Here is a 57,671-nt window from a genome sequence, read left to right as displayed (position 1 = left end):
TTTTCCCATTTCCTCGAGTATACAAATTTTACCTTTAGCGATATCTTGAGTGGATGGATCTGAATCTGTATGCCAAACAATCAAGTCATACTTTTCTGCCTCTTCCATCCAGTCAGATCTATATGGATCAAAATATGAATAATTTATATTATTATTTTTCAGAAAGCGCTCATACTTAGGATAATAAGCGCGCTCCTTAATCAAGCCTTCATCAGCATAATTATCCGCATCTCTCACGAGTCCGACACGTATATTGACAGGCTGCTTTAAAAGAATTTTTTCAGCTTGATTCAAATATTTATCTAATTGTGCCGCACTCATTAAATCATTTTGAGATTTATTACGTCGTTTTAAATAAAGCTTCTTTAACCAAGGAGTAGATAAGACCAACTCACGAAAATACATTTTTGACATACTTTATCGTCCTTGGAATTGATTAATACGCTGATCAACAATTATCCCATTCTGAACTGCTATTGCATCTTTAAGAACTATATCTGGAGTATCATCAATTAACTGATTTAAATATGGTGCTATATTTTCACTTAGACTTTCAGATATCGTTTTAAAAAATAGAGTTGGAGTATGATCAACTGCATAATGAACAATATTATCCACCACATATATTGGATTAGTTAATGTAGTTGGAATTGAGGTTTCAACTCCCCCATTACGATCACAAGAAATATCAATAATTAGTGAGCCTTTTTTCATTTTACTTAAATCATCTTTGTAGATAATATGATCTTTTCGACTTGTATCCCATAAGATAGCATTAACAAATACATCGTACTTACCTATTTCATCTCGTAATAATTGTTCAGTACGACGATCATATACAGTTATATCAGCACTCATCATGGTTAAAATTTTCAATGCACCTCTTGCAATATTCCCACGACCTAATAATGCAACTTTTGTGTTATATGGAAATAAACCATGGAGGGTGTATGCATGAACAATAGCTGCTTCCCCTGCTATTTCATTATTTCTCCAAAAAACATGCCGTCCTTTTTGAAACATATCCTCCCAAGCTATGGCAGTTAGTTTATTATTAATCAACCTATCTGTAATATTTTTATTCTGTACAGCATGTACCCACCCAAAAATTGTCTGATTAAATAGTTTATTTAAATATTTTGCATCACCAATTTTGGGGTCACAAATAATATCTTGCTTTAACACAAGCTCACGATCAACTATATTTACCCCATAGGACAAATAGTCCTCGTCACAATAACCAAGAACTTGTCCATAGCCTTTTTCTATATAGATATTTTCTGGATTTTTTATTTTTTCAATATGGGAAGGAATTAAAGCTCTGCGCTTTTCATTTAACTTATCGCTTATAGGAAAGCCTAACGTTTTCATAAAACCTCTTAGATATTTACATCATTACAATATTCACAAACTAATCAAGCTAGCACAATTAGATACCAGACTTCTTCTTAATAAAATCCTGAACAATTTTATCAGTATAATTACCAAAGAAAGGATTACCTGCATATTGTGCGAATCGAATAGTTTGTCCGAATAAATTTAACTCAATACATCGCCATTTATTTTGTATGTCTAAACACATATCTAAGCTAATTAGATTTGTATTAAATATTTTTTCAGCAATACATTTTGATGAATAAATTAATTCTGAATAAAATGGTAAGGACTCATTATCAAATATTACATTTGTATTAGGATGTGTGAAAAACTTTCTACAATATTTATCAACTGCATAGCTATTTAGCTTTCCTGTATCTGAAATATTACAAACAATTCCACCTGCAGTTTCATTATCAAGACTGCCATCTTTCCCCATACGTAAACTTGTATTTAAAATTTGAAATTCTCCATCTATTTTAATTAAGCATACCCTAATAGTATTTATACTATCTGAATTAAACTTATTCATTAAAACTGATTGTTGAATTTTTTGCTGTACAACTAAATTTTTAAATTTTGGATATAGCTCTTTTAAATCAAATTTATTCTTAATAAAATATATATCACGCCCACCGAAGCTATCTACACTTGGCTTAACTACAATAGGAAAATCAATATTACAATTGTCAATATAATCTTCAATATGATTTATTTTATTTAAATTCCCATCGTAGTAAACATTGTCTATCTTATGAAAATAATCATTTGGAAAATACTCACTACCAAACCATTTATTATAAAAATTCTTATTTTCCATAAATACACTCTCAATCCTTGGATTGAAATAGGGCTCAAAATATAATACATATATTTCTTCTGGAACAATGTATCTATTATATGAACCAGTTAGGCTTTTAGTAATTTCTACTGTTTTTACACTAACTATAGGAGAAATCTTTTTCCAATAACCAATATAATCATTTTTCTCTTTTTTAGTTAACTTACTTTCCTTAAATTCACCATTTCTGTAAACATGTTCATACCGCTTATAAAAAGAGTAATAAACTGAAAATACCTTCCAAAAAAAGATAGCTTTAGATTTGATTAAATATTTAAAACTCATGACTATTACCTAAGCTATGTTTCTTAAAATAAATATAAGAACCTACACCCAAAATAAATTGACCTATAAAAATATTAAATGCCCCTCCCACAATACCAAAGTATTTAATTAATGGAAAAGCACAAAGGAATCCAACCAATGAGGCTAAAAGAGTGATTCTCATTACAATATTATCTTTCCCTCTAACAATTAAATAGTTTGTAGCATAAATACTATATATAACAATACATAAAACTCCCAAAAGCAGGAATAAAAACACCTCTTCTAAACCTATATAATAGATTCCTAAAAAATTAAAAATATTATTATGAAGAATCCATATAAGGAAAAATAAAAATAAAAAAGTACTTAAATAAAATTTTCTATATGTTTTGAAGCTATTTTTATTCTTCACTAAATATGGGAAAAATGTAGTAGATACAACTGAGTTAAAAACTGTTAGAATTTGAATAACTTGTCTAGTTGCTCCGAACATTCCTGCTGCACTTTTTCCTAAAATCATACCTACAAGAAAATTTGTTGTATTATTAAATAAATTTGGTACAAATTGATTTATAAATAGAGGAAAGCCAGATTTCAAATTTTTTTTAACAATATTTAATTTTATTTTTACAATCCTTATTTGATAATTTTTTAACAAAAAGATATTAGAAAAAATTCCAACAAATATATAGCTTAAACCAAAAATTAAAGGATAAATCCAATAATCTTCAGGCTTCTTTATAAAAAAAAATACACATAATGTAAAACTAGTTTTAATAATTAAATCAAAAATAGTAATATATCGCATCTGTTCCACACCACGAAAAAACCATTCTGGAAATAAAGTTTGGCCAATAAGCATTAAGCACATCAATGAATATACTAGAAAATCAGCTCTAAATTGTGGAACAAACAAAATCAAACCGCATAGACAAAGCAATGAAAAAATTAATAAAATAATTTTTGAGATCATTGTCTTATTATAAATATAAATTAACTGTTTATTACTATGTCTATGTTGGGCGATTTCACGTGTAGCTGATAAGTTAAATCCATAATCGGTAATAGCTTGAAAATATGTAATTAAAGATAAAGCTAAAACAATTGCTCCATACTGCTGAAACCCCAATACTTTAATTAAATAGGGAAGTGTGACAAAAGGAAGAATAGCATTGACCAACTTTAAAATAGATAATGAAAAAAAGTTTTCCAATAGCCTTTTTACTTCGCCAGATTTTAATAAGTGAGACAATTGTTTAAACATAAGTTTAATTTTTTAATGCCTTTACATACCAACCCATTGCCAATTCAATGCCTTGATTGATTTTTTTAGTAGGTTCGTAGCCTAAAAGACTTTGAATTTTGTTTATACTGGCTTGTGAGTGCCGAACATCCCCTGCACGGAAGTCCCGATATACAGGCTCTTTCGTATAAGTCACACCATTTTCATTTAATGCAGCTTTAATGGCATTAAATAAATCATTGAGCGTGGTACGATCTCCGACTGCGACATTATAGACCTGATTTTTGGCTTCATCATTTTGTGTAGTTGCTGCCAGAATATTGGCCTGGACCGTGTTTTCAATAAAACAGAAATCACGACTGGTTTCACCATCACCATTAATGAAAACATCATCACCAGCAATCATGGCTGCTGTCCATTTTGGAATGACTGCAGCGTAGGCCCCATTCGGGTCCTGACGCTTGCCGAAGACATTGAAGTAACGCAAACCAATCGTTTTAAAGCCGTAAGTTCGAGCAAAGACTTCAGCATACAGCTCATTTACATATTTGGTGACCGCATAAGGCGAAAGTGGCTTGCCGATATTTTCTTCAACTTTAGGCAGTGCCGGATGGTCACCATAAGTTGAACTGCTGGCGGCATAGGTAAAACTTTTGACTTCTGCATCTCGTGCAGCTGTCAGCATATTTAAAAAGCCGGTAATATTGGCTGCATTGGTGGTAATCGGGTCGGCAATTGAACGGGGTACAGAACCTAAAGCTGCTTCATGCAAGACATAGTCCACTCCTGCACATGCTTTCTGGCAATCTGCAAAATTACGGATATCACCTTCATAAAACTTGAAGTTTGCCCACTGTTCAGGTTTGACCAGACTTTGCACTTCATCCAGATTATGCTGATGACCTGTGGCAAAATTGTCCAGACCCACCACATTTTGGTTCAGCTTTAACAGGGTTTCCAGTAAATTTGAGCCAATAAAGCCTGCTACACCGGTAATTAACCAGGTTTTTGGTGCTTGTTGTAATTGCTCGCATACAGTTTGATATTGGCTCATGTTTAACGTCCCTATAGATTACAGACGAAGGTCAGATTCAGATTGATCCAGTACATATTTCAGGTCATATAAAATATGTGCTGACTTGCCTAGGGCACGTAATTCTTCGGCACCCATGGCTTTAAACTGATCATGGGCAACGGCTAGAATCACCGCGTCATACTGCCCCTGTTCCAGATTGGAGACTGGAGTAATCCCGTATTCATGTTGAGCTTCGTTTGCGTCCACCCATGGGTCATACACATCTGCAGCAATATTGTATTCTGTCAGTTCATTGACAATATCAATAATTTTAGTGTTACGAATATCCGGGCAGTTTTCTTTAAAACTTAAGCCTAAAACCAGAACCTTGGCACCTTCGACCTGAATTTTTTTCTTGATCATGGCCTTGACCAGCTGGGTAACCACATAAGCCCCCATGCCATCATTCAGACGACGACCAGCCAGAATAATTTCAGGATGATAACCGATAGATTGTGCTTTATGAGTCAAATAGTACGGATCGACACCAATACAGTGCCCTCCGACCAGACCTGGACGGAATGGCAAGAAATTCCATTTGGTACCGGCAGCCTGTAATACTGCTTCAGTATCAATGCCCATTTTATTAAAGATCACAGCTAGTTCATTAATCAGGGCAATATTGACATCACGCTGGGTATTTTCAATTACTTTTGCCGCTTCAGCCACTTTAATACTGGTCGCTTTATGCGTACCTGCCTCAATCACCAAGTTATACACCTGATCAACAAATTCAGCGACTTCAGGGGTAGAACCTGAGGTAATTTTCAAAATATTGGTCACTCGGTGCAATTTATCGCCCGGGTTAATCCGCTCCGGACTATAACCGGCAAAAAAGTCCTGATTGAACTTCAGGCCTGATACCTGTTCCAGAACTGGAATACAGGTCTCTTCAGTTGCACCCGGATATACGGTGGACTCATAGACCACCACATCACCTTTTTTAAGCACCCGACCAATACTGGTCGAAGCCTTAACAAGCGGGGTCAAATCTGGCTGTTTAAATTCATCAATTGGTGTAGGCACAGTCACAATAAAAAAGTTACAGCTTTGTAAATCTTCTAAATTCGCTGAATAACTGAGCTGGTTTGCCTGTTTGAGTTCTTCTGGGGAAACTTCTAGGGTATGGTCTTGACCATTTCTAAGTTCATCAATTCGTTTTTGGTAGATATCAAAACCAACGACAGGTACTTTTTTCCCAAATTCAACTGCAAGTGGCAAGCCCACATAACCTAGACCAATCACTGCAATTTTTAAATCTGTAATAGATAGCATTTCCACGCCTTATTCGTATAATGTGCTTAAGAAGCTTAAATCTTTCGGCAGGAATACTAGCAGAAAAACATGAAATTTAGGTTATGTTTTAGTACCAAAAAGCTAATCCCTGTTAAATATTTTGCTCATTTTATTTCAAAATATTTTTTCTAAAAATGTCATAAGGCTAAGCTAAGCCCGTCTCCTTTTCGCTCACTATTCAATTATAATCAGATACATTTTGTTATAGAAAGTGCAGACTTCTCAGGTAGAATATCGCAAATTTAACGAATTAAATATTAAAAACGGGATTTCATGTGCGACAAATTCAACTGGCTTTTTTACTGACTTGCGGTCTGACTTTGACCGGTTGCGCCGTTACCTCTGGTCTGCAAACCTATGATCTACCAGCAGAAGGTGTTTACCAAACTGAACTTGGTACTTCAGTCAACGTGATTAAACTCACCCAAGACTCTATACTGGCTGTTCAGCCTGCTGTACAGAACATTCAACAAGATTATGCCCATTTGTTTAGCACCCCGCATCGTAGCTATAGTCTGAATCCGGGTGATATCCTGTCCATCTATTTATGGGCTTACCCGGAAATTACTCCACCGAGCAGTAGCATTAGTAGTGACCAGTCTGCTCAGGCAAACGGTTATCAAATTGACTCGCAGGGCTATATCCAGTTTCCGATGATTGGCCGTTACAAGGCTGCAGGTAAATCCCTGACTCAGGTCAACCGTGAATTACGTAGCCAATTGTCACGTTATTTAAAAACCCCGGATGTCATTGTCCGGGTTCTGTCCTATCAGGGCCAGCGCTATTCGGTTCAGGGCAATGTCATGAAAGGCGGACAGTTTTATTTAAGTGATCAACCTGTGAGTATATATACCGCCTTGGGTATGGCGGGTGGTGTTAATGCACAACAGGGGGACAATACTTCTATGACTTTAGTCCGTCAGGGACGTACATACCAGCTAAATACCGTAGAATTAGAAAAAGCTGGACTTTCTCTGCATAATTTATTGATCCAGCCCAATGACACTTTATATGTGAACAATCGCGAAAATCAAAAAATTTATGTCATGGGTGAATCCGGTAAAAATCAGTCCTTGCCATTACGGGATCAGGGCATGAGTTTAAGTGATGTATTAGGTGAAAGTTTGGGGCTAAATCCACTCTCTGCCAGTCGCAGCAAGATTTATATTGTGCGCAGTCAAGCCAATACTACCCATACTGAGGTTTACCAGATGGATCTCACCAGTATTGCCGACTTTGGCCTGGCCAATCAGTTTAAAATGCGCAGTAATGATATTGTCTATGTCGATGCTTCAGGTCTGGCGCGCTGGCAACGTGTGGTGAACCAGATAATTCCATTCTCGAACGCCTTGTATAATCTGGATCGGCTGGGGCAATAATGCAGTTTAAGCATATTCTGGTGGTCTGTGTCGGCAATATCTGCCGCAGTCCCATGGCTGAATATTTACTCAAGCAGGCTCTACCTGAACGGCAGATCCATTCGGCCGGTATTGCAGCCATGGTCGGTTATCCGGCAGATGAGAAAGCCCAACGCTGTATGCAAAGTATCGGACTGAATATGCAGGCGCATCGTGCCAAAAAACTGACTGGGGACATGATTAAACAAGCCGATCTGGTGCTGGTCATGAGTAAAAATCAGCAACAGCATTTAGAGCAGCACTGGCCTTTTGCCAAAGGAAAAACTTTTCGCCTGGGGCACTGGCAATCAAAAAATATTGCTGACCCCTACCAGCAGGATCAACTCTTTTTTGACCACACCTTTGAGCAGATTCAACAGTGTGTAAATGACTGGACATCCCATCTTTAAATAATTGAATGACAATAAACTATGAGCCAAACCACCAACGCTGAAGATACCATTGACTTAAAAGAACTCTTTTTCTCATTGATTGCTCAATGGAAACTTATTGCCCTTTGCGTTATTTTAAGTATTGTGGCGGCTTTACTGTATTTACGTGTTACACCAGATACCTATCGTGTAGATGCACTGGTCCAGGTCGAAGAAAGTAAAGGGACGTCTGCTGCTTTGCTTGGCGATCTGTCGAATATGATCGAACAAAAACAGCCAGCACAGGCGGAAATCGAAATTCTGAAATCACGTCTGGTCTTGGGTGACGTGATTGATCGCTTAAATCTAGACATTCAAGTTGCAGGAACAGAAAACTCCCTGCTTGACCGCCTGCTGAATCCGCATGATTATCGGACCGAATATTCAACCCGATCGGTTTTATTCAGGGATGGTGATCAAGCGTTTGATATCCGTCAGTTCGATATTCCACAGGCCTATTATGACAAGACTTTAGAACTACAATTTAAAGAACAACAGTTTAGTCTGATCGATCCAAGAACAGGCCAAGTGGTTTTTTCTGGCCTGTTAAACCGCAATAATCAGGCGACTCGCCCTGAGGGAACCTGGAGGGTGACGATTTTCAGCCAGGACCAGTTCCAGGACCGTTATCTCATCAGTAAACAGTCTCTGCCTGCTGCAGCAAATCGTTTACTGGCCAATTACTCGGTTGCAGAAAAAGGTAAAATGACCGGGATTCTGGGCTTAAATTATGAAGGCCAAGATAAAGCACATATTACCCAGGTACTGAATGCCATTCTGCAAGCATACAGTCAGCAGAACGTGGAACGTCGTTCAGCAGAAACGGCTCAAACGCTCAAGTTTTTAGAAGATCAGCTACCTGAACTGCGTCAGCAGCTGGATGTGGCAGAACGTGAATTTAACCAGTTCCGTCAGCAGTCTAATACTGTGGATGTGACCAAAGAATCCGAGTTGTATTTAACTCAAAGTATTGCGCTAGAAACCCAAAAAGCCCAGCTAGAACAGTCGGTTGCTGAGGCTTCGGCGAAGTACACTAGCGAGCATCCGGTCATGCAGCAGATGGAAGCCCAACTGGCTGCGATCAATAGCAGAATTGCCGAGCTGAATGGAACCTTAAAACAGCTACCAGATTTACAACGTCGCTATTTACAGCTGTATCGCGAAGTCGAAGTCAAACAGCAGCTATATACGGCCCTGCTCAATTCTTATCAGCAGTTAAGAATTGCCAAAGCCGGTGAAATCGGTAATGTGCGTATTGTCGATACCGCTGTTGAACCACTTCAGCCAATTGCACCAAAAAAACTGCAGATTCTGATTCTGTCAATTTTCCTCGGTGGCTTCCTCGGTACCTTAATCGCACTATTACGCAATATGATGCGCAGTGGTATTAAAGATGCAGCACAGATTGAGAATGAACTGGATATTCCTGTTTATGCCACAGTACCGCGCTCAACAATTCAAGAAAGCCGTGTAAAACTGCTGAAAAAGAAAAAATCGATTCCTATTCTTGCAGTTAAAGATAGTGACGATATTGCGGTAGAAAGCATCCGCAGTATCCGGACGACTATTCATTTTTCACTGACGGAAGCGAAAAATAATATTATTGCCATCTCTGGTCCGGCTCCAGAAGTGGGTAAATCTTTTATTGCAGCAAATCTGGGCGCTATTCTGGCACAGGGCGGTAAAAGAGTCCTGGTGATGGATGGCGATATGCGTCGCGGCTATTTACACAAATACTTTAATCAGGATACAGCCCCGGGACTGTCTGACCTACTGCTGGGTACCCATACTTTGGAACAGGTCATCAAGGCCGACAGCTATGAAGGCCTGTACTTTATTTCACGGGGTAAAAACCCGTCGAATCCTGCAGAGTTGTTAGGTTCACAAAAGTTCCAGGCACTTTTGAGCGAGTTATCTGCCCAGTTTGATCATATTCTGATTGATACGCCACCTGCCCTTGCAGTCACAGATGGTGTGATTATTGCACAGTCTGCTGGTGTGAACCTGCTGGTAGTACGTCATGCCAAAACTCAGATGAAAGAACTTGAATTGACCATCAACCGTTTTGAGCAGGCGAAAGTCAAAGTGAATGGCGTGATTCTGAATGATGTTCAACGTGGCAGCGGTGGTTATGGCTATGGTTACGGATATAACTATAATTACCACTATAAAGCCAGAAAAGATCAGGACTAAGATTCAAAGCCGGCAATTGCCGGCTTTTTTATAGTTAGTTTTATCAAATTCTGGGCTCTACCAAACCACAGCAAAAACCCGTTGAAATTTGCACAGGCGGTTCAAGATTTCTTAAAAATTTCTGCTAAGATGGAACGAACATTAACGATAACATCATATTGGAATAATACATGAGTAAGGCCTTACCGATTGCTGTCGCTGTTCTTCTAGGCGGTGCTGCGCTCGTTCCTGTTTACTATGCAACTCAACATCCGGTAAATCAAACTTCTAAGGCATCTAAAGATGCATCTGCAGTTTCTAAGATCAGCTATGCTCTCGGTTATGAAGTCGCACATCAAACTCCACCAGAGCTAGATATCAATAGCTTCATTACCGGTGTTCGTGATGGCCATGCCCGTAATGAGGCAGCCTATAATGAAGAAGAACTACAGGCAGCTTATGAGCAGTTCCAGAAGGATATGCAGCAAAAGCAGCTTGATGATGCTAAAAAGGCCCAAGCTTCAAGTGATTCTTTCCTGACTGAAAATGGGAAAAAACCTGGCGTCAAGACCACCGCTTCAGGCCTGCAATACCTGGTAACCAAAGAAGGTACAGGAAAATCACCTGCTGCAGATTCTATGGTCAAAGTTCACTATACTGGCAAGCTGGTTGACGGCACGGTATTTGACAGCTCAGTAGAACGTGGTGAACCGATCGAATTCCCACTAAATCAGGTCATTCCAGGCTGGACTGAAGGTTTACAGCTGATGAAAGAAGGCGGTAAAGCCACCTTATATATCCCGTCTCAGCTCGGTTATGGTCAGCAAGGGGTGCCAGGTACCATCCCGCCGAACAGCACCTTGATTTTTGATGTTGAACTCATCGAAGTAAAATAATACGGTTTAGGGAGAGCAATATGCTCTCCCTTGTTTTTGAGAAACTAGAATGAAAATACAAATTAGCCTTGCTGCCCTGCTGTTATGTTCCGGTAGCCTATATGCCAAGGATATCACCACCAAAAGTACAGAAGCAGAACAGGTGGGTTACAGCTTTGGCTATCTTATGGGTCGCAATAATGCCGATTCACTAAAAGGCATCAATCTGGATGCATTTAGTGCTGGACTGAAAGCCGCAGCAGCAGGGCAAAAAGCCAGCTTGACTGAAGAAGAAATGGCTAAGGTACTGATGCAATACAAGCGTCAGGCAGATGCTCGCGAGTTAATTGAGCTCAAGAAAACAGCTGAAGAAAATGCCAAAATTGGCCGTGAATTCCTGGCTGAAAATGCCAAAAAACCAGGGATTAAAACGACTAAATCAGGACTGCAATACCAGATCCTGCAAGATGGCAAAGGAAAATCGCCAAATGCGAACAGTAATGTCAAAGTACATTATGAAGGTCGTCTGATTGATGGTACTGTGTTTGACAGTTCAATTGCACGTAATCAGCCGGTCGTATTCAAGACAAGTCAGGTGATTATGGGCTGGACCGAAGGTCTGCAACTGATGAAACCTGGTGCCAAATACCGTTTCTTTATACCTGCAGAACTTGCTTATGGACAAATTGGTTCAGGTGATGTGATTGAACCGAATAGCACCTTGATCTTCGATATTGAACTGATTGAAGTCATGAAATAATCAAAAAGGAGATATCCGGGCATATCTCCTTTTTTGACTAAAAAGAACAAATTAATCTGCTGTAATCCTGTGACATCTGTTTGGCTTTTGCTATGTTTATGCTTTCATCAAAATATTGAACAACAATAGAGGAACTTCCATGGCAGCAATAAAGACACGTGAGATTCAATATACGGCGCAGGATGGCAGCCAGTTAATCGGTTATTTTGCAGCGCCCGAATCCGATACGCCTGTTCCAGGCGTGATTGTGGCACCTGAATGGTGGGGGCGTAATGACTATACCGAACAGCGTGCCCGTGAACTGGCTGAACACGGCTATGCTGCCCTGGCGATTGATATGTATGGCGATAAAAAAGTCACCACGGCATCGAATCAAGCCTATGAATGGATGATGCAGACTTTTGAAGATCCCGATACGATTGTGAACCGTGCTACGGCTGCCCTAAATACCCTCGCGGCACAAGATGAAGTTGATGCAGATAAACTGGCCGCAATCGGTTTCTGTTATGGCGGTAAAGTCGCACTCGATCTGGCACGTTCTAATGCTCCATTGCAGGCAGTGGCAACTTTCCATGCCAATCTGTCACCCAAAGCACCTGCTCAAGAAGGTCAGGTTCAGGCTGAGATTCTCGTCCTGCACGGTGAACAGGACAGCATGGTTTCACTGGATGATGTTGAAAGTTTCCGTAAGGAAATGCAGGCCGCCAATGTGAAACACGACGTGATCATCTTCAAAGATGCCAAACATGGCTTTAGCAACCCGCTTGCCGATGAACGGGCCAAAGCCAATGGTGTAGACCTTGGTTACAATGCTGAAGCAGAAAAACAGAGCCTTGAGGCAATGTATGCCCTGCTGGCACGTCGCCTGGCGTAAAGAATATTTGTGCTATTCCACTCTGAGGGGGAGCGGATTAGTGCAAAAAATGATTATTCAAGAAGAAATAAGGAGAATGAAATGGCTGAGAACAACTGTCCATACTGCAACTATGACGAATATGATGTCATTGCCAAAAATGACTTTGGTGTGGTGTTGCCTGAACCGAATTCATTATCCCAAGGGCATAGTGTGATCGTTCCGCTACGTCATGTGGCTTCCTTTTTTGAAATTACCGATAAAGAACGTAAAAGCCTGATGTCTTTGCTGGAACAGGCACGTAATGAACTGAATTTACGCTATCAACCGGCTGGCTTTCATGTAGGCTTTAACGATGGTGAGGTATTTAAGGCAAAGTCTGAACATCTGCATATTCACCTTATTCCACGTTATGAAGGCAAAGTGTTGAAACTGGATGCCCGTTGGGGAATTGAAGACTAAAATCAGTTTTTAGATCAAGTTTTACCAGAGTGAATGAACTTCGGATCATTCACTTTTTTTATTGCCTGATCTGTCTATTTACCTTGATACACTTTTCACCGATTCCTTCAGCTGAATCCGCTATAATGCCTTCCTGTTTCCCTGCCTTGTTCAGTATTCATGTTTGTATTTTCAGATGCGCTTTTAGAATGGTTTGATGTTCATGGCCGGCATGACTTGCCGTGGCAGGTAGCAAATGATCCTTACAAAGTCTGGGTCTCTGAAATTATGCTACAGCAGACTCAGGTCAAAACGGTATTACAGTACTTTGACCGTTTTATTGCACGCTTTCCTACGGTTCAGGACTTGGGAACCGCGACTTGGGATGAGGTTGCCCCCTACTGGGCTGGACTCGGCTATTATGCCCGGGCACGTAATCTGCACAAAGCAGCTGGAATTGTAGCTAAGCAAGGTCATTTTCCTGAAACCCTGGAAGAATGGATGGCCCTGCCGGGTATTGGCCGCTCGACGGCTGGTGCATTGATGTCTTTAGGGTTACGTAAATACGGCGTGATTATGGATGGTAATGTCAAACGGGTTTTGTCACGTTTCTTTGCCATTGAAGATGATCTATCTAAGCCCATTCATGAACGTGCCATGTGGCAACTGGCTGAAGAGCTATGTCCTAACGAACGTAATCATGACTATACCCAGGCAATTATGGATCTGGGAGCCACAGTTTGTACGCCCAAGAAACCGCTGTGTCTGTATTGTCCGATGCAACAGCATTGCCAGGCACATCAGCAAGGCTTAGAAAACGAGCTACCTTTTAAAAAAGCTAAAAAACCAGTACCGGTGAAATCTGCCCAGGTACTGATCTTACAATGTGGTGATCAATGGCTGTGGCAGCAACGTCCTAATACTGGACTTTGGGGTGGTCTATGGTGCTTGCCGATTATCGAAGAAGTACATGAACTGGATGTATTAAAACAGAGTCTAGGTTTAAAACAGTTCATACAAAAAGTCGAAATTTCGCATAGTTTTACCCATTTTACCTGGCAGCTGGAAGGTCTAGTATTTGCTATTGATGCTGATCTGCAAGAGCATTTAGCTATTGAACTGAACGGTATCTGGCTAGAGCCAACCGCGGCAGTTCAGGCCGGCATCCCCACAGCAATGAAAAAATTGATCTCTGCAACTCAACTGTGACATATTTAGAAATACGAGATTTTTAACTTAATAATTTTGAATTTGATACAGGTGCACAAGGAAGGATGCTTTGCAGCACAATATTCGTTTTGCCATTATTTCTGTTTTGATGCTGCTATTGGCAGCGTGTAGCTCTACTCCAAAACAGTCGGGTTCTGCAGTACTAAATCCGATTCTGGTGCAGCAACTGAGAAATACATCAATGCCCTCCCGGCTGCCGATCCCGGTAGATAACATCAAGACACGCCAGCTCAAGGATACCTGGGGCGCTTCCCGTAGCAGTGGCCGCCTGCATGAAGGTATCGACATTATGGCTCCACGTGGAACCAAGGTTCTGAGTGCGACGGAGGGCCTGATTGCAGACTTACGCAATAACAATTTGGGTGGTAAAGTGATCTGGATACTCGGCCCGGGTGGAACCTGGCATTATTATGCGCATCTCGACGGGCATAAGCGCGGCTTGAGTGTCGGGGACTATGTCAAAAAAGGTCAGGTAATTGGCTATGTTGGCAATAGCGGTAATGCACGGCATACTGCGCCTCACCTGCATTATGGGCTTTATCTGCAGGGTAAAGGCCGTGGTGCAGTAAATCCCTATCCATATTTACGTTAATCTTAGGAAATGTACATGTCAGAAGCGTTGATCAACCGTCTGGTAGAATTTGCTGAATCAGGCAATCAACAAAAAATCGTGCTCAATGACCAGACTTATCAGGGCTGGATTATGGAAATCACCGAAGATGCACTTCTGATCAGTACCGGTTATGCCGATAAAAACGGTAAAGATGCCTGGATCCAGTTTAGTGATCTGGAGCAGGCAGAGCTGTCTTACTGGGATAACCAGCAAGATCAATGGACCACGTTTAAACTCTAAAAATAAGGAGCATCACATGACCATTCAACGCTGTGGCTGGTGCTCCGATAATCCTCTTTATATTCAATATCACGACCAGGAATGGGGTCAGGTTGTTCTGGATGAACCGCGTCTGTTTGAAATGCTGTGTCTGGAAGGACAGCAAGCAGGATTGGCCTGGATCACGGTCCTGAAAAAGCGTGAAGCATACCGTGAACATTTCTTTCAATATTCTATTGCAACCATTGCTGCTTTTACAGATGAGCAACTCACAGCAAAACTGCAAGATGCTAGTCTGATCCGGCATATCGGTAAACTGACCGCAATTCGGGATAATGCCCGAGCCTGGCAACAGCTGAAATCTCAAGGTCATGATGTAGTCGAATGGTTATGGTCTTTTGCCCGGCAGCCACGTTTAAATAATGATGTGGCAAATTATCGGCAGGCTCCGGCGCAAACTGCTGAAAGTCAGCGCATGTCCAAGGCCTTGAAAAAAGCCGGTTTCAGATTTGTTGGTCCAACGATTTGTTATGCCTTTATGCAGGCAGTGGGCATGGTCGATGACCATGAAAATCACTGTCACTTTAAAACAAGATCCTCTCATTCAAATAAGAGCTGAGCCCATGTCTAATAATACCATTCAAGCCTATGCCGCGATGTCTGCAGGTGCCGCACTAGAGCCTTATCAATTTGATGCAGGTGAACTTCAGCCACATCAGGTGGAAGTCAAAGTTGAATATTGTGGCCTGTGCCATTCCGATATTTCAGTGCTCAATAATGACTGGGGATCTTCGGTCTATCCTGTTGTAGCCGGCCATGAAATTATTGGCACAATCACACAACTGGGGTCGGAAGCCAAAGGTTTAAAGGTCGGTCAGCGTGTCGGCATTGGCTGGACAGCAGAAAGTTGTCAGCATTGTGACCCATGTATTGCAGGTCAACAGGTCATGTGTACTGGGGGTCAGGTGGCGACAATTGTGGGTCATGCCGGTGGTTTCGCCGATAAAGTCCGTGCTGGCTGGCAATGGGCAATTCCTCTACCGGAAGATCTGGATCCGACCAGTGCCGGTCCCCTGCTCTGTGGTGGTATTACCGTATTTGATCCGATTCTGAAACATCAGATTCAGGCCATTCACCATGTCGGGGTTATTGGCATTGGCGGTTTAGGGCATATCGCCATTAAATTGCTCAAAGCCTGGGGCTGTGAAATTACTGCTTTTACCTCCAATCTGGATAAAACCGATGAGCTCAAAGCCATGGGCGCGGATCATGTGGTGAACAGCCGTGATCCGGCAGCGATTAAAAAACTTCGCGGTAAATTCGATCTGCTGCTCAGTACCGTGAATGTCACGTTGGACTGGCAGGCTTATCTGGCGACACTGGCACCGAATGGTACCGTGCATATGCTTGGCTTACCTTTAGAGCCGATGCAGATTTCGGCTGGCTCATTAATTGGCGGTGCCAAATCCGTGACTGGTTCACCGACAGGCTCTCCAGTAGCTTTACGTCAGTTACTGAAATTTGCTGCGCGTAAAAATATTGCGCCACAAATTGAATTATTTCCAATGTCAGACATCAATACAGCGATTGAACGCCTGCATTCTGGCAAGGCCCGCTATCGGATTGTACTGAAAGCAGACTTTTGATTTTATTCCTGATTGAATATAAATCTACCCTCTCCTAGGAATAGGGTAGATTTTCTTATAGGTATATTTATAAATATTTGGCCAGTTTCTGGGCCAGAAACTTAATAAATAGATATATGCGTTTAGGCAAATGTTCCTGCCGGTGATAGATCGCATAATTTTTTGATAATGCAGCTCAATCTGGTCTTCAAACAGGGCCTGTAAACCACCTGGCTGTTAATCGTCTTTAACCAGAAAACTTGATAGACAGGTAATGCCGATCCCCTGTAAAGCCAGTTGACGGATGGTCTCTCTATTGAGAGCTTTAATCTTGTGCGCCACACGATTAAAGATTCGCCATCCAGCTAACGCAATGCTTCTGGCAATACCGGAACTGTCGAGGATTTATTCAGTTCCAGCTTCATTTTTTGCAACATCTGATAAGGCTGCTGCTGTACAAACATGTTTACAAAGGTCAGCGGGATAGAGCCTTCAGGATTGGCATAACCATAGGTAGAGACCTTGACCTTTTTCTCGCCTAAACGGTTAAAAGTCCAGTCACCTTCATAATGGGTCAAGCGTACATAATCCGGATTCAGTGGATAGCCCTTTTGAATAGCTTTGTTCTTAATCGTGATCTGGCCATTGGCTTCACGGATCATTTTCCCTTGTACCACTAAGTCCCGGTCTTTCAGCGGAAATGGGAAATCCAGCACCATATACAAGGTGAAATCGCCCTTTTTGTCATCCCGGGAGAGTACCTTCACATTGCCCATATAAGGCACCCATTTTACTGCATTATCGACATCAATAATCAGGTGCACCGCCTGTTCGATCGGTACATCATAGGTCGTTTCAGCTTTATACAGAAAAACCGGATTGTTCTTGTCTTGATAGGTCCAGACCTTGATATTATTTTTATTAATACTGAGTTTGGCATTCGGTACAGATTTAGGCTGTGCTGCGGCGGCAAATGCCACAGCACAGAACATGAGTATGACTTTTTTCATTCCATTGTCGTCTTATTTTAGTTTTAGTTATTCTTATACTTATAAATGATTTTGACGAAAATTTAAACTTGAATATCGTTAAAACCAAGTACATCTTTCATGTCATATTTGCGCGCTTCGCGACCAACTACCCAAGCCGCGGCACGTACTGCACCTGAAGCGAAGTTCATGCGGTTAGTGGCTTTATGGGTAATTTCAACGCGTTCGCCATCGGCAATAAACATCGCTGTATGTTCACCCACAATATCACCACCACGAATCGTTTGGAAGCCGATACTTTGGCGCTCACGTGGACCTGTATGGCCTTCACGGTGATAGACTGCATCTTTTTTCAGATCACGGCCGAGTGCACCTGCAATTGCCTCACCCCACATCAGTGCTGTACCTGATGGTGCATCCACTTTATGACGATGGTGCGCTTCAATCACTTCAATATCAACGGTATCACCAAATACTTTAGATGCTAGCTCTAGTAGTTTAATTGACACGTTTACACCCACTGAATAGTTGGCAGCGTAGACCACAGGGGTTTCAGTTGCAGACTCATCGAGGTAAGCTTTTTGTTCGTCGTTGAGACCCGTGGTACCAATCACGATGGCCACGCCATTTTCACGGCACACTTTAAGGTGATGTATAGTGGCTGCAGGTGCAGTGAAGTCAATGACAACATCACAGTCTTTCACCACTTCTTCAAGGCTACCCACAACTTTTACGCCAACTGCACCAATACCTGCCATTTCACCTGCATCTGTACCAATTAAAGTACTTTCTGGGCGTTCAACTGCTGCGCCCAATTGATAGCCGGCTTCTTTCACCGCCTGAATAAGGATGCGCCCCATACGGCCGCCTGCACCTAAAATTCCAATGCGTGGTGTCGCTGACATAACATAGTCCTGATATTGATTCGAAATTGTTCTTACTATAGCAAAACTCGCTCCTAACACTAAGATTGATCGCATAAAAATCAATGAAAAGAATTAAAGAAGGTCATGAGCGTTTTTGATATGCAGGAAATGTTTAATTAAATTCTAAAGAGTCGGCTTTCTATAAAATATTGGGCAAGCTATTTTTCCTGTATACATTATGAGCTCAGGATTAAAAATATAAAAAGCCCATAGGATAACCATGGACCAGTTGTATGAGAGCAATACTTTGGAAATAGAAAACTAAAAATTCAGCTTTGAATATCTGAAAGATTTACTCTTCTAACAGGCTTCTTAACATCCAGGCTGTTTTCTCGTGTACATTCAGTCGTTGAGTCAGGATATCTGCAGTTGGCTGGTCATTTGCCTTGTCTACAATGTCAAACATGCTTCTTGCGGTACGGGCAACCGTCTCATGGGCATTGACCAGTAAATGAATCATTTCCTCTGCTTTAGGTACACCTTCAATTTCTTCAATAGAAGTCAGTTTTGCAAACTGCTGATAGGTTCCTGGTGTCGGAAAGCCTAAAGAACGGATCCGTTCTGCAATGATGTCCAAAGCATTCCACTGTTCGGTATATTGCTGCATGAACATGTTATGTAAAGTATTAAATTGCGGGCCGGTGACATTCCAATGAAAGTTATGGGTCATTAAATATAAGGTGTAGCTATCGGCAAGTAGTCTGGATAGACCTTCTACAATTTCCGCTCTGTCTTCGGCTGAAATACCAATATTTACTTTTATCATCTCGGTTACCTTAAATTTTAAAAAAATATGCGTGATCAACTTGTTTATTCTTATAATCAGTTTAGCTACTTCAACAAATTGCAAAAGATGAGATCAGTATCATTTATGTTAGCTTTGTTGAAATAACAGAGTAAGTTCAAGCCACAGGAATGTAAGGTATGACAGGAGCTTTACTAAGCAGTAAACTTATATAGAAATCTGAGGAAGATACCAATTTTTTCTCTTTAAAAATCGGTGAACTGTAAAGCTGAGATCTAAAAAAAGGACGCCTGAGCGTCCTTTTTTATTTTCATTCAATTAGTCAAACAGACGATCAAAGAATGATTTTTTCTTCGGTGAAGATTGGCTACCTTCCCCATCCATTGATGCTTGCAGCTCTTTCAGCAATTCACGCTGACGTGCAGTCAGGTTTACTGGTGTTTCAACCACAATCCGGCATAACAGGTCACCAGTCATGCTGGTACGAACAGGTTTTACACCCTTACCACGTAAACGGAATAATTTACCGGTTTGCGTACCTTCCGGGATTTTCAGGCTGACACGGCCATCCAGGGTTGGGATTTCAATCTCTTTACCCAATGCAGCATCAGCAATTGAAACAGGCACATCCATATACAGGTCAGCACCATCACGCTGGAAGATCTCGTGCTCACGCACCACCACTTCTACGTACAGATCGCCTGATTGACCATCACGGATCGCTTCACCTTTACCGGTTAAACGTACGCGGTCGCCATTGTCCACACCGGCTGGAATGGTAACTTCCAGGGTTTGCTGACGATCAGATACGCCCGAACCATGACATTTATTACATGGATTCTTGATGATCTTGCCTTGACCACGACAGGTGCTACAGGTTTGCTGTACAGAGAAAAACCCCTGCTGCATACGTACCTGGCCCGCACCATGACAGGTCGGACAAGTTTCCACATCATTCGGATTTTTAGAGCCTTTACCATCACAGGCATCACACGGTGCAGGCGCAGTGAAGGTAATAGTTTTCTTGACGCCTTTGACTGCTTCTTCCAGGCTCAGTTCCATCACATAACGTAAGTCAGAACCACGGCGCGCACGTTGTTGCTGACGACCGCCACCAAATGCCCCACCAAAGATGTCACCGAACTGGCTGAAAATATCTTCTGCGCTAAAACCACCGCCGAAGCCACCACCGCCGCCCATACCACCTTCAAAGGCCTGATGGCCCATGCGGTCGTACATGCTGCGCTTTTCGCTGTCAGACAGTACTTCATAAGCTTCTGAAGCTTCCTTGAACTTTTCTTCAGCTTCTGGATTGTCAGGGTTGCGGTCTGGATGATATTTCATCGCCAACTTACGGTAGGCTTTTTTAATCTCATCATCACTAGCGGTTTTAGCAACACCCAAAACCTCATAATAATCACGTTTAGCCATGTCTGGCGATGCTCCTCACGGAATTTTATTTAATACTTAACTGTGGTCTGAAATTGGGGGTCAAACCAGTTTTTACAAGGGGGAATATGAAAAAAAATCGAAAGCCTAGAAAACAGCTTTGCTTTGATAGAATTTGGACACGCCCTTGAACCAGGCATTAATCATGAAAATAAACGCAATAAAGCTGAATACGACGCCAGCGACCGTGCAAGCTTTCACCCATAACATGCTGTCCCAGGCATGGAAAAAGAGCGGAATAAACCAGAGGGCTGCAAAAACAGCCAGCATGGTATAGATCACCACATTACGCATGATCCACAGCGCTTGTGCCTGTAGCCAGACTTCTGCATAGTCGACCTGAGCGACTTTGCGTGCTAACCAATAAGAAAAAATTCCAAAAATCACGGTAAAAGAGGCCAAAAACATGAACACATATGCAATGGCTACAGAGCGCCGCATTTGAGTTAAACTTTTTTGATTCATGTCTCTTTCAACCTCGTTGTCCGTTTCTGCAACACGGGAAAAACGGCAACTTCGCATTTTTTAAAATTGTAAAATTATCAGGCACTACTATATTAAAAAATTTAATATTTCGCACCTGATTTTAAGACAGTTTTAGACCGATTGCGAAGTTTTCTTTACCTTAAACCATTGCGCATACAAGGCCGGCAGGAAAAACAGGGTTAACAGTGTCGCCACAATCAGTCCGCCCATGATGGCAACCGCCATTGGACCGAAGAAAATGCTACGTGAAAGTGGAATCATGGCCAGTACAGCAGCCAGGGCAGTCAATACAATTGGACGGCAACGGCGTACCGTGGCATTGATGATGGCATCCCATTGTGATTCTCCAGCCTGAATATCCTGTTCGATCTGATCAATCAGAATCAGGGAATTACGCATGATCATGCCTGAGAGTGCAATCGTACCCAGCATGGCGACGAAACCAAACGGTTTATTGAACAATAACAGAAAGAGTACCACGCCAATGATGCCCAGTGGCGCGGTCAGGAACACAATAAAGGTCCGTGACATACTTCTTAGCTGGATCATCAGCAGGGTCAGAACCACTGCCAGGAACAATGGCATACCGGCATTCACAGATGTCTGACCTCGTGCTGATTCCTCTACGGTTCCACCTACCTCAATCAAGTAGCCACTTGGTAATTGATCTTTAATGCTCTCCAAGACAGGAGCAAGCTGATTGACCACGGTGGCTGGTTGTAAATTGCTACGGATATCCGCACGTACGGTAATCGTCGGCAAACGGTTACGATGCCAGATTAGTCCTTCTTCAAAGCTGTATTCAATATTGGCAATCTGCGCCAAGGGCACAAAGTTACCACGTGCAGTGGGTACCGCCAGACTGCTTAAAGATGCCACATCGACACGTTCAGCCTGCTCACCACGCAGACGGATTTCAATCAGCTCACGTTTTTCCCGGAACTGATCCAGTCCCGCGCCTGCAATGGAGCTGTTCAGGAAATTGGCCAGATCACTACTGCTCACACCCATCTGACGGGCACGGTCCTGATCAATGTCTAATTTGATCACTTTACTTGGCTCGCCCCAGTCCAGATGCACATTGGTGGTGTTCTGGTTTTCAGCTACCTTGGCAGCGACTTTTTGTGCCCAGCTGCGTACCAGTGCCAAGTCTTCACCCGACACCCGGAATTGAAGTGGATAGCCGACTGGTGGACCATTTTCCAGCAAGGATACACGAGTACGTACTTCAGGTAACAGCAGACGAATCTGCTTGCTTAAAGATTCACGGATTTCATTGCGATCTTCCAGGGAAGAGGCCAGTACCACAAACTGGGCAAAGCTGGTTTGAGGCAATTGCTGATCAAGTGGCAAATAGAAACGCGGTGAACCGGTGCCGACGTAAACCACGTAATTATCAATGCCCTCCTGTTTAGACAGGAAAGCTTCGACTTTTTTCACAGCAGCTTCGGTGGCTTTCAGTGAAGCCCCCTCTTCTAGTTTCAGATCGACCAGGATCTCCGCCCGATTGGAGGGTGGAAAGAACTGTTGCGGTACCAATTTAAACATGATGATCGACAGGACAAAAATTCCTACAGTCAACGCAATCACGGTCTTGCGATAAGTGACACAGGTATTTACCCAGCGTCTAAAACCCTGATAGAACCGGGTTTGATAAGGATCATGATGCTCCCCCGCATGATGCACAATCGGCTCTGGTTCAGGCTGCTTGCGCAGACGTGCCCAGAGGCGCTGATACCAAGGTGCTTTCTGGATCAGGTCTTTATTAAAATCCGGCAGGAGTTTGTCACCCAGATAAGGGACAAACAGCACCGCAGCAATCCAGGACACCAGCAAGGCCAGGGTCACCACCTGAAAGATAGAACGGGTATATTCCCCAGTGCTGGATGCAGCAGTCGCAATTGGCAGGAAGCCAGCTGCCGTAATCAGGGTTCCGGTCAACATCGGAAATGCCGTGGTACGCCAGGCATGCCCGGCAGCTTCCAGCCGGCTATAGCCCTGTTCCATTTTGATCGCCATCATCTCAATGGCAATAATGGCATCATCGACCAGCAGGCCAAGTGCCAGAATCAGTGCACCTAGGGAAATCTTGTGCAGACCGACATCAAATAGCTGCATCCCGGCAAAGGTCATCGCCAGCACCAAAGGAATCGAAAAAGCCACCACCAGACCCGGACGGAAACCGAGAGAGAAGAAGCTGACCAGAAGCACGATAATCACCGCTTCCGCCAGCACCTTCATAAACTCGTTGATACTGCGTTTGACCGCCACCGGCTGATCCGATACTTTTTGCAGGTCCATCCCCAGAGGCAGGGATTTCTGCAGGCGGGCAAATTCCTGTTCCAGATGTTTACCCAAGGCAATGATGTCCCCACCCTTACGCATCGATACCGCAATACCAATGCCGTTTTCCCCCATAAAACGCATACGTGGCTGGGCGGGATCGGTAAAGCCGCGATAGACCTCTGCGACATCGCCGAGCTGGATGGTTTTACCATTCACATACAGTGGCATCTGCTGTAGCTCTTCTACAGTCTGCAATGCACCGCTGACCCGAACCTGAATCCGGTCTGTGTCAGTTTCAAAGAAACCGGCATTGCTCATAGCATTTTGCTGTTGTAGCGATTGCTGAATGGCAGTGACTGGAATACCCAGCTGTGCAGCTTTGGTATTAGAAATCTCAATCCAGATTTTCTGGTCTTGCAGGCCAATCAGCTCAACTTTGGCAACATCTTTGACACGCTGCAATTGCAGTTGCAGACGGTCGGCATATTCTTTGAGTGTCGCGTAGTCGAAATCTTTGCCTTTCAGCACATAGATATTGCCGAAGGTATCGCCGAATTCATCGTTAAAGAACGGACCTTGCACGCCTTGTGGCAGTTCATGCCGGATATCATTGACTTTTTTGCGCACCTGATACCAAACATCAGGAATATCTTTGGAGCGTAAACTGTCTTTGGCAATAAAGGTCACCAAAGATTCCCCTGGACGTGAGTACGCCATAATGCGTTCATACTGTCCCGTGGTCATCAGCTCCTTTTCAATCCGGTCCGTGACCTGCAGGGAAACTTCCTGTGCACTGGCCCCCGGCCAGTAGGTCTGGACCACCATCACCTTAAAGGTAAAAGGTGGATCTTCGCTCTGTGACAGTTTGGAATAGGACATGATGCCGACCAGACCGAGCAGAATCATGAAGTACAGCACCAGACCCTTATTTTTCAGGGCCCATTCGGAAAGGTTAAAATTCATGTTTAACCTCCAGCCCGAATGGTCACACTACGGTTCTGACGGTCAATCGGACGGATTTTTTGTTGATCCCGGAGCAGGTGAATGCCTCCAATCACGACATAATCATCTGCTTTGAGGCCACTCAGCACAGGCACAGAGTCACGGCCATAAGCACCAATCTGTACCGGCAGCTTACGCACGGTAGAATCCGGCTTAACCACCATGACATAGGCCTGGCCATCCGTCGCAGAGACACTGGATAAGGGTACGCTCAGCGCATTGTCCTGAGTTTTGATAAAAAACACACGGGCACTTTGTCCGAGCTGAATCGACTTCTGACCTTCACGTAGTGCTACCCGCACCGTAAAAGTCCGGGACTGATCTGCAGCCGGAGAAATCTCACGCACATAAGCACTGAATTTTTCATCTTTTTTCGACCAGAGGGTAACCCAGGCCGGCTGACCAACCTTAATCTCGCTCACCGCCTGTTCCGGTACCCCAATCACCACTTCACGATCTCCGGAGAGTGCAATTTCAAAGGCTGCCTGTCCTGCTGCCACGACCTGACCGACTTCAATATGACGTGCAGTAATCACGCCATTTTTATTGGCAATTAAGCGGTTATAACCCGTCTGGTTACGGCTGACATCATAATTGGACTGGGCCTGCTTTAGATTCGATCTAGCTGCCTTATATTGATTCTCGACTGCATCATATTGCGAGCGGCTGACCGCATTGGCCGGCAGTAACTGTTTAAAACGGTTCAGTTCATCTTCCGCAATTTTGGCTGCGGACTGGGCACTTTCCAGTTGGGCACGCGCTGCGTTTAACTGCAGTTCCGCATCCTTGACATCTAAGCTTGCCAGTACCTGCCCGACCCGCACCTGATCCCCGACATCGACATAGCGCTGGATGATCTGACCAGCGACCCGGAACGCCAGCGGCGTTTGCTGACGTGCCTGCACATCCCCGGCATAGCTTTTCTGTTCTAAATAGGAAGTATTCGGCTGAGTCACCATGACAAAGGGAACTTCCTGTTCTGTGGCCGCATTGTTTTTGCTGCATCCCCCTAAGGTCACACTGCAAGCTATAATCATGCCGGTCAGGACGTACTGAATCGTGCTCATGTTGTCTGCTCTTATCAAATAATGATTTTTCTGTTCGATAGACTGCGCTATAGTGAACTGGTTATTTTTTAATTAATATACCATGCGGCACACTAATTAGAATTCCCCCCATAAAACAATGACCATTTTTATTTTTTTTGGAAAAAAATGTGCAAATTCCCGTAGGACGTCCTAAAGATCTCGAAAAGCGCCGGCGTATTCTGGATGCGGCCAAACACCTGTTTCTGCAGCATGGCTATCATGGTTCCAGCATGAACCAGATTGCGCAGGCTGCAGGCGTAACCAAGCTGACGGTGTATAACCATTTTCAGGACAAAGCCACACTGTTTACCTGCGCGATTGAGGATACCTGCGAGCATCTGATTCCAGCCAGTCCAACGACGCTGCTGCATGCCGAGAGCAATTTTCGTGATGCGTTGCATGAAGCCTGTATATTGTCGATGAATATGGTCAATCTGCCGGAAGCGATTAAACTGGATTTACTGCTGATGGAACTGGCTTCCGAGCAAAGTCCTTTAACTCAACAATTCTTTAATGCCTCGCATCTGCGATTAAGCCAGCTCTGGCAAGAGTTCTTTCATCTGGCCCAGAGCTATCATTTTATTCAGCAAGATGATCCATTGCGTCAAACTGAACTGATGCTCTCACTGCTATTTGGTAACCGGCATCAGAAAGTTCTGCTGGGTGTGTTTCCCGTACCTGCCTTAGAAAAACAGCAAATAATTATTCAGGACGCTATTCATATTTTCTTATTGCGCTATGCCGCCTAAAATGCCAATTTGTAATTAGATTCATACAAATTGGCATTCACCTTGCTATTTTATAGGCAGGTCGTGTCCGACTTTTGTCTGTAATGGGCTTGGAATGCTTTCCAGGCGCGGTATAGTCAGGAAATGCAACAGAGGGAATATAAAAATGGCTCAACAAATTGATGCACCACTACGCGAAGACGTACGTTTACTGGGCAATCTGCTCGGTGAAACCTTAAAGCTACATGCGGGGCAGGATTTGTTTAATCAGGTGGAACAGATTCGGGCGCTTTCCAAAGGTGCTCGCGACGGCCAGCTAGAAGCAGAAAAACAACTCGAACAGCTATTTCTCAGTCTGGAAGATGATGAAATTCTTCCGCTTACCCGCGCCTTTACCCATTTCCTGAACTTTGCCAATATTGCCGAGCAATATCACGTGGTCCGTCGTCGCCGTCAAAGCGAATTTGATGAAACTGCCGAATCGCCAAATCCCCTGGTTCCCCTATTTGAAAAATTTAAACAGCAGGAAATTTCCGCTGAAAGCCTATATCAGCAGATCTGTGAACTGAAAATTGAACTGGTACTGACTGCGCATCCGACTGAAGTCAGCCGACGTACCCTGATTCAAAAATATGATGGTATCAATGACTGTCTGTCCAAATGCGACCAGCAGAAACTCACCCCGCGTGAACGCCAAGCCGTTTTGGCCGAACTGAAACAGCTAATCACGTCTGCCTGGCAGACCGATGAAATCCGTCAGCATCGTCCGACACCAGTCGATGAAGCCAAATGGGGCTTTACTACCATTGAACAGACCTTATGGAATGCAGTACCAAAATTCATCCGTGAACTGGATGGCATGGTACAGCAACAGTGCGGTCAGTCATTACCGCTCAGTGTTGCGCCAGTGCGTTTTGCCTCCTGGATGGGAGGTGACCGTGACGGTAACCCGAATGTGACCCATCACATTACTCAGGAAGTACTATGGCTGTCACGCTGGAAAGCTGCTGATCTGTATTTACGTGATATTGAAGATCTGCGCTGGGAACTGTCGATCCAGCAATGCAGTGAAGAACTGCAACAGGCGCTGGGCAGCTCACATCCGGAACCTTATCGTGAATATCTCCGTGACACCCGTGAACGCCTGAAAGCAACGCGGCACTGGCTAGCAGAAAAACTGCATGGTCATGATGCCGATGACAGCCAGGTAATTAAAACCAAAGATGAGTTATTACAGCCTTTATTGCTGTGCTATCGCTCGCTGCTAGCGTGCAATCTGCCGGAAATTGCCAATGGCAAACTGCTGGACTTTATTTACCGTGTGAACAGTTTCGGCATTGAATTGCTGAAACTGGATATCCGTCAAGAATCTGGCCGTCACCGTCAGGCGATCTCTGCGATTACGGAGTATCTTGGCTTAGGTAATTTTGAAACCTGGACTGAACAGGCACGTCAAAATTTCTTATTACAGGAACTGCAAAGCAAGCGTCCGTTATTACCAAAATACCTCAATGAACCGGCCGGCAGCCTGATTGAGCATCCGGATGTGCAGGAAGTCTTCGCGACCATGCGTACGCTGGCAGAACAGCCAAGTGAATCACTCGGTGCCTATATCATTTCGATGGCGGAATATCCAAGTGATGTACTGGCGGTTTTATTGCTGCAAAAAGAAGCAGGCATCAAACAGGCTTTACGTGTAGTGCCTCTCTTTGAAACTTTGAAAGATCTCGACGGCGCAGCCAGCACCATGTCGACCCTGTTCAATATGCACTGGTATAAACAGCATATTCAGGGCAAGCATGAAGTCATGATTGGCTATTCAGATTCAGCCAAGGATGCCGGTTTTATGTCTGCCAACTGGGCGCAATACCGTGCCCAAGAGGAACTGACGGCTGTTGCAAAACAGCATGGTATCCAGCTGACGCTGTTCCACGGCCGTGGCGGTTCAATCAGCCGAGGGGGTGCTCCAACACAACAGGCCCTGTTCTCACAACCACCCGGCTCGATCTCAGGTGCGATTCGTGTCACTGAACAGGGTGAGATGATCCGCTTCAAGTTCGGTCTGGAAGGTATCGCGCTACAAAACCTGGAGATCTATACCGCGGCAACACTGGAAGCAACGCTATTGCCGCCCCCTGTGCCGAAAACAGAATGGCGTGACCTGATGCATCAGATGACCGATTTATCGGTACAGGTCTATCGCCAGACAGTCCGTGAAAATCCCCACTTTGTAAAATACCTGCGTACCGTTACTCCTGAGCTGGAACTGCAAATGCTGCCCTTAGGTTCACGTCCAGCGAAACGTAAAGTCAGTGGTGGGATTGAATCTTTACGTGCAATTCCATGGGTGTTTGCCTGGACCCAGATCCGTTTGATGCTACCTGCCTGGCTCGGTACCGGTGCTGCATTAAATGAGGTACTGGATCAGGGTCAACGTGCCACACTCGATGAAATGCTAGCGCAGTGGCCATATTTCCAGACCCTGATTGATATGCTGGAAATGGTCCTGTCCAAAGCAGATGGTGATGTGGCATTGTATTATGAGTCACACTTGACTCATGATCCCGACCTGAAAGTATTGGGTGAGGAACTGCGTCAACGTCTGAAAGATGCGGTACAAACGCTGCTGACCTTAAAAGGTGAATCAAAACTGCTGACCAGTAACGATGTACTGGATCAATCAATGCGTGTGCGTAAGCCCTATTTACTGCCGCTGCACTTGTTACAGGCCGAACTAATGAAACGCCGTCGTCTGTATCTGGCAGAGCAAAATGCTGAACACACCCCGGTAGATCATGCCTTAATGGTAAGTATTGCCGGAATTGCCGCTGGTTTACGTAATACGGGCTAAGTAATTTTTTAATCATGAAGAAGCACATCTCCATGATGTGCTTTTTTATTGATCAGTCAATAGCCAAAAAAGCTTTCTTTTATATATCACATTAGATTTATTTATAGATCATCCCAAGAAGTAGCTGATGAATTAATCTACTGATTTCACTTTATTTTTAAACCACTTTACTTTTACCACACGGTAAAATCTCAAATAAAGTCATAGAATTAATTTGAACAAAAATTTTGTTTTGGTAATTAAATCTTCGAAAGAACAAGAGTATGATGTGCTCAATTTATCTTTTGAGTGCTCATTTTATGTCCAGTTGGTTTCCCAAATGGCGCCCTTATGAGGGCAGTATCGATGCACGACCAGTAGGTACCGCAGAGTATTTACCACCCGCACAAACTGTAATTCTGGGTGTACAACACGCTTTTGCAATGTTTGGTGCCACTGTACTGGCCCCGTTTTTAATGGGCTTTGATCCAAACCTGGCAATTTTAATGTCAGGGATCTGTACCATTCTGTTCTTTATAATGACAGGTGGTCGAGTTCCAAGTTATTTAGGTTCAAGCTTTGCCTTCATTGGTGTGGTGATTGCGGCAACCGGTTATGCCGGTGGTGGCGGTCTCAATCCGAATATTGGCGTTGCAGCAGGCGGGATTATTGCCTGTGGTATCTTCTATGCCTTGATGGGTTTTCTGGTCATGGCAACAGGGACCCGCTGGATTGAAAAACTGATGCCACCAGTCGTCACTGGTGCAGTGGTCATGATTATTGGCTTGAACCTGGCCCCTGTGACTGTAAAAAGCGTGATGGGCAATACTTTTAATATGTGGATGTCTTTGGTCACAGTATTGTGTATGGGTTCAATTGCCGTATTCACTCGTGGCTTACTGCAACGTCTATTATTATTAGTCGGTCTATTGTTAGCGTATCTGATCTATTTCGTACTTAGCAATGTCATGGGTTATGGCACTGCAATTAATTTCCTGCCAATTCAGCAGGCTGCCTGGTTTGGTTTACCAACCTTTCATGCGCCGACTTTTGAATTGAATGCCATGCTGATTATTGCACCGATTGCCTTGATTCTGGTCGCTGAAAACCTTGGGCATATTAAAGCAGTCGGCGCAATGACTGGAGAAAACCTGGATCCGCATATCGGTAAAGCCTTTGTTGCAGATGGTGTTGCGACTACCTTGGCTGGTGGTGTCGGTGCTCCGGGGATGACCACGTATGGTGAAAACATCGGTGTAATGGCAGTCACCCGGGTTTACTCCACCATTATCTTTGCCGTAGCCGGTGTGTTTGCTGTGTTCCTGGGTTTATCACCGAAGTTTGGTGCAATCATTCATACCATTCCAACTGCGATTCTGACTGGTGCTTCGATTGTAGTCTTTGGTTTGATCACCATTGCCGGTGCAAAAATCTGGATTGAAAATAAAGTCGACTTCTCACAAAACAAAAATCTGATGGTTGCGGCTGTGACCATTATTTTAGGTACGGGTGACTTTGCCCTGACCTTTGGTGATTTCAACCTGGGTGGAATTGGTACTGCAACATTTGCAGCCTTATTCCTGAACTGGTTCTTCAGCCTGGTCGATAAAAAATAGATTCCAAGTAATTAATTTAATAGCAGCTGCCAAGGCTGCTTTTTTTATCTCAAAAGAATTGTTTAAGATAGATGGATTCTTTGCAATGAGCATCCTGTAGATGCGTCTGGATTTATTTGATTTAAAGCTGTTTTTAAATATTGCTGAAACTGGCAGCCTGACCAGGGGTGCCGAATACTCGTCAATTTCCTTGCAAGCTGCCAGTGAAAGGATTAAAAAACTGGAACAGCACTATCAGGTTAAGCTGTTCATCCGTCATTCTGGCGGAGTAAAACTCACTTTTGCCGGACAGGTCTTCGCTGAACATGCTCAAGCCATCCTGCAACAGGGCCAACAGCTGTCACGAGCTATGGCAGTTTTTAGTGAAGGACAGCATTCTAATATCAGCTTGTGGTGTAATTCATCAGCACAAAGTGAATATCTTCCCCTGTTGCTACCCAAGTATCTGGTCAATAACCGTTATTTAAAACCTACTCAAACCTACTCAAACCTACTTACGTGGGCTTAATGTCTAATTCCTGCTTCACTATCAAGAACCAATCGCAATTGCTTTTGGGATTACCTCAATTCCACAGGCTGTCACGGTGTAACTCACCGCCATTGGTAGCTTAGGTGGCTACCAATTCTTTATCTGCATGTTTTAGGATATTAATCGCAGCATTAATATCCCGATCATGCAGGGTTTTACATGAACATCGCCACTTACGCATTGATAGCGTTAAGTTTTGATTTAATTCACCACAATGCGAACACATTTTACTACTTGGAAAGAATCTACCAACAGATAGAATTGACTTGCCATGTTGTGCTGCCTTGTAGATCAGTTGTCGCTTGAACTCATGAAATCCCATATCAGATATGGCTCTTGAGAGTTTACGGTTCTTAACCATACCTTTCACATTTAAATCCTCAATTGCAATTACATCGAATCGCTTGATTAAATTCGATGTGACTTGATGAAGATGGTTCTTTCTCAGGCATGATATTTTGTAGTGCAAACGAGAGAGCTTGGTTTTCGCTTTTTCTCTATTTTGACTACCTTTCTGTTTGCGGCTAAAAGACTTTGTAAGTCGTCTTAGTTTGGCTAGTTGTCTTTTTAATGGCGCACTTGATGGGATAACCTCACCATTGGATAGCGTGGCAAGATTAGAAACACCCAAATCAACACCAATAGCCACACCTGTTTTTGGGTGAAGATTCTCAGCTTGATTTAACTCAACACTAATAGAAGCAAACCACTTGCCACCTTGTTTAAATATTTTTGCTGATAGGATTTTACCTTGATAGCGTAAATCCTCAGTCATCTTTACCCAACCCAAGTTTGGGATACTGATTTTTCTATCTTTAATGCGAAACTGGTCATTTGATAATGAAAAACGATCATCTACGCCTTTTTTTCTAGGTCTAGGATACTTTGACTGACCACTGAAGAAGCGATCAAATGAGTTGCCTAGCTGCTTAATAGCAAGCTGTGGGGCGCACTTGGTTACTTTCAGCATAAATGGATATTTTGAACGCTTAAATGAGTTTAAGTGTTTTCTAATCTTGCCTTCGGATGGCTTATTGAGGAGTTTTTTATCAACCTCGACACCATAATATTCACACTGATCTCGATATTCTTTATCCGCTTTATACTGACGTTGCCATTCTTTTAATGCCCAATTATAAGATAAACGTGCAACACCACTTGCCTGTGCAAAATGAGTGGCTTGCTTATCGTTTGGCAGTAATTGAATGACATGCCCTCGTATAAATCGGCTCATAGTGCGTCTTTAACCGCCTGAATGAGCTTCTGGTTTTTTTTGCTACGACTACCGTACAATCTTGCTGAAAAAACAGTAATAATTTCCAAAACGTCTTGAGCAAGTTCTTCCTCAAAAGATAAATTTTCACCTTTATTAAGAATAACAATTTCAACACTCTTAGCTTCGCATAAGGCAAAAACCAATTCAGCTCCAAAGCGCAACAAACGGTCTTTATGCGTTAAAACCAAACGCCCAATTTCATCATTCATAATGGCTTCAAGGAGCTTATTTAAGCCTTTTTTCTTGTAGTTCATACCTGAACCAAGATCGGAAATTAACTCAAACGTCCAACCTTGATTGGCGCAATACATTTCTAAAACTTGTTGCTGACGGATTAAATCTTCTTTTTGATCATGACTAGACACCCTTGCGTATGCAATGGTTTTTCTTTGATCCTGACTATCAAGCTTATGGATTTGCTCAGGCGTGATCTTACTCAGATCATATCGCCTGTGATTTTTAGGGGTTCGATCTGCAACCAAAGCGCCTTCTTCATCCCAACGTCTTAATGTTTGAATGGAAACGCCTAGTGTTTTAGCTGCAACGCTAATGCTTACATACTTACTCATAATTTATATATTAGTATAGAAATGAGTAGATTTCAACTAGCAGTTATGACCCCCAATATCCAGATTGATCTAAAAGAAGCAGAGAGCAATGACATTATTGCAGCATTGACCAGTGGCACTGCCAAACTTGGTTTAATTTCCAGCTTCTTTGCTGCTCCACAGTTGCAAACCCTGGAATTTTCAGATGATCCTTTGGTGCTAATCTGTCCAGAACAGCATGATCTCAGTACCAGTAAAGCATTGAAATTAGGGGACTGTCTGAATTATCCCTTTGTGGGTTTAATGCAATATCACTCCTTACAACAGTCTATTGAAGCTCAGGCCAGATTACTCCACTGCGAAATCCAATACCGCTTAAGATTGCCGAATTTTTCTGCTATTGCTCAGGTGGTTGCGAATGGTGTTGGCATTGCCATCATGCCGCAACGTGCTGCGCAACGTTTGGCCAAGCTCTATGCATTTAAGCAAATCCAGTTGACTGGAGATTGGGCCAACCGCAAGTTACTGTTAGCTGCGAAAAATTTTGATGAACTGAGTATTGCCTATCAACATTTTAGCCAATTTTTACTTTCTGCCGAGATTCAGAAAGTCTTGGATTAAATCCAGCCGAACTGGTGCAGTGTCATATAACTGCCCAAAGCAATCAGACCGATAAAAAATACAGTACGGAATTTCTGCTCAGGAATTCGATAGCGAATTTTCTTACCCAACCACATGCCGATGAGCGCAGGAACTAAAGCAATTGCCGACATCGGAAAGCAATCATCTGATGATCCCAAATTTATTTAGAACCATGCTATAAAAATGACTGCCAAAGAAAAATCAGGGTTTTAAGGATACAGCCTCAAGCAAATCTTGAGGCTCAAGATGTACTTTGCTGGAAAGCATCAGATTGACCAGCACAGATTTTAAATAAAGGGCGCTTAAGGACGAAATTCTTTCAGTTCGCGCTGAATAAAATGCTGAAACATTTCCCGATACAGGTGCTCTATAAATACTGGATCAATGCCCTGCTTTTGAGCTTGGGCTTTGACATTTTCGACAACCTGCTCCATCCGTTCCGGAGATTGCAGGTCAGTTTCAGTTTTCTTGAAACGGGTGGTTTGGTCTACATAAAACTGGCGCGCAGCAATCAGCTCAACCAAAGCTGTATCAATCGCGTCAATCTGCTCACGTGCATGTTGTAATGATTCAGCTTTTACTTTGTTCATGTTTATTCAGTTCACTTTCAGTTTGATTATCACTCTTATACTTTTCTTCTAACACATTACTGAAAATACTTTCAATCATCCAGACACGATATAAGCTATTAAATACAAAACTTTGATTATCAATCCGAAGTTCCAGCACCGGCAAGTTGGGCTGAGACTTCATTTCACAGAGCATATCATTGTCTTTCAGCTTGGTCTGAATATCTTCTTCGGTCAGTTGCCCAATTCCCAGTTCCTGCTGTAAGGCATTGAAATGTGGGGTATAACTCAAGTCATGTCCACGCGTCCAAACCGCCTGCAAAATCCGGTACATCGCATCCACCCGCCCTTCTTCCGGGCAGCTGTAATACAGCTGTGCCATCGGCAAAATGCTTTGTACCGTCGGTCGGCAAAATGGGGTAAATTCGACTTCAGTCCGTTTTGACAGGCGCGTTGCCAGTCCCCAGTCAAAGCCATCACGGCCACGATAAGACAGCGGATAGACATTCAGATGGATATTATAAAAATCAGCCAGTTCTTCCTTAATATAGGCCAGCAACAGCCAGGAAATTGGATCTTCCAGGGCAATATACAGATCCAGTTCCGGATCTAAGCCCTGAATTTCATTCAGTTCTTCAGCATCACTGATCAGGTGCTCACGCCATTCAATATGATTGATCAGGAAGATTGGATTACCCGTCAGTAATTTTTGCTGTTTCAGACGGCGGGTTAAACGCAGCAGATCATCTACGGCATGATACTGACGGCCACCAAAATCAAAATAGCTGGCCAAAACCGGGGTTGTGTCAAAGACCCGTTCAGAAAAATCCTGTGGCTGATGATGGCGACTGGCCATGCTATGCAAGGTACGCAGTTTGCCATACTGCTTTTGCCAGAGCATATGAAAGATATCTTCCAGCAGATAAAGAAAATCCTGGCCACGCAATGGTGTTCGGCGCAGAATAGTTTCGGCCTGTTTTAAGGCTTCTGCAGTAGGTAATTCTGGCGTTTCATGAAAGCTGAAACGATGCTGTCTGGAGAGAATTTTGGCATCATTAATACAGTAATTTTGCCATTCTTCAAAAGACATCTGATTCGGTATTTCGCCACGTTGACTCGAAATTACCACCTTCAACGGTTTTAATTCCGGACTCAGGATCTCTTCCAGTTGTGGTAACAGCTGCACCGCCAGATAGCTATACACATCATCCAGCCGCAGATAAATCGTTAGGCCATCTTCAGCAGATAGCACCGCCTGGCGGGTTGGCTTTTGATAAAACCAACTCGATCGGATTGGATCGAACCAACGGCGTAACAGGGACATGAGATCAGCCTCAGTAGAGAACAACGCAGCAGATGACAGCGTCTAACTGCTACAGGATACTATCTTTTTCACCAGAATAGCAGATCACCTGGATCTGCTGTATGTGAAAAAACTTATATCAATTCAAGACAAAATGATCAATGTTTGCAAAGCCCTTAGATCTCGAGATTTAGGTCAGTCACTGCCCCGGTTTCTGCACCAGAGGTCATTTTGGCAAACTTGGCTAATGCTCCATGCGTGTAATTCGGTTTTGGTTTAATCCAGGCGGCCTGACGTGCAGCGATTTCCTCATCCGAGACATGCCAGGTCATTTCACGGGTTTCGGCATTTATCGAAATCTCATCGCCATTTTGTACCAGACCGATCGGTCCACCTTCATAGGCTTCTGGGGTGACATGACCAATCACAAACCCATGACTACCACCGGAGAATCGGCCATCGGTAATCAGTGCTACGGAATCCCCTAAGCCTTTACCAATAATCGCTGAGGTCGGTTTCAGCATTTCTGGCATGCCTGGTCCACCTTTAGGACCAACACCGCGAATCACCACCACTTCACCCGGCTGAACTTCACCATCCAGAATCCCGCGCATGGCGCCCTGTTCACCCTCAAAGACCCGTGCTGCTCCTTTGAAGTAAAGGCCTTCCTTACCGGTAATTTTGGCCACGGCACCTTTTGGTGAAAGGTTACCTTTCATAATGATCAGATGTGAATCTTTTTTCACCGGCTGGTCAAATGACAGGATAATCTGCTGACCTTCAGGATAATCTTTTACATTCGCCAGGTTTTCTGCCAGAGTTTTACCAGTCACAGTCAGGCAGGAACCATCCAGCATGCCGGCATCCAGCATACGTTTCATCAATGGTTGAATCCCGCCAATCGCAATCAGCTCCGACATCAGATATTTACCCGATGGACGTACATCAGCGACTACAGGAATGTCTTTACCAATCCGGACAAAATCATCCAGACTGAGCTCCACACCTGCGGTATGTGCCATGGCCAACAGATGGAGTACACCATTGGTCGAACCACCCAAAGCAATCAGAACTTTAATTGAATTTTCAAAAGCCGCTTTGGTCATGATGTCACGTGGTTTGATGTCCAGACGTAACAGATTCATCACGGCTTCACCAGCACGGGCACAGTCGATCTGCTTGTCTTCAGAGACGGCTTCCTGTGCAGAAGAACCCGGCAGGCTCATACCGAGTGCTTCAATCGCAGAAGCCATGGAATTCGCGGTATACATCCCGCCACAAGAACCTGGACCCGGCAAAGCCACTTCTTCAATATGCTTGACCTGAATCGCATTGATTTCACCTTTGGCATGCTGTCCGACTGCTTCAAATACGGAAATCATGTCGGTATGACCTTCGCCCGGTTTGATGGTACCGCCATAAATAAACAGACCTGGACGGTTTAGACGTGCCAGTCCCATGATGCAGCCCGGCATATTTTTATCACAGCCACCAATGGCAATTACACCATCATAGGCCTGACAGCCGACCACTGCTTCAATCGAATCCGCAATGATTTCACGGGACAGCAAGGAATATTTCATACCTTCGGTACCATTAGAAATCCCGTCGGAAATGGTAATGGTATTGAAGATAATGCCCTTGCCACCCGCAGCACTCACACCCTGTTCTACCGTTCTGGCCAGACCGTCAATATGCATATTACACGGGGTGACATTGGCCCAGGTCGAAGCAATGCCAATAAAAGGACGAGTAAAGTCTTCATCCTGAAAACCCGTGGCACGCATCATGGATCGGGCCGGGGCATTTTCGATGCCTTCATAAACGGGGGCTGAGTGCTCTCGGATATTATCTTTACTCATCTTGTTTTGTCCTGGATGTAATTCTTGTGAAGCCTGAAAGCTGTCTAGGTTTTATCCGATTGTATAGAAAGCCGTGTCCACATAAAAGTAAGACTCTGTGTATCACCTAAGTCTGTTTTTCTCTTGCTCTAGGCGCATGAGTAAGAGCGATATCAATGTCGCTGCCTTGCATTCATCTTAAAGCAATGCTTTAAACTTGTTCAGGCAATAGAGTCAGTGCAATAAAAGTATTTTTTACTTTGGCGCTATCCAAAGTAAAAGTCTGCCTATGCAAAAATTATTAGAACCCTAAAAGTGATTTGAGGCAGTGAATTATCAAACAATCAGACTAGCATTTGCAGTGCAATATCAGGGGGTTGCCATATGACCTGACTCGGACTTTTAAAGCTGAGTCTTTTTCTTGGACGATGGTTCAAATGTTAGAGAACTGAGATAGATTCATTCACATAGTCATTCAAATCATTGCCTGGCGCATTTTTAATATATGTGCTTAATTCAACTGATGAAGATCAAGTTCTTCATTGGATGCCAAGATCACAGATCCAAGAATCGGAGCTCCCAAAATTACAGGAACAGCTAAAATCCAGAATACGACGGTGTAATGTGGATCAAAGAAAAATTGAATACTAAGTGCGGCTAAAATCATAATGAGCACTAAAATTACGACAAAGCGGCTAATAAATTTCATTGACATGCGTGTAATCACTTTTGCATTGATACTGTATTTTTACTATACACCTACTTTTATTAAGACTTTATTGGTTTTAAATATCTAAAGTACTGCCATGATTGATTTTATGAAAGTTCACGTGATTTACCCAACCTTAAATATCTAAGAAATAAAAAAAAGCACTCCATCTGGAATGCTTTTTTGTGCTATAAAAATTTACAGCTTAGATATCACGTACTGCACCTTTCGCAGCACTCGTGGTGTGCATTGCATAGGCTTTCAAGGCTTTAGAAATCTTGCGTGGACGCTCTTCCGCAGGCTTCCAACCTTTGGCTTCTTGCGCTGCACGACGTTCTGCCATTACAGCATCCTCAACAGCCAAATGAATCGTACGATTCGGAATATCGATTTCGATACGGTCGCCATCTTCAACCAGACCAATCGCACCACCTTCCGCAGCTTCTGGTGACACGTGACCAATTGAAAGACCTGATGAACCACCCGAGAAACGACCATCTGTTACAAGTGCACAGTCTTTCCCTAAACCTTTTGATTTCAGGTAGCTGGTTGGATACAACATTTCTTGCATACCTGGGCCACCACGTGGGCCTTCGTAACGAATTACAACCACATCGCCGGCCGTGATTTTACCGCCCAAGATCGCTTCAACTGCTGAATCCTGGCTTTCAAATACACGTGCTGTACCGTTGAACTTCAAGATCGACTCATCTACACCAGCCGTTTTTACAATACAGCCATCCAGTGCGATGTTGCCATAAAGTACTGCCAGACCGCCGTCTTTAGAAAAGGCATGTTCGGCATTGCGGATCACACCATTTTCACGGTCACCATCTAAACGTGAGTAGTAGCGGTCTTGTGAGAATGCGGTTTGTGTTGGTACACCGCCCGGTGCTGATTTAAAGAAGGTATACACTTCTTCATCTTCAGTACGGATAATGTCCCATTTATCCAAGGCATCTTTTAAAGTTGCTTCATGGACGGTGGGTACAGAGGTATCCAACAAGCCTGCGCGATCCAGTTCACCCAAGATCGACATGATGCCACCAGCGCGGTGTACATCTTCCATATGTACGTCCTGCTTTGCAGGTGCAACTTTACACAGGACTGGCACTTTACGAGACAGACGGTCAATGTCATTCATGGTGAAATCAACACCAGCTTCATGAGCAGCTGCCAATAAGTGAAGTACCGTATTGGTTGAACCGCCCATCGCGATATCTAAAGTCATAGCATTTTCATACGATGCTTTGGTTGCGATATTGCGTGGCAGCAAGCTGTAATCATTTTGCTCGTAGTGACGTTTGGTGATCTCTACGATGAGTTGACCTGCTTTTTCGAATAACTTTTTACGGTTTGCATGTGTAGCAAGTGTTGAACCATTACCTGGTAAAGACAGACCCAATGCTTCAGTTAAGCAGTTCATTGAGTTCGCTGTGAACATACCAGAACATGAACCACAAGTTGGACATGCAGAACGTTCATATGCTGCAACTTCTTCATCAGTGAAGCTATCATCTGCTGCAACCACCATGGCATCAACAAGGTCAATCGCGTGTTCATTACCACGGATTTTCACTTTACCGGCTTCCATTGGGCCGCCTGACACGAATACGACTGGAATGTTCAGGCGCATTGCCGCCATCAGCATCCCCGGTGTGATTTTGTCACAGTTCGAGATACAGACCATCGCGTCAGCACAGTGTGCATTCACCATGTACTCAACCGAGTCCGCGATCAGGTCACGTGAAGGCAGTGAATACAACATGCCATCATGACCCATCGCGATACCATCATCCACAGCAATGGTATTAAATTCTTTTGCTACGCCGCCTGCTTGTTCAATCTGACGCGCCACCAATTGACCGAGGTCTTTAAGATGTACGTGGCCCGGAACGAACTGGGTAAATGAGTTGACCACTGCAATAATTGGCTTGCCGAAGTCTTCATCCTTCATACCAGTGGCGCGCCATAAGCCACGCGCACCCGCCATGTTTCTTCCGTGTGTCGATGTTTTTGAACGATAGTCAGGCATTGTGTTATTCCAACAAAGGTTGTGCTTGAGATGAATGAGTTCATTCACTCTGGCGAAATCTGTCTGATCGAGAGCATGAAATCAGTCGAAAATTGAACATATCATACACCAAGTTACACGGCGGATCAGGCGCTTATCGATGTGACAGGATGGGATATGCTCAGAGCAGTTTCAGTACGTACACGATTAAAATCTTTTATTAAAAACTACTATACCGCTATCGTTCCAGTTTAAATACAAAACTTTCATGAATATTTTTTACAATTTGCATGAGTTTTTTTTATATGAAATTTGAGTGATTTATCACGGTAATGGGCAGTGCTGAGCTTTAAGCTTTTACTGAATTAGGCTGCGAATTGCCTTATGCCTTATAATGCCTTTAAGTTTATTTGGAATTTCATCCGTGAAAATCATTTTTGCAGGCACACCAGAATTTGCAGCCACTGCATTGGCTGCGCTGCTAAAAACCGACCATGAGATTGTGGCGGTGTATACCCAGCCGGACCGTAAAGCGGGTCGTGGCCAAAAACTCACTGCATCTGCGGTTAAACAGCTGGCACTGGAACACAATATTCCGGTCTATCAACCGCTACACTTTAAATCTTCAACAGATGAAGGTCTGGCAGCTCAAGCTGAGTTAAAAGCCTTAAATGCGGATGTCATGGTAGTGGCAGCTTATGGTCTGATCCTGCCGCAAGTGGTATTAGATACACCGAAATATGGCTGTCTGAATATTCACGGTTCATTACTGCCGCGATGGCGTGGTGCCGCACCGATCCAGCGTGCCATCGCTACGGGTGATGCCGAGACTGGTGTGACCATTATGAAAATGGCGGCTGGTCTGGATACTGGCGACATGATGTATAAAACCATCTGCCCGATTGAGCCACAAGACACCTCTGCTTCTTTGCATGACAAGCTGGCTCAGCAAGGTGCTGAAGCAACAGTCAAAGTGCTGGAATCAGAAGAATCTCTACAGCACTATCTTGATCACCGCGAAGTGCAGGATGAAGCGCTTACGGTTTATGCACATAAATTGTCCAAGGCAGAAGCTAAAATTGATTGGACTCAGGATGCGGTCACGATTGACCGCAATATCCGTGCATTTAATCCATGGCCTGTGGCATTTACGCCTATTGATGAAACAAATAACCTGCGCGTTTGGGGTTCTTTGTTATCTCATGAAAATGCGGAAGGCAAGGCACCTGGAACTATCCTCGCGCTAGATAAAAATGGCGTACATGTGGCTTGTGGTGATCAAAAAGCTATTTGCCTGACCTCACTGCAGTGGCCGGGCGGTAAAGCGCTGAATCCGGTTCAAATTAATCAAACCCAAAAATTACATGTAGGACAAATACTGGCATGAGTCATTACGAAGCTGGCACATCGCACCTGAACTTACGTGCCCAGGTGATTCGCACCCTGCTCGCGGTACAGCAAGGGCAATCGCTTGCCAGTGTTTTGCCACAACATCTTGGCAAAGTGGCAGAGCGTGACCGTGCTCTATTCCATGAACTGGTTCTTGGGACACTGCGTCAGTGGTATGCGCTGAAAAGCGTGACCCTACCATTACTGGTGAAACCGATTAACAATAATACGGTCGAAACCTGTCTCTATGTTGGTCTGTACCAGCTACTGGAAACCCGGATTGCGCCGCATGCCGCAATTTCTGAGACCGTAACGGCGGTTAAACAGCTCGGTTATCAGGCTTTAAGTGGTGTAGTGAATGCCATCTTGCGTCGTGTTTCACGTGAAACACCTGAATTCCAGGCAGTATTAAAACAGGCGCATGGTTCGCCAAGCTGGTTATATAAACGCTTAAAGAAAGACTGGCCTGAACAGCTACTGGAACTTAGCACTGAACTGAAGCAGGTGGCCCCACTGACCTTACGCGTCAATGAACGTCAGGTAAGCCGTGATGAGTACTTAGAAATTCTGGAAGAGCATGATATTACTGCGCATGCCTGCAGTATTTCTGAAGTGGGTATCGTGCTGGATGAGAGTGTCCATATACCGCACCTGCCCGGCTTCGATGTCGGTGGTTTCTCGGTACAGGATGAGCATGCCCAACTCTGTGCCACTTTACTGCCCAACCTGAATAATAAATATGTCGTCGATGCCTGCGCAGCACCGGGCGGCAAGACTGCACATATACTAGAAAAATACAGTCCTAAAAAGCTGATTGCACTGGATCAGGATGCCAAACGTCTATTGCGCGTCCAGGAAAACCTGGAACGTCTGCTACTTGAAGGTGAGCATGTAGAAATCGTTACTGCTGATGCGATCAGCTGGCAGGCAGCTGAGCAGCCGGACTGTATCGTACTGGATGCACCCTGCTCAGCGATTGGTGTGATGCGTCGTCATCCAGATATTCGCCTGCTGCGTCAATCCACTGATATTGCCCAGACGGTGGAACTGCAAAAACTGATTCTGGAAAATATGTGGCAGCAGCTGAAAGTTGGCGGTACTTTGCTTTATATCACCTGTTCGATTCTAAAAGCAGAAAATGAACAGCAGATGGTCGAGTTCTTTACTACCCATGCGGATGCCAAAGAAATCAAGATCGAAGCGAATTGGGGTATTGAGCAGATTCATGGTCGTCAGCTGTTACCGAAAGCGGGTCAAGGCGATGGTTTCTTCTATTGCCGAATCGAAAAAACAACTTAAATAGTTGTTTGAAGAAAAAGGTAGCTTCGGCTGCCTTTTTTTATTCTAAATTTATTGGAGAAATTTGAAAATTACCAGACTGCTGGCAAGGGCCGCCATCCCACTAATCAGGCCATAAACCGTTTCGTGACCTTTGGAATAACGCTTGGCGGTTGGCAACATTTCATCCAGGGCCAGATAGACCATCACGCCACCGATCAGACCGAAAATGATGCCATAGATGGTGGTATTCAGATACGGTGCCAGAATGAAGTAGCCCAATGCGGCTCCCAAAGGTTCCGCCAGACCAGAAACCAAACTGGCGAGCAATGCATAGGATTGCCGATGTGTCGCCATATATACCGGTAAAGCAATCGCTACACCTTCCGGGATATTGTGAATCGCAATCGCTACCGCCAACGGCGCACCCAGCATCGGGCTTTCCAGGGTTGCAAAAAAGGTCGCCATGCCTTCCGGCAAATTATGTGCAGTGATGGCAAATAAAGTGAGCAAGCCGGTACGTAGTAACTGTTCCTGCCCTAGGTCCTGGGTATTATTTTTTTCCAGGGTCTCATGCGGATTGGGGACCAAATGATCCAGTAACAGCACCAAGACTGCACCCAGTAATAAAGTCAAGGTTCCCCAGGCATACCCTATTTTCGCGCCATACGCCACGCTAAAAGAATCAATAGATTTGGTCAGAATCTCAGTAAGAGATACATAAATCATCGCTCCAGCAGCAAAGGCCAGACCGAAGGACATGACACGCAGGTTGGGTTTTTTTAAAAATAACACCAGTCCCCCACCCACCACGGTGGCCAAGCCGGCAAATAGAGTTACGGCAAAGGCTGTATAGACTTGTGCATCAGTAACGGAAGCAATACCCATAAGTCAGCCATTAAAAAAAGTCATTATCAACAAAGATGATAATGACTTTCATTTACAGCAACAATCAGTTTATGTGAAGATTGTTAGTCTTCTGGTTCTTCCGGATTTTTTGCCAGATGAATCACAGAGAATACTAGCCCCCCCCATAATAAAACGATGGAGAAAATCATCATGATTAATGCAGATGTATTCATATTGGTTCTCCTAACTATGACGGTCTTTAACTAGACTGAGCAGAATGGCGCCCAGAATAAAGAATGCAAGGGTGCCCCCACCAATCGTCCATAACGTACTTGCAGGATAACCACCATAGCCTTCAGCCATGATTGATTTCAGGGTTAAACCCAATGCCAGCAATAATGACAAAGGCGTGATCACTGTCAGCATGAACTTCCAGCTGGCACCAAGTTTCACACTGGCAAATTCATTGACATGCATTTCCAGCTGTTTCATCACTGGGCGGCGGAACCAGGACAATAAAATAATCGATAACAGGCCACCACCGACAATACCGATGTTATTGGCAAAGTAGTCAATAATGTCGACAAATGTAATGGCACTATGGGTCGAGAAGATCAAAGTCGATACCACTGCTGAACCACCGGCAATAATCGTCACGGACTTGTTCTTTGACCAGCCCAGCTTGTCCTGGAATGCCGCAATTGGCACCTGCAGGATACTGACCATGGAGGTAATACCCGCCACTGTTAATGACGCAAAGAATAGGAAGCCGAACAGATCTCCACCTGCACCTAAACTGGAAATGATTTTCGGGAAGGCAATAAAGGCCAGACCGATACCACCAGATACTACATCTTCAACTTTCGCACCTGAGCTGAATGCCATGAAACCAAGTGCTGCAAAGACACCAATACCCGCTAGAATTTCAAAAGACGAGTTCGCCAATGCCACCACGATACCTGAACCGGTCAGGTTGGTTTTACGTTTCAAGTAAGATGCATAAGTCAACATAATCCCGAAACCCACCGAAAGTGAGAAGAAGATGTGACCAAAAGCTGCCAGCCAGACTTTATAATTAGTCATGGCTTCCCAGTTTGGAGTAAAGAAGGCATTTAAGCCATCGACTGCACCAGGTAAACGTACCGCCTGAATCACCAGGATCGTGAATAAAATCACCAGTAATGGCATAAAGATTTTATTCGCCAGTTCCACCCCACGGCGTACTCCACCGTAAAGGATCAGCATCACCGCTGCCCAAACGACTACCAGACCAAAAAACAGTACCGGAACAAAACCGAAGGTCAGGCCTTCACCATTTTGCAGATAGGTATTGAAGAAAAAGCCTTGAGTATCGGTTCCCCACTGTTGTCCGAAGGAATAGAACATATAACTGCCAGCCCAGGACAATACGCTGGCATAATAAATCCCGATGATCAGGGTCACCATCACCTGCCACCAACCCAGAGATTCTGCATTCATGAGTTTTTTATAGGCCATCGGTGGTGCTTTGCGGAACTTGTGTCCAACTGCATAATCTAAAAACAATAATGGCAAACCTGCTGCGAAAATCGCAATCAGATAAGGAATCAGGAATGCGCCTCCGCCATTTTCATAGGCAACGTATGGAAAGCGCCAAATATTCCCTAACCCTACTGCAGAGCCAATCGCTGCAATAATAAATCCTGATCGTGCCGACCAATTCTCTCGAGTATCTGTCATAGAACACCTAAACCTTAGGTCTCTTTAGATGCTGCTTATTGTGGTTATCGCGCGAGCAAAAAAAGTACCAATAAAAATAATTCTGGGTGCTTCAATTGGAGCATTGCTTTGTGAGCTTCAGCTTCTAAATCAGCCAACGGTCTAGCATGTCAAATCCTGGATAAAGCATCTTGCCCACACTGTCCGTGTATATGGATTTAACAATACTGAGTTTTAAGTATGATTTGTGTAAATTCTGCTCCTAATATTAATTTTTTATAATATATCTTGTTCAACCGTTCAATATTTCTCCAGGGTTAGCTTGATTTATTAAGTTATAAGTGAATTAACTTTTAGGAATATATTGTTTTTTAAGTATATCTTGATGAGTTTTGACATCCTCCCCCAGCTAAAGCAAGGGGATTCCTACTGCTAGACGCTCATGCCCGAGCGCAAGAATATTCAGTGCGGAATTTACATCCCGATCCCATGAGCTACCACACTCACCACACTGCCACTCTCTTATTCCTAAACCTGCTCTACCTTTCGGACTACTGGAGCGTGAGCCACAGCACGAACAAGTTTGGGTGGTATAGGCTTCATTGACTTCTTCATACCATACCCCTGCGTTCTCCCATTTATACTTGAGCATGGTTCTTAGTGTTGTCCAACTGGCATCTAACACAGACTTGGCTAGTTTAGTTTGCGCTAATGCTTTGGCATTCACATTGCCAACGAAGATTGCTGCATGTTCTTTTACCAGTTTATGGCTGAATTGATGCAGCATGTTTTGTCTTACATTTTTAATCTTGGCGTGAATTGCTTTCACTCGTTTTTTATTTTTTGCACGTTGAGCAATACCAAGTTTTTGTTCATATTTCCGATAGATTTGAGGGGCTTTAAGTTTTACGCCATCTGAACAAGTGGCTAAATCTTTTAAACCTAAATCTATGCCAATTGAGGTTATAGCGGCGGTTTTCTCTGTTTTAGCATTGTCAACTACAAGACATACATACCAACGGCCTCGGCTATCTTCAACGAATGAGCCTGTTTTAACCCTGTATTGACTTAAACCGTAATTATCCCATAACTTGAATTGGTGTTTACCATATTGAACACAGCCATCAGCATATTTGATTGCAACCTTTTTAAACGGTATCCAACCCAGTGAGCGTCTAGCTGATTTTTTATTACTGACACGCCATTTTAGTTTTGCTTTTTTGAACTGCTTGCGTCTTGTGACCAATTCTTCTGTCACTGCCTGAATAGTTTGACTGTGCAAGTTGCATTCTTTCGATGTGCCTTTCGTGTATTTTGCAATATCGTATGCTGAAAAGAATTGTTGTTTTTTTTGAAGATGTTTAAAACACAAATCATTGACATAATTCCAAACTAAATTTACTTCGGATGCTAACTGATTTAGCACCTTGCAATGTTTGTCTTTTATGCGTAATTTGAGTGTCTTCATCCAATTATTTTAACAGTATTTTTCTTAATAGTGACTATAGTACAAGTATTTAAAACGACATTTCGTGTCTTTCATGTGGTTTACTCCAGTCGCTTATATCCTCGTGCTGAACCACGAGATTTTACGCTCCAGTGGATAAAAATTATTCCTGTTCTCTTCTTATTGAATAGCTGAACTTTAAAAACTCAGATCATGAGCAAATGTGCGCATGATCTGAACACTTAAAATTTAAATCATTATTCAGGCTTTAATCACCAGCATACGTTCTTCCTGCATGTCACGAATAGCAGACTGGATGCCTTCACGCCCTAATCCCGAATCCTTTACACCGCCATACGGCATATTATCAACACGGAAGGATGGAATGTCGTTGATGATCACGCCACCGACATGCAACTGATTCCAGGCATACAGCATCTTGTTCAGGTTCTGGGTATAGACACCCGCCTGCAAACCAAAACGACTGCTGTTGATGCATTCAATCCCGGCCTCAAAATTGCTGTATTTTTCCAAGATTGCCATCGGACCAAACACTTCATCCTTATACACTTCTAGTTCATGATCAACATCTTCCAGTAGGGTTGGCTCAAACATCACGCCATCCAGCTTGCCGCCACTGAGCACTTTAGCGCCTTTCTTCACGGCTTTATCCAGCCATTTTTTCAAACGCTGGGCTTCAGCCTCCTTAATCATTGGGCCGACCAGGGTGGTGTCCAAATCTGGATCCGCTGGTTTAAGCTTTTTCAGTTTGGTTACCAGTTTTTTCTTCACCTCAGCGTAGATATCTTGATGCACCAAAATACGCTGCACGCTAATGCAGACCTGTCCGGCATGACCAAAAGCACCACCGATCAGGCGATCAATAAAGCTATCCGTGATTTCAGTATCAGGCTCGATCATTACCGCGGCATTACCACCCAGTTCCAACGTGACTTTCTTGCGCCCTGCCCGCGCTTTCATATCCCAACCGACCACATCAGAACCGGTAAAGCTGAGCATTTTGAAACGGTCATCCGTCACCAGTACATCCGCCAGTTCACGTGGACAGGGCAGTATCGAGAACGCATTTGGTGGTAAATCAGTCTCTGCCAGAATCTCAGCAATCTTTAAGGCTGACACCGGTGTCAGGCTGGCAGGTTTTAAGACAAAGGGACAACCCGCTGCAATTGCAGGCGCAATCTTGTGAGCGGTCAGATTCAGCGGAAAATTAAAAGGACTGATCAGGGAGACGGCGCCAATCGGAACCTGTTTCACAAAACCCTGATAGCCCGATGCAGCCGCTGTAACTGCCAATGGCATCATACGGCCTGAATCAACCTGAGTCACGGCATCGGCGGCAATCTGGAAAGTATTGATCAGACGTTCCACTTCAGCTGCTGCAGCTTTACGTGGCTTACCCCCCTCAGCAATCAGAATCTCGGTCAACTGACCGCGAATCTCATTAAAGCGCTTCACACAGTGCAACAGGATTTTCTGTTTTTGATAAGGCTCCAGAGCCGCCATTTCCGCTTCGGCTTTGACTGCTGCTTTAATGGCTTTTTCCAGAATTTTGGCATCTGCCAATGACACACGTGCGCAAACCTTATGCGTATATTTATCCTGAACCTCCAGCCACTCTGAGGTTTCCACTGGCTTACCTGCAACATAAAGCGGATAGTCGATTACTGCTCGGGGTTTAGTCATGTTATGTCCTTTCAGGTTCACGCAATATTTCGATATATTTGATTATATGCTCAAGATCCAGTGACATGCGTTTTTAAAATGTAGACCTTGATTGAAATGGCTGAAAAGCCTGCTCTGCAATTGTTCTAGATCTAGCAAAATAAAACTGAAAAATTAAGCTTAATCTGGCTAGATGGTTCCCTACTTGCTGCCATATACATTTTGAAAATTACCTATATGATGCAGCTAGCCAGAAATACTAAAAATATAGATTTAGGTCATAAAACTGCTCAATTTGAGTCAAGCACAAGGAAATTCAACCTATGCATGCAAGAATCATCAATACCTTATTATGTGGACTGGCACTGAGTAGCGTCAGCCATGCCGATATCATTGGTCTGAAAGCAGATGCCAGCTACTGGAATTTTGACGGATATAGCCAGTCTGACAATGCCAGTAAACATGATCTGGACCGTCAAGGTACGGCACAGCTGTCTGTAGCTTTGGAACATCCGGTACCGTGGTTGCCAAATGCGAAAATCAAATATGTAAATCTCAACAGTAACAGCGAGCAAAGCACTGTACTTAATGCTTCAGATATCGAGCTGAACAATATTGACTATATTCTGTATTACGAATTGCTGGATACAGTTGTGCATGCGGATGTTGGTATCGGCTTAAGCAATCTGGATGGTACGGTGAAAAACCTGAATGCCGGTGCTCTAACCCAGTACGATCTAGACGAATACAGTCCTCTGCTCTACGCAACAGCAGGTGTCAAACTGCCATTCACCGGGATGAGCGCCAAAGCTGAAGCTGTTTACAGCCATGGCAGCGACACTAAAAAGACCGATGTACAAGCTGAACTTCAATACGACTTTATTGATAATCTGGCTGTAGACCTCGGTGCCAAACTGGGTTATCGCATCATGAAAATTGATGCCGAGCAAAATAATGTGCCAGATCTTCAACTAGAATTTAAAGGTCCTTATATCGGTCTGGACATGCACTTTTAATGAAAAGAATGACTTACAGAATACTACTTAGATCTTGTAAGCCCAGGCGTACAACATAAGCTGTTATCTGCGTCTTTTAAGCTATATTAAGCTGCAGTATCTTAAACCCATAGAGAGCAGGATGCTCCGAAACATAAAAACAAAAATAAGCAGATGCACCAGGACGTGAGGTACGACAGGAGTTATACCTAAATCACGAAATACGGAAAAAGCCCCGATAGGATATCGGGGCTTTTTCCATCTATTGTTTTTTTCTGTTGTTCTCTCAGGTCTTTCTTCTATAAACGCTTACAGTCCTCGGCTAAAAAAGCAACATTTCTAAAAATGCCTTATTGCTAAGCTAAAGACCCCTGCAGATATTGAGATTTACAATCATGGTCAAGAAAGTTCTGATTATCACCTCGAACGAAGGCATTGAACACGATGAATTAGTCCAGCCCCTGGATTTCTTGCAGTCACATGGTTTTGTGGTGATTCATGCTGCAGAAAAAAATGAAGATGTCCACACCATGGAAGCTGACAGCAAGCCAAGTGCACAATACACACCTGATACAACCATGCATGAAGTCAGTGTAGAAGATTATGATCTGCTGGTGATTCCTGGTGGAACAGTGAATGCGGATAAATTACGCATTAATGAAGATGCCCAACGCATCATCCAGTACTTTGCTGATAACCAGAAACCGATTGCGGCAGTCTGTCATGGTCCATGGGCACTGATTGATGCGGGTCGCGTCAAAGATAAAAACCTGACTTCTTATAAGAGTATCAAGCTGGATCTAGAGAATGCCGGTGCAAAATGGGTCGATGAAGAAGTACACCGTTGCAATACCAATGGCTGGGTACTGATTACTTCACGTAATCCGGATGATTTACCGGCTTTTAATACTGCAATTGTGGAAGAACTGGAAGCGGACATGGATATTATTCCGTAATCCTAAACTGTTCTCAAAAAGAAACCCCAGCTTGTGGGGTTTCTTTTTTATTCTTTCTTATTTAGGAATACTGCCTTTCAGGCTTTTTAAATATTCCACGACATCTTTATTGCCTGCCATTTCAGCCAGCTCTAAAGCAGTATAGGTACTGCGATGATCGACATCTGCGCCTTTACTCACCAGTAACTTCACCACTTCAAGATGATCATTTTCAGCAGCAGCTTGTAATGCGCTATAGCCTTCTTCATCGGCGGAGTTAACGTTTAGACCTTCTTGTAAGCCCTGCTCAACCTGTTCAACATCACCTAGGGATGCCCAGTACACCAGTTCAGGAAGATGCAGTTCTTCATCATCTTCAGGGATTGGGGAGAATGAATTAATAGTCATAATTGTGTTACCTAAAATTTTTTTAATTATGAAATGGTTGATTTTATCCAGTCAACATCAGAAAGTTCATCATATATAAATCTTTGGTTAATTGCTTTTGAATTTTTTTAATAGTTCTTTACTTCCTGATAATACTGACAAAGCCATATCAATCATTAATTTTTTCCCTGATTGTATGTTATCGATATCTATATCTTCCAAATTAGCATCAGTGAAATCTGGATTGATTGCCATTTCAAAGTTAATGATCCACCAGTTTTCAATTTTATGAACTAATTGGTAAGCACATAGAAAGTTTTTCATCAGGTCTTTTATTTCACCATTAAAAACGATATCACTCATTTCATGTGCTAAATAATTTCTATAATTTTTTAAAGCCTCTATATTTTCTTTATCTACTTCATTAATGACTTCATGTTCTATTAACCAAGAAATTGACGCGTATAGATGATTTTTACGTCTTGATAAAACTTTTAATCTATATTCTTCTTCTCCTTCTAAATCCCTAGCTCCAATTAAGGTCATAATATAAAAATCTTTGAGTCGATTGATAATCGAATCTTTCAACATTTCATAGATAGTTATATACATCGAAATATTAATTAGTCGATCTTTAAATACTTCAGGGTTTAAAAAGCTTTCCTATTGTTCTCGATAATCCATTTTTTATAACTCTTAAACTCATGATTTTTTAATCTAAATTGCTTTAGATTATCAGTAAATAAAAAAAGCCCCCATTTCGGAGGCTTCTTATTTCAAACTTGGTTTTAAGCTTTTGCAGCAACTGTCTCTGCTGAACCAATCTTGTTAGCTTCATTTTCATGCATGATCAGCGCAACTGCAATTGCTGTAATCAGTACCGGTAAACCGACTGCCATAAAGTTGAAGTGTGCAGGCAGGTTCATACCCAGTAAGCCACCAATCAGGATTGGGCCTACAATCGCACCCATACGACCAATCGCAGAAGACCAGCCAATACCTGTAGAACGTACTGCCAGTGGGTAATACTGCGCTACATAGCTGTATAGCAACATTTGTGAACCGATTGACGCTGCACCAGCCAGGAACACCAGGATATAAAGTAAGAACTGGTTAGACGCAAAGCCCATTGAGCTCATCACAATCGCACCCATAATACCCAGGAACATCAGTACCGGTTTCAGGTGGAAACGGTCAGCCAGAATACCACCGCCAACAATACCAACTACTGCACCCACGTTCATGACCATCATGAACATCAGGCTGTTATCCATTGAGTAGCCCGCCGCCATCATCAATTTTGGCAACCAGCTGCTAAGTGCATACATCGTCAGCAAGCAAGTGAAGAATGCTACCCAGAACAATAATGTATTGACTGCACGACCGCGGCGGAACAGGCTAACCACGTTCGCAGCTTCAGGTACATTTTCCTGAGGTAAAGTGAATACTGTATTTTCAGTTACTTTTAAATCTGGTGCCATACGACGCACAATCTCTCGTGCTTCCGCTTGGCGGTTTTGTTTCACCATAAATGAGATAGATTCAGGTAAAAATTTCCAAATAATTGGTAATAAAAACAGTGGAATTCCCGCGATAAAGAACATGATCTGCCAACCAAAATCTGGAGTAAACCATGAGCCAAGCAGAGCAGCCATGACACCCCCTACGGCATAGCCACTGAACATTGTGGTTACTAAGGTACTACGCATCTTTTGTGGCGCATATTCAGAAGTCAGTGCTACCAGGTTTGGCATTACACCACCAATGCCTAAACCAGCAAGGAAACGTAAAATACCAAATTCAGTCGGGTTAGACGCAAAGCCGCCCGCGAAAGTTAAACCACTAAACAGCACGATACAGATCATGATAACTTTTTTACGGCCAATCTTGTCTGCCAGCGAACCAAAAATCATGGCACCAAACATCATGCCTGCAAGTGCTGTACTGGCCAGCATACCTGCTTGTACTGCGCTTAAGCCCCAATCTTGCATTAAGAGTGGCAGCGTCACACCATTAATTGCTAAATCGTAGCCATCAAATAAGATAATGAGTAAACACCAAGCAACTACATTGAAGTGAAAAGGCGTAAATTTCGCATTATCGACTACAGAATTAACGTCTATTTTTTCCGTTGTCATCGTTCTCATCTCCCATGAGTACTTGTCCATAAATCCTGCTGACTATTACGACAAAACAGTCAGTTCGAGCGAATATACTGAAGTGGATTTCGCGTTACAATAAGACCATAGTTAAGGTAAATTAAAGCTTTAGAGATATACATTTATGTGATTATTCACGTTATTATTAATATTTAAATGCTTGTTTTATATATTTAAAATATATTTTTAAGTGAGTCTTTTAGTAATTTTTCTAAGCAAGAAATATATTTTGATTTCTATTAAAAATTATGAATTTAAAGGTTAAAAATGAATATAAGAACCAGTGGGTCATTAAGCCTTGACAGTTTTAAGCTTCGGCTCTGCCACTGGATCTGCATTTACAAAGCGGTCTTTACGCACAATCAGTGATACGGCAATGGCTACAATCACTACTAGTAGGCCAACAGCCATGAAGTTCAGCTGATGTGGTAATTCCATACCCAGCAGCATTCCGATCAGGATTGGACCGACAATTGCCCCACTACGCTCTACCGCTGAAGCCCAACCAATAGCGGTTGAACGAACAGTTAATGGATAGTATTGCGCCACATAGCTTTGACATCCTCACCCACCTAAAGGAGGGTGATTCCTACTGCTAGACGCTCATGCCCGAGCGCAAGAATGTTTAGAGCTGAGTTCTTATCTCTATCGCTATCTAAACACATAGATACAAATAACACTTGGAATCCTTTCATAACAAAGGATTCCACTTTGTTTACATACTTACTATGTAGAATCATGAAGCTTTCCATATAGCATCTCGATTGTCTTTTTTTGCTCTAAATTATCAATTTCTAATTCCTTAACCCTTGCTTTTAAAGCAGCAATCAATGCGTCCTTTGATGATTCGGAAGTGTTTTTCAATGTGCTTGTATTTGCACATTTACTCTTACTCTCAACCCTATGCTTCTTAATTTGATTAGCAATAGATTCCTCTCTATAAAGCCAAGCTGTCGATACGTTTGCTTTTTCTGCTACAGTTTTGAAATTAATAGTGGCTTTTTCCTTTAGCATTTGTTTTATTGCTAACTCTGTGCGCTTAATAGCTTCATTCTTCTTCTTTAAGGCATTTTCCTTTAAACCTTGAGTGTTTCTATCATGGCTCATATTAATTACTCTCTAAGGGTGCAATAATTTTCACTAAAGATTCTTTGATATTTTCATTCATTTCCAGTTGGCGAACCCAACCGTTCTTTTTACACGTTTCAATAATCACTTCGGTTCTTTGTAGTTGCTCTTTGTGTTGAGGTAAAAAGGTGTGATCTGTTCTAAAGTTTGAGCATGTCAGACAGGCATTAGCATGTGGGCAACCGCCCTGAACAACGGGTAGTGAGCAAAGTCCATTTGGTAAAGTTTGCATTGCTATGTTTTTTTTAAGCCATTGAGCATCAATATTATTTGCATCTGTTCCCATTGTTAAATCATTAATAATATCTTGATCATTAAACTTTTTACCGTTTATATCAATCATTGTGCTGTTAAATTTCTTGAACTCTTTTTTTAATGTTTCATCTAAAATATGAGCATAGGTGCTAGTCATCACAGGGGTTTCATGACCTAAATATTTTTGGACAATATGTTGCGGAACTCCATTGTTAATCATTCGAGTTGCTACGGTGTGCCTAAATTGATGAAACCCAAAACGAATAACCTTTCCACTCGCATCATTTATATTATTTTCAACTGCAAGTGCGTTTAGATTTTTAATTAGAGTTCCTTTGCTCCATGCTTTTCCTGCTCTTGGATAAGGAATGCCATTTTCCTGAAATTTGGGGGTTGTAAATAGTAAAACAGGAGCTTGACCAAACTCTGCAATCATAGCTTTTTGTTGTTCCCTGATTACGGAAACTAACTCTGCTGAAATTGGAACGATATGATCTTTTTTCATTTTAAATTGATAATATTTAAGAAAGTAATCCCCATTTTCATCAGGAGAAATACAATTAAACATTAAACTACAGCACTCACTAATTCTCATCCCAACCTCTTGTAGTACAAGAAAAAACCTCATCACATCAGGATTTAATTTATCAATATGCTGATTTAATTGACTCATTACATTTTCGGGAATGAATTTTGGTATTGATTTAGGCAGGCTTGGATAATCCGTATCCCTAATTAGTTTAGTTGCCCCAAATTTAATAAAATTTGTATCCTCACACCATTCAAAATACTGTCTTAAAGATGCTAATCTTCTTTTAATCGTTGAAGATTTTAATTCAGATTTAGACCATTCAAAAAAGACTTTTTGCATTTCTGATCTAGTAACTTCATGCGCTTCGCATTCAGGGTTTATAGAGTAAAGTGCTCTGCTGAAAAATGTAATAGCATCAATATTTGTCTTTAATGTGCTTTTTGATCTAGTTGAAAATACAGCCTTAATAAATGCCTTAGCCGAACTTATTAACCAATCAAAGTGAATGTTGCTAAAGTTCAGTTTATGTGTTTCTGTATCTCCTTTAGATACAGCATCAAAATCACTTTTAACCAACCAAACATCTTCGGTTTTTATAGTAATTTTTTTCAGACACTCTTGATAAATATCAGGATGATTCTTTTTAATAACACCTTCACCAATTCCTGATTCGTTCATTAATTTTCTTACACTGATATATCCACCATTAGGAATAGGTGGTGTATTCTTTGGATTTCCATTTTTAAGTCTTTCTAAGGCTTCCAAAAGTATCAAGCGATCTTGGGTGTGCCTTGAAGTTTTTTGCTTTTCAATTTCAATCAATATCTGATTATGAGCGTCTGGATAACTTTTCCTAACCATCATGTCAAAGGTTTCAGAAAACCCTGCTTCCCTACAGACTTTTTTTACAGTAATTACCTCATTTTTAGACAACAATATGGTTAAAGCTTTTAATAGCTTATCGTGCTTTTCTTTATTACCATACCTAGCATATTCACCTTGAAGCTCATTTATTTTGTTAAGAATGTCAGGGAAATATGCATACAAGTACGAATCAGAAACATCTGCTTCTTTAGCTACAGATGCTACAGTTACTTTAGCGTTTTTATTAACATTCCTTGTTTCTCCTGTTTTAAAACGCTCTATTGCCTCCATACAGCGTTTTCTAACAAGACTAGCATGAATGGTTATACTTTCATTCTTTGAGTCTTTTAATGAGCTGACATAAAGCATCACATCCCTAAAATCCCTATGTAACTCAGTAGGTGAAACTCTCGCTTCTTTGGCAATATTTTTGAATATTAATTTTCCTTTCTTACTAATAACAATAGGATTCCCATTAATTATTCTATCAATGGCTTCTATTGCTTGCTGTTTTACGTTTATAGATTTAGTTGTAGACCCATTATCGGTAAATACTTTTTCAGCATAATTCGTATTCATTTTAATTTACCTTTTTGAAAGTTTTGGAATGCCACTTTTAGGTCTTGATCATTCAAATGAGCGTAAATATTAATCGTGGTTTGAATATCTTTATGCCCTAAACGCTTTTGAACGTATGAAGCATCCCAACCACTTCTCAGTAACTCTGTGGCATGTGTATGTCTAAAAATATGAGGGCTGAATGGAAGTTTTAGGGCTTTGGATAAGCGACTGAATTTAGTGTAAATAGTGCTGTAACTTAACGGATGCCCTTTATTTTCGCCCCATATATTCACAAAAACATAATCAGAATCAATATCGTCAAAATCATGTACTACATAATCAGTGTAGCGTCTTATGAGTTCATCACTAACGTCAATAACCCTAGTTTCTTGGCTTTTTGCTCTTGCGTTATTTGTATTGTTATTACGATGAACTATATGAATCTCGCTATCCCAACTTTTAATATCTTCATGCCTTAAACCAAGACACTCGCCTATACGCATACCTGTTTCATAGAGTAGGGCTACAATCAACTTATCTCTGCGGTTAGAACATGAATCTAGGATTTTTTGCACTTGTTCAAATGTTAATGTTTTAGGTATTCGTTTAGGCTCTTTAATTTTAAGAATGCTATGTTTTGTGGAGCTTGCTTTACTAATATGATGTAGAAACGGTTTGTAATTTTTACTATTAGATTTAGTTGATCTCTTATCATTTAAAACAAGAGTGCTATCTAGTTTTGAGTGATAATCATAGAAAGCTGTAATCGCAGTAATTATTGTATTTATTGTTTTTTCTGAACGCAGAGAAACACTTGAAGAAAAAGGAATAATATTACTTGCATCTATAGTTCCTAGTTTTAGAAAGTTGATGAACTCTGATAGCTCAATTAAACCAATCTGATTCCAACTATAGTTCTTTAAAGATAGAAATAACCAAAATTCTTTAAGATGATAAGCGTAAGAACGAATAGTGTTTGGAGATTTTCTAACAGAACTTAAATACCTTAAATAAAGATCAATTGATGGTATAGCTAAGTGATCATCACCAATGACAATCCAAAAGTCTTCTGTTTGATTATTAATTCGTATTTTCTGCACTTTCATTAAGTAGAATCTACTATGTATATATGTTTAGATATAAATTCTACAATGTATATTATTAATAGTAAATCATTCTTTGTTTACTTTGTATATTATTATTTATATGTAGTAGATAAC

At 42.7% G+C, this 57,671-nt stretch carries 50 protein-coding genes and 5 pseudogenes (1 of these 55 running past the window's edge); 21 read left to right on the top strand and 34 right to left on the bottom strand.

The window, feature by feature from the left end; all coding sequences use genetic code 11:
- The 6 genes in view from ACTJIX_RS01585 to tviB are tightly spaced (at most 58 nt apart) and all read right to left on the bottom strand, a layout consistent with a single transcriptional unit that may run on beyond the window.
- Positions 1 to 414: the beginning of an ATP-grasp domain-containing protein gene (locus ACTJIX_RS01585; RefSeq protein WP_440611097.1), read on the bottom strand. Its footprint begins 714 nt before the window's first position; the window shows 414 of its 1,128 coding nt (coding positions 1-414); its start codon is at positions 412 to 414; its stop codon lies off the left edge, out of view.
- Between the two features lie 3 nt (positions 415 to 417).
- Complete coding sequence (locus tag ACTJIX_RS01580; RefSeq protein WP_440611096.1) at positions 418 to 1,371, bottom strand: N(5)-(carboxyethyl)ornithine synthase; 954 nt, start codon at positions 1,369 to 1,371, stop codon at positions 418 to 420.
- Between the two features lie 58 nt (positions 1,372 to 1,429).
- On the bottom strand, positions 1,430 to 2,503 hold the full coding sequence (locus tag ACTJIX_RS01575) for a sugar-transfer associated ATP-grasp domain-containing protein (RefSeq protein ID WP_440611095.1): 1,074 nt from the start codon (positions 2,501 to 2,503) through the stop codon (positions 1,430 to 1,432).
- A complete protein-coding gene (locus ACTJIX_RS01570) occupies positions 2,493 to 3,749 on the bottom strand; it encodes an oligosaccharide flippase family protein (RefSeq protein ID WP_440611094.1) in 1,257 nt (418 codons plus the stop codon). The genes ACTJIX_RS01575 and ACTJIX_RS01570 overlap by 11 nt, the downstream gene beginning before the upstream one ends.
- A 4-nt stretch (positions 3,750 to 3,753) precedes the next feature.
- Positions 3,754 to 4,782: an NAD-dependent epimerase/dehydratase family protein gene (locus tag ACTJIX_RS01565; RefSeq protein WP_440611093.1), complete on the bottom strand. Its 1,029-nt coding sequence runs from the start codon at positions 4,780 to 4,782 to the stop codon at positions 3,754 to 3,756.
- Between the two features lie 18 nt (positions 4,783 to 4,800).
- Positions 4,801 to 6,078 carry a Vi polysaccharide biosynthesis UDP-N-acetylglucosamine C-6 dehydrogenase TviB gene (gene tviB, locus ACTJIX_RS01560; RefSeq protein ID WP_440611092.1) on the bottom strand — a complete coding sequence of 426 codons (1,278 nt, stop codon included), beginning with the start codon at positions 6,076 to 6,078 and terminating at the stop codon, positions 4,801 to 4,803.
- Positions 6,079 to 6,374: 296 nt separating this feature from the next.
- Between tviB and ACTJIX_RS01555 the strand changes: the two genes are divergently transcribed.
- From ACTJIX_RS01555 to ahr, 12 genes are all read left to right on the top strand, one after another.
- Positions 6,375 to 7,478 (top strand): polysaccharide biosynthesis/export family protein, encoded by a 1,104-nt coding sequence (locus tag ACTJIX_RS01555; protein WP_440611091.1) that lies wholly within the window; start codon positions 6,375 to 6,377, stop codon positions 7,476 to 7,478.
- Complete coding sequence (locus ACTJIX_RS01550; protein ID WP_440611090.1) at positions 7,478 to 7,906, top strand: low molecular weight protein-tyrosine-phosphatase; 429 nt, start codon at positions 7,478 to 7,480, stop codon at positions 7,904 to 7,906. Before ACTJIX_RS01555 ends, ACTJIX_RS01550 begins: the two co-directional genes overlap by 1 nt.
- A 21-nt stretch (positions 7,907 to 7,927) precedes the next feature.
- A complete protein-coding gene (locus ACTJIX_RS01545; RefSeq protein ID WP_440611089.1) occupies positions 7,928 to 10,120 on the top strand; it encodes a polysaccharide biosynthesis tyrosine autokinase in 2,193 nt (730 codons plus the stop codon).
- A gap of 170 nt (positions 10,121 to 10,290) precedes the next feature.
- Positions 10,291 to 10,995 carry an FKBP-type peptidyl-prolyl cis-trans isomerase gene (locus ACTJIX_RS01540; RefSeq protein WP_005220396.1) on the top strand — a complete coding sequence of 235 codons (705 nt, stop codon included), beginning with the start codon at positions 10,291 to 10,293 and terminating at the stop codon, positions 10,993 to 10,995.
- Between the two features lie 49 nt (positions 10,996 to 11,044).
- Entirely contained in the window at positions 11,045 to 11,734 is a 690-nt protein-coding gene (locus tag ACTJIX_RS01535; protein ID WP_004814128.1) for an FKBP-type peptidyl-prolyl cis-trans isomerase, read from the top strand.
- Between the two features lie 139 nt (positions 11,735 to 11,873).
- Positions 11,874 to 12,608, top strand: a complete 735-nt coding sequence (locus ACTJIX_RS01530; protein ID WP_103800836.1) for a dienelactone hydrolase family protein — start codon at positions 11,874 to 11,876, stop codon at positions 12,606 to 12,608.
- Between the two features lie 36 nt (positions 12,609 to 12,644).
- The gene (locus tag ACTJIX_RS01525; RefSeq protein WP_314296049.1) at positions 12,645 to 13,049 is read left to right on the top strand and encodes an HIT family protein; all 405 of its coding nucleotides are present in this window, start codon (positions 12,645 to 12,647) and stop codon (positions 13,047 to 13,049) included.
- A gap of 159 nt (positions 13,050 to 13,208) precedes the next feature.
- A complete protein-coding gene (gene mutY / locus ACTJIX_RS01520; RefSeq protein WP_440611088.1) occupies positions 13,209 to 14,237 on the top strand; it encodes an A/G-specific adenine glycosylase in 1,029 nt (342 codons plus the stop codon).
- 109 nt (positions 14,238 to 14,346) lie between these two features.
- Positions 14,347 to 14,850: a M23 family metallopeptidase gene (locus tag ACTJIX_RS01515; RefSeq protein WP_431605731.1), complete on the top strand. Its 504-nt coding sequence runs from the start codon at positions 14,347 to 14,349 to the stop codon at positions 14,848 to 14,850.
- A gap of 15 nt (positions 14,851 to 14,865) precedes the next feature.
- Positions 14,866 to 15,111 carry a hypothetical protein gene (locus ACTJIX_RS01510; protein WP_004895874.1) on the top strand — a complete coding sequence of 82 codons (246 nt, stop codon included), beginning with the start codon at positions 14,866 to 14,868 and terminating at the stop codon, positions 15,109 to 15,111.
- 16 nt (positions 15,112 to 15,127) lie between these two features.
- Entirely contained in the window at positions 15,128 to 15,709 is a 582-nt protein-coding gene (locus ACTJIX_RS01505) for a DNA-3-methyladenine glycosylase I (protein WP_184104206.1), read from the top strand.
- Positions 15,710 to 15,713: 4 nt separating this feature from the next.
- Positions 15,714 to 16,736, top strand: a complete 1,023-nt coding sequence (ahr, locus tag ACTJIX_RS01500) for an NADPH-dependent aldehyde reductase Ahr (protein WP_440611087.1) — start codon at positions 15,714 to 15,716, stop codon at positions 16,734 to 16,736.
- A 344-nt stretch (positions 16,737 to 17,080) separates the two neighbouring features.
- Here ahr and ACTJIX_RS01495 read toward each other — a convergent pair whose 3' ends face one another.
- The 7 genes from ACTJIX_RS01495 to ACTJIX_RS01465 form a co-directional block, all read right to left on the bottom strand.
- The gene (locus ACTJIX_RS01495; protein WP_440611086.1) at positions 17,081 to 17,725 is read right to left on the bottom strand and encodes a hypothetical protein; all 645 of its coding nucleotides are present in this window, start codon (positions 17,723 to 17,725) and stop codon (positions 17,081 to 17,083) included.
- A 62-nt stretch (positions 17,726 to 17,787) separates the two neighbouring features.
- A complete protein-coding gene (dapB, locus tag ACTJIX_RS01490) occupies positions 17,788 to 18,609 on the bottom strand; it encodes a 4-hydroxy-tetrahydrodipicolinate reductase (RefSeq protein ID WP_005220412.1) in 822 nt (273 codons plus the stop codon).
- A 313-nt stretch (positions 18,610 to 18,922) separates the two neighbouring features.
- Positions 18,923 to 19,396 (bottom strand): Dps family protein, encoded by a 474-nt coding sequence (locus tag ACTJIX_RS01485; protein ID WP_180185443.1) that lies wholly within the window; start codon positions 19,394 to 19,396, stop codon positions 18,923 to 18,925.
- Positions 19,397 to 19,693: 297 nt separating this feature from the next.
- A complete protein-coding gene (gene dnaJ / locus ACTJIX_RS01480; protein WP_004895889.1) occupies positions 19,694 to 20,806 on the bottom strand; it encodes a molecular chaperone DnaJ in 1,113 nt (370 codons plus the stop codon).
- 105 nt (positions 20,807 to 20,911) lie between these two features.
- Complete coding sequence (locus ACTJIX_RS01475; RefSeq protein WP_004814094.1) at positions 20,912 to 21,289, bottom strand: hypothetical protein; 378 nt, start codon at positions 21,287 to 21,289, stop codon at positions 20,912 to 20,914.
- 132 nt (positions 21,290 to 21,421) lie between these two features.
- Positions 21,422 to 24,559 carry an efflux RND transporter permease subunit gene (locus ACTJIX_RS01470; protein ID WP_440611085.1) on the bottom strand — a complete coding sequence of 1,046 codons (3,138 nt, stop codon included), beginning with the start codon at positions 24,557 to 24,559 and terminating at the stop codon, positions 21,422 to 21,424.
- A 2-nt stretch (positions 24,560 to 24,561) separates the two neighbouring features.
- Positions 24,562 to 25,665, bottom strand: coding sequence for an efflux RND transporter periplasmic adaptor subunit (locus ACTJIX_RS01465; protein ID WP_008306992.1), 1,104 nt, complete (start codon positions 25,663 to 25,665; stop codon positions 24,562 to 24,564).
- A gap of 149 nt (positions 25,666 to 25,814) precedes the next feature.
- Between ACTJIX_RS01465 and ACTJIX_RS01460 the strand changes: the two genes are divergently transcribed.
- The 4 genes and pseudogenes from ACTJIX_RS01460 to ACTJIX_RS01445 all read left to right on the top strand — a co-directional run.
- Positions 25,815 to 26,435, top strand: a complete 621-nt coding sequence (locus ACTJIX_RS01460; RefSeq protein ID WP_184104196.1) for a TetR/AcrR family transcriptional regulator — start codon at positions 25,815 to 25,817, stop codon at positions 26,433 to 26,435.
- A 145-nt stretch (positions 26,436 to 26,580) separates the two neighbouring features.
- Positions 26,581 to 29,265 carry a phosphoenolpyruvate carboxylase gene (ppc, locus tag ACTJIX_RS01455; protein ID WP_004814090.1) on the top strand — a complete coding sequence of 895 codons (2,685 nt, stop codon included), beginning with the start codon at positions 26,581 to 26,583 and terminating at the stop codon, positions 29,263 to 29,265.
- 299 nt (positions 29,266 to 29,564) lie between these two features.
- Positions 29,565 to 30,860, top strand: a complete 1,296-nt coding sequence (locus ACTJIX_RS01450; protein WP_005220425.1) for a solute carrier family 23 protein — start codon at positions 29,565 to 29,567, stop codon at positions 30,858 to 30,860.
- A 100-nt stretch (positions 30,861 to 30,960) separates the two neighbouring features.
- Positions 30,961 to 31,317, top strand: a pseudogene (locus ACTJIX_RS01445) (LysR family transcriptional regulator); the annotation flags it as partial.
- Positions 31,318 to 31,468: 151 nt separating this feature from the next.
- On the opposite strand, the gene ACTJIX_RS01440 reads toward ACTJIX_RS01445, so the two are convergent.
- Both ACTJIX_RS01440 and ACTJIX_RS01435 read right to left on the bottom strand, forming a co-directional pair.
- Complete coding sequence (locus tag ACTJIX_RS01440) at positions 31,469 to 32,623, bottom strand: RNA-guided endonuclease InsQ/TnpB family protein (protein WP_008306985.1); 1,155 nt, start codon at positions 32,621 to 32,623, stop codon at positions 31,469 to 31,471.
- Complete coding sequence (locus ACTJIX_RS01435) at positions 32,620 to 33,234, bottom strand: IS607 family transposase (protein WP_180185449.1); 615 nt, start codon at positions 33,232 to 33,234, stop codon at positions 32,620 to 32,622. The genes ACTJIX_RS01440 and ACTJIX_RS01435 overlap by 4 nt, the downstream gene beginning before the upstream one ends.
- A 33-nt stretch (positions 33,235 to 33,267) precedes the next feature.
- Between ACTJIX_RS01435 and ACTJIX_RS01430 the strand changes: the two are divergent.
- Positions 33,268 to 33,834: pseudogene (locus tag ACTJIX_RS01430) on the top strand (LysR substrate-binding domain-containing protein); the annotation flags it as partial.
- Here ACTJIX_RS01430 and ACTJIX_RS01425 read toward each other — a convergent pair.
- The 6 genes and pseudogenes from ACTJIX_RS01425 to ilvD (ACTJIX_RS01400) all read right to left on the bottom strand — a co-directional run.
- A pseudogene (locus ACTJIX_RS01425) lies at positions 33,831 to 33,992 on the bottom strand (sulfite exporter TauE/SafE family protein); the annotation flags it as partial. The pseudogenes ACTJIX_RS01430 and ACTJIX_RS01425 overlap by 4 nt on opposite strands.
- Before the next feature lie 165 nt (positions 33,993 to 34,157).
- Positions 34,158 to 34,445: a chorismate mutase gene (locus tag ACTJIX_RS01420; protein WP_004814081.1), complete on the bottom strand. Its 288-nt coding sequence runs from the start codon at positions 34,443 to 34,445 to the stop codon at positions 34,158 to 34,160.
- Positions 34,426 to 35,748 (bottom strand): hypothetical protein, encoded by a 1,323-nt coding sequence (locus ACTJIX_RS01415; protein WP_248604056.1) that lies wholly within the window; start codon positions 35,746 to 35,748, stop codon positions 34,426 to 34,428. The genes ACTJIX_RS01420 and ACTJIX_RS01415 overlap by 20 nt, the downstream gene beginning before the upstream one ends.
- Before the next feature lie 155 nt (positions 35,749 to 35,903).
- Entirely contained in the window at positions 35,904 to 37,589 is a 1,686-nt protein-coding gene (gene ilvD, locus ACTJIX_RS01410; protein ID WP_440611084.1) for a dihydroxy-acid dehydratase, read from the bottom strand.
- Positions 37,590 to 38,079: 490 nt separating this feature from the next.
- Positions 38,080 to 38,283, bottom strand: coding sequence for a hypothetical protein (locus ACTJIX_RS01405; protein ID WP_004814075.1), 204 nt, complete (start codon positions 38,281 to 38,283; stop codon positions 38,080 to 38,082).
- Between the two features lie 199 nt (positions 38,284 to 38,482).
- On the bottom strand, positions 38,483 to 40,312 hold the full coding sequence (gene ilvD / locus ACTJIX_RS01400; RefSeq protein ID WP_008306966.1) for a dihydroxy-acid dehydratase: 1,830 nt from the start codon (positions 40,310 to 40,312) through the stop codon (positions 38,483 to 38,485).
- Positions 40,313 to 40,715: 403 nt separating this feature from the next.
- Here ilvD (ACTJIX_RS01400) and fmt point away from each other — a divergent pair, with 403 nt between their 5' ends.
- Positions 40,716 to 41,678: a methionyl-tRNA formyltransferase gene (gene fmt, locus ACTJIX_RS01395; RefSeq protein WP_004814071.1), complete on the top strand. Its 963-nt coding sequence runs from the start codon at positions 40,716 to 40,718 to the stop codon at positions 41,676 to 41,678.
- Entirely contained in the window at positions 41,675 to 42,979 is a 1,305-nt protein-coding gene (gene rsmB, locus ACTJIX_RS01390) for a 16S rRNA (cytosine(967)-C(5))-methyltransferase RsmB (protein WP_005220438.1), read from the top strand. Before fmt ends, rsmB begins: the two co-directional genes overlap by 4 nt.
- Before the next feature lie 51 nt (positions 42,980 to 43,030).
- Here rsmB and zupT read toward each other — a convergent pair whose 3' ends face one another.
- The 5 genes from zupT to ACTJIX_RS01365 form a co-directional block, all read right to left on the bottom strand.
- Positions 43,031 to 43,846, bottom strand: a complete 816-nt coding sequence (gene zupT / locus ACTJIX_RS01385) for a zinc transporter ZupT (RefSeq protein WP_005220439.1) — start codon at positions 43,844 to 43,846, stop codon at positions 43,031 to 43,033.
- Positions 43,847 to 43,929: 83 nt separating this feature from the next.
- Positions 43,930 to 44,040, bottom strand: a complete 111-nt coding sequence (locus ACTJIX_RS01380; RefSeq protein WP_005220441.1) for a methionine/alanine import family NSS transporter small subunit — start codon at positions 44,038 to 44,040, stop codon at positions 43,930 to 43,932.
- Between the two features lie 10 nt (positions 44,041 to 44,050).
- On the bottom strand, positions 44,051 to 45,526 hold the full coding sequence (locus ACTJIX_RS01375) for a sodium-dependent transporter (RefSeq protein ID WP_005220442.1): 1,476 nt from the start codon (positions 45,524 to 45,526) through the stop codon (positions 44,051 to 44,053).
- Positions 45,527 to 45,914: 388 nt separating this feature from the next.
- A complete protein-coding gene (locus ACTJIX_RS01370; RefSeq protein ID WP_440611083.1) occupies positions 45,915 to 46,973 on the bottom strand; it encodes an RNA-guided endonuclease InsQ/TnpB family protein in 1,059 nt (352 codons plus the stop codon).
- 240 nt (positions 46,974 to 47,213) lie between these two features.
- Positions 47,214 to 48,656 carry an aldehyde dehydrogenase family protein gene (locus ACTJIX_RS01365; RefSeq protein ID WP_004814061.1) on the bottom strand — a complete coding sequence of 481 codons (1,443 nt, stop codon included), beginning with the start codon at positions 48,654 to 48,656 and terminating at the stop codon, positions 47,214 to 47,216.
- A gap of 302 nt (positions 48,657 to 48,958) precedes the next feature.
- Between ACTJIX_RS01365 and ACTJIX_RS01360 the strand changes: the two genes are divergently transcribed.
- A complete protein-coding gene (locus ACTJIX_RS01360) occupies positions 48,959 to 49,651 on the top strand; it encodes a TIGR04219 family outer membrane beta-barrel protein (protein WP_004814060.1) in 693 nt (230 codons plus the stop codon).
- A gap of 374 nt (positions 49,652 to 50,025) precedes the next feature.
- Positions 50,026 to 50,586, top strand: coding sequence for a type 1 glutamine amidotransferase domain-containing protein (locus ACTJIX_RS01355; RefSeq protein WP_004895920.1), 561 nt, complete (start codon positions 50,026 to 50,028; stop codon positions 50,584 to 50,586).
- A gap of 57 nt (positions 50,587 to 50,643) precedes the next feature.
- On the opposite strand, the gene ACTJIX_RS01350 is transcribed toward ACTJIX_RS01355, so the two are convergent.
- From ACTJIX_RS01350 to ACTJIX_RS01315, 8 genes and pseudogenes are all read right to left on the bottom strand, one after another.
- A complete protein-coding gene (locus tag ACTJIX_RS01350; RefSeq protein WP_004895922.1) occupies positions 50,644 to 50,973 on the bottom strand; it encodes an ankyrin repeat domain-containing protein in 330 nt (109 codons plus the stop codon).
- Between the two features lie 87 nt (positions 50,974 to 51,060).
- The gene (locus tag ACTJIX_RS01345; protein WP_227591035.1) at positions 51,061 to 51,498 is read right to left on the bottom strand and encodes a DUF4145 domain-containing protein; all 438 of its coding nucleotides are present in this window, start codon (positions 51,496 to 51,498) and stop codon (positions 51,061 to 51,063) included.
- A 242-nt stretch (positions 51,499 to 51,740) separates the two neighbouring features.
- Positions 51,741 to 53,090 (bottom strand): aromatic acid/H+ symport family MFS transporter, encoded by a 1,350-nt coding sequence (locus ACTJIX_RS01340; RefSeq protein ID WP_004895925.1) that lies wholly within the window; start codon positions 53,088 to 53,090, stop codon positions 51,741 to 51,743.
- 312 nt (positions 53,091 to 53,402) lie between these two features.
- Positions 53,403 to 53,666, bottom strand: a pseudogene (locus ACTJIX_RS01335) (aromatic acid/H+ symport family MFS transporter); the annotation flags it as partial.
- 17 nt (positions 53,667 to 53,683) lie between these two features.
- A pseudogene (locus ACTJIX_RS01330) lies at positions 53,684 to 53,761 on the bottom strand (RNA-guided endonuclease TnpB family protein); the annotation flags it as partial.
- 76 nt (positions 53,762 to 53,837) lie between these two features.
- Complete coding sequence (locus ACTJIX_RS01325; protein ID WP_440611082.1) at positions 53,838 to 54,218, bottom strand: DUF6262 family protein; 381 nt, start codon at positions 54,216 to 54,218, stop codon at positions 53,838 to 53,840.
- Position 54,219: 1 nt separating this feature from the next.
- Complete coding sequence (locus ACTJIX_RS01320; RefSeq protein WP_416664883.1) at positions 54,220 to 56,469, bottom strand: tyrosine-type recombinase/integrase; 2,250 nt, start codon at positions 56,467 to 56,469, stop codon at positions 54,220 to 54,222.
- Positions 56,466 to 57,557 carry a tyrosine-type recombinase/integrase gene (locus ACTJIX_RS01315; protein WP_111861098.1) on the bottom strand — a complete coding sequence of 364 codons (1,092 nt, stop codon included), beginning with the start codon at positions 57,555 to 57,557 and terminating at the stop codon, positions 56,466 to 56,468. The genes ACTJIX_RS01320 and ACTJIX_RS01315 overlap by 4 nt, the downstream gene beginning before the upstream one ends.
- Positions 57,558 to 57,671: the final 114 nt, after the last annotated feature.

Origin of the sequence: Acinetobacter sp. 22323, assembly GCF_052044895.1 — a bacterium.
Classification (GTDB): domain Bacteria; phylum Pseudomonadota; class Gammaproteobacteria; order Pseudomonadales; family Moraxellaceae; genus Acinetobacter; species Acinetobacter schindleri.
This window is presented reverse-complemented; position numbering and strand designations above follow the sequence as displayed.

Excerpts from the sequence above, each read along its gene's own strand:
- ACTJIX_RS01580 (WP_440611096.1), bottom strand. The coding sequence starts at position 1,371 with ATGAAAACGTTAGGCTTTCCTATAAGCGATAAGTTAAATGAAAAGCGC.
- ACTJIX_RS01575 (WP_440611095.1), bottom strand. The coding sequence starts at position 2,503 with ATGAGTTTTAAATATTTAATCAAATCTAAAGCTATCTTTTTTTGGAAG.
- ACTJIX_RS01570 (WP_440611094.1), bottom strand. The coding sequence starts at position 3,749 with ATGTTTAAACAATTGTCTCACTTATTAAAATCTGGCGAAGTAAAAAGG.
- ACTJIX_RS01565 (WP_440611093.1), bottom strand. The coding sequence starts at position 4,782 with ATGAGCCAATATCAAACTGTATGCGAGCAATTACAACAAGCACCAAAA.
- tviB (WP_440611092.1), bottom strand. The coding sequence starts at position 6,078 with ATGCTATCTATTACAGATTTAAAAATTGCAGTGATTGGTCTAGGTTAT.
- ACTJIX_RS01550 (WP_440611090.1), top strand. The coding sequence starts at position 7,478 with ATGCAGTTTAAGCATATTCTGGTGGTCTGTGTCGGCAATATCTGCCGC.
- ACTJIX_RS01545 (WP_440611089.1), top strand. The coding sequence starts at position 7,928 with ATGAGCCAAACCACCAACGCTGAAGATACCATTGACTTAAAAGAACTC.
- ACTJIX_RS01540 (WP_005220396.1), top strand. The coding sequence starts at position 10,291 with ATGAGTAAGGCCTTACCGATTGCTGTCGCTGTTCTTCTAGGCGGTGCT.
- ACTJIX_RS01535 (WP_004814128.1), top strand. The coding sequence starts at position 11,045 with ATGAAAATACAAATTAGCCTTGCTGCCCTGCTGTTATGTTCCGGTAGC.
- ACTJIX_RS01530 (WP_103800836.1), top strand. The coding sequence starts at position 11,874 with ATGGCAGCAATAAAGACACGTGAGATTCAATATACGGCGCAGGATGGC.
- mutY (WP_440611088.1), top strand. The coding sequence starts at position 13,209 with ATGTTTGTATTTTCAGATGCGCTTTTAGAATGGTTTGATGTTCATGGC.
- ACTJIX_RS01515 (WP_431605731.1), top strand. The coding sequence starts at position 14,347 with ATGCTGCTATTGGCAGCGTGTAGCTCTACTCCAAAACAGTCGGGTTCT.
- ACTJIX_RS01510 (WP_004895874.1), top strand. The coding sequence starts at position 14,866 with ATGTCAGAAGCGTTGATCAACCGTCTGGTAGAATTTGCTGAATCAGGC.
- ACTJIX_RS01505 (WP_184104206.1), top strand. The coding sequence starts at position 15,128 with ATGACCATTCAACGCTGTGGCTGGTGCTCCGATAATCCTCTTTATATT.
- ahr (WP_440611087.1), top strand. The coding sequence starts at position 15,714 with ATGTCTAATAATACCATTCAAGCCTATGCCGCGATGTCTGCAGGTGCC.
- ACTJIX_RS01495 (WP_440611086.1), bottom strand. The coding sequence starts at position 17,725 with ATGAAAAAAGTCATACTCATGTTCTGTGCTGTGGCATTTGCCGCCGCA.
- dapB (WP_005220412.1), bottom strand. The coding sequence starts at position 18,609 with ATGTCAGCGACACCACGCATTGGAATTTTAGGTGCAGGCGGCCGTATG.
- ACTJIX_RS01485 (WP_180185443.1), bottom strand. The coding sequence starts at position 19,396 with ATGATAAAAGTAAATATTGGTATTTCAGCCGAAGACAGAGCGGAAATT.
- dnaJ (WP_004895889.1), bottom strand. The coding sequence starts at position 20,806 with ATGGCTAAACGTGATTATTATGAGGTTTTGGGTGTTGCTAAAACCGCT.
- ACTJIX_RS01475 (WP_004814094.1), bottom strand. The coding sequence starts at position 21,289 with ATGAATCAAAAAAGTTTAACTCAAATGCGGCGCTCTGTAGCCATTGCA.
- ACTJIX_RS01470 (WP_440611085.1), bottom strand. The coding sequence starts at position 24,559 with ATGAATTTTAACCTTTCCGAATGGGCCCTGAAAAATAAGGGTCTGGTG.
- ACTJIX_RS01465 (WP_008306992.1), bottom strand. The coding sequence starts at position 25,665 with ATGAGCACGATTCAGTACGTCCTGACCGGCATGATTATAGCTTGCAGT.
- ppc (WP_004814090.1), top strand. The coding sequence starts at position 26,581 with ATGGCTCAACAAATTGATGCACCACTACGCGAAGACGTACGTTTACTG.
- ACTJIX_RS01450 (WP_005220425.1), top strand. The coding sequence starts at position 29,565 with ATGTCCAGTTGGTTTCCCAAATGGCGCCCTTATGAGGGCAGTATCGAT.
- ACTJIX_RS01440 (WP_008306985.1), bottom strand. The coding sequence starts at position 32,623 with ATGAGCCGATTTATACGAGGGCATGTCATTCAATTACTGCCAAACGAT.
- ACTJIX_RS01435 (WP_180185449.1), bottom strand. The coding sequence starts at position 33,234 with ATGAGTAAGTATGTAAGCATTAGCGTTGCAGCTAAAACACTAGGCGTT.
- ACTJIX_RS01420 (WP_004814081.1), bottom strand. The coding sequence starts at position 34,445 with ATGAACAAAGTAAAAGCTGAATCATTACAACATGCACGTGAGCAGATT.
- ACTJIX_RS01415 (WP_248604056.1), bottom strand. The coding sequence starts at position 35,748 with ATGTCCCTGTTACGCCGTTGGTTCGATCCAATCCGATCGAGTTGGTTT.
- ilvD (WP_440611084.1), bottom strand. The coding sequence starts at position 37,589 with ATGAGTAAAGATAATATCCGAGAGCACTCAGCCCCCGTTTATGAAGGC.
- ACTJIX_RS01405 (WP_004814075.1), bottom strand. The coding sequence starts at position 38,283 with ATGTCAATGAAATTTATTAGCCGCTTTGTCGTAATTTTAGTGCTCATT.
- ilvD (WP_008306966.1), bottom strand. The coding sequence starts at position 40,312 with ATGCCTGACTATCGTTCAAAAACATCGACACACGGAAGAAACATGGCG.
- rsmB (WP_005220438.1), top strand. The coding sequence starts at position 41,675 with ATGAGTCATTACGAAGCTGGCACATCGCACCTGAACTTACGTGCCCAG.
- zupT (WP_005220439.1), bottom strand. The coding sequence starts at position 43,846 with ATGGGTATTGCTTCCGTTACTGATGCACAAGTCTATACAGCCTTTGCC.
- ACTJIX_RS01380 (WP_005220441.1), bottom strand. The coding sequence starts at position 44,040 with ATGAATACATCTGCATTAATCATGATGATTTTCTCCATCGTTTTATTA.
- ACTJIX_RS01375 (WP_005220442.1), bottom strand. The coding sequence starts at position 45,526 with ATGACAGATACTCGAGAGAATTGGTCGGCACGATCAGGATTTATTATT.
- ACTJIX_RS01370 (WP_440611083.1), bottom strand. The coding sequence starts at position 46,973 with ATGAAGACACTCAAATTACGCATAAAAGACAAACATTGCAAGGTGCTA.
- ACTJIX_RS01365 (WP_004814061.1), bottom strand. The coding sequence starts at position 48,656 with ATGACTAAACCCCGAGCAGTAATCGACTATCCGCTTTATGTTGCAGGT.
- ACTJIX_RS01360 (WP_004814060.1), top strand. The coding sequence starts at position 48,959 with ATGCATGCAAGAATCATCAATACCTTATTATGTGGACTGGCACTGAGT.
- ACTJIX_RS01355 (WP_004895920.1), top strand. The coding sequence starts at position 50,026 with ATGGTCAAGAAAGTTCTGATTATCACCTCGAACGAAGGCATTGAACAC.
- ACTJIX_RS01350 (WP_004895922.1), bottom strand. The coding sequence starts at position 50,973 with ATGACTATTAATTCATTCTCCCCAATCCCTGAAGATGATGAAGAACTG.
- ACTJIX_RS01345 (WP_227591035.1), bottom strand. The coding sequence starts at position 51,498 with ATGACCTTAATTGGAGCTAGGGATTTAGAAGGAGAAGAAGAATATAGA.
- ACTJIX_RS01340 (WP_004895925.1), bottom strand. The coding sequence starts at position 53,090 with ATGACAACGGAAAAAATAGACGTTAATTCTGTAGTCGATAATGCGAAA.
- ACTJIX_RS01325 (WP_440611082.1), bottom strand. The coding sequence starts at position 54,218 with ATGAGCCATGATAGAAACACTCAAGGTTTAAAGGAAAATGCCTTAAAG.
- ACTJIX_RS01320 (WP_416664883.1), bottom strand. The coding sequence starts at position 56,469 with ATGAATACGAATTATGCTGAAAAAGTATTTACCGATAATGGGTCTACA.
- ACTJIX_RS01315 (WP_111861098.1), bottom strand. The coding sequence starts at position 57,557 with ATGAAAGTGCAGAAAATACGAATTAATAATCAAACAGAAGACTTTTGG.